At 69.0% G+C, this 57,008-nt stretch carries 51 protein-coding genes, 1 pseudogene and 2 riboswitches (1 of these 54 running past the window's edge); of the genes and pseudogenes, 26 read left to right on the top strand and 26 right to left on the bottom strand.

What is annotated here, in order from left to right:
- The 5 genes from V6V89_RS20930 to V6V89_RS20910 form a co-directional block, all read right to left on the bottom strand.
- Positions 1 to 1,530, bottom strand: the 5' portion of a protein-coding gene (locus V6V89_RS20930) for a glycoside hydrolase family 13 protein (protein ID WP_334620870.1). The gene continues 129 nt to the left of window position 1, outside the view; 1,530 of the gene's 1,659 nt are visible here — the first part of the coding sequence; its start codon is at positions 1,528 to 1,530; the stop codon falls past the left edge of the window.
- A 5-nt stretch (positions 1,531 to 1,535) separates the two neighbouring features.
- A complete protein-coding gene (locus tag V6V89_RS20925; RefSeq protein ID WP_334620869.1) occupies positions 1,536 to 2,555 on the bottom strand; it encodes a LacI family DNA-binding transcriptional regulator in 1,020 nt (339 codons plus the stop codon).
- An 18-nt stretch (positions 2,556 to 2,573) separates the two neighbouring features.
- Entirely contained in the window at positions 2,574 to 3,536 is a 963-nt protein-coding gene (locus tag V6V89_RS20920; protein WP_334620868.1) for a carbohydrate ABC transporter permease, read from the bottom strand.
- 1 nt (position 3,537) lies between these two features.
- Complete coding sequence (locus V6V89_RS20915) at positions 3,538 to 4,587, bottom strand: carbohydrate ABC transporter permease (RefSeq protein ID WP_334620867.1); 1,050 nt, start codon at positions 4,585 to 4,587, stop codon at positions 3,538 to 3,540.
- Positions 4,588 to 4,784: 197 nt separating this feature from the next.
- Entirely contained in the window at positions 4,785 to 6,125 is a 1,341-nt protein-coding gene (locus V6V89_RS20910; protein WP_334620866.1) for an ABC transporter substrate-binding protein, read from the bottom strand.
- 239 nt (positions 6,126 to 6,364) lie between these two features.
- Here V6V89_RS20910 and V6V89_RS20905 point away from each other — a divergent pair, with 239 nt between their 5' ends.
- Entirely contained in the window at positions 6,365 to 7,144 is a 780-nt protein-coding gene (locus tag V6V89_RS20905; protein ID WP_334620865.1) for a peptidoglycan DD-metalloendopeptidase family protein, read from the top strand.
- A gap of 227 nt (positions 7,145 to 7,371) precedes the next feature.
- Here V6V89_RS20905 and V6V89_RS20900 read toward each other — a convergent pair whose 3' ends face one another.
- The 6 genes and pseudogenes from V6V89_RS20900 to V6V89_RS20875 all read right to left on the bottom strand — a co-directional run bounded on the left by V6V89_RS20900 (position 7,372) and on the right by V6V89_RS20875 (position 11,009).
- Positions 7,372 to 8,244, bottom strand: a complete 873-nt coding sequence (locus V6V89_RS20900; protein WP_334620864.1) for an MHYT domain-containing protein — start codon at positions 8,242 to 8,244, stop codon at positions 7,372 to 7,374.
- 170 nt (positions 8,245 to 8,414) lie between these two features.
- Positions 8,415 to 8,558, bottom strand: coding sequence for a GPGG-motif small membrane protein (locus V6V89_RS20895; RefSeq protein ID WP_334620863.1), 144 nt, complete (start codon positions 8,556 to 8,558; stop codon positions 8,415 to 8,417).
- Positions 8,528 to 9,311: pseudogene (locus V6V89_RS20890) on the bottom strand (metallophosphoesterase family protein). Before V6V89_RS20890 ends, V6V89_RS20895 begins: the two are co-directional and overlap by 31 nt.
- Complete coding sequence (locus tag V6V89_RS20885; RefSeq protein WP_334620861.1) at positions 9,308 to 9,553, bottom strand: hypothetical protein; 246 nt, start codon at positions 9,551 to 9,553, stop codon at positions 9,308 to 9,310. Before V6V89_RS20885 ends, V6V89_RS20890 begins: the two are co-directional and overlap by 4 nt.
- Positions 9,550 to 10,125, bottom strand: a complete 576-nt coding sequence (locus V6V89_RS20880; protein WP_334620860.1) for a nucleotidyltransferase family protein — start codon at positions 10,123 to 10,125, stop codon at positions 9,550 to 9,552. The genes V6V89_RS20885 and V6V89_RS20880 overlap by 4 nt, the downstream gene beginning before the upstream one ends.
- Before the next feature lie 47 nt (positions 10,126 to 10,172).
- Positions 10,173 to 11,009, bottom strand: a complete 837-nt coding sequence (locus V6V89_RS20875) for an RNA polymerase sigma factor SigF (protein ID WP_442935188.1) — start codon at positions 11,007 to 11,009, stop codon at positions 10,173 to 10,175.
- A 148-nt stretch (positions 11,010 to 11,157) separates the two neighbouring features.
- Between V6V89_RS20875 and V6V89_RS20870 the strand changes: the two genes are divergently transcribed.
- Entirely contained in the window at positions 11,158 to 11,814 is a 657-nt protein-coding gene (locus V6V89_RS20870; RefSeq protein ID WP_442935187.1) for a dTMP kinase, read from the top strand.
- Here V6V89_RS20870 and V6V89_RS20865 read toward each other — a convergent pair.
- Positions 11,799 to 12,479 (bottom strand): SDR family NAD(P)-dependent oxidoreductase, encoded by a 681-nt coding sequence (locus V6V89_RS20865; protein WP_334620859.1) that lies wholly within the window; start codon positions 12,477 to 12,479, stop codon positions 11,799 to 11,801. The two genes, V6V89_RS20870 and V6V89_RS20865, sit on opposite strands and share 16 nt — an antisense overlap.
- A 160-nt stretch (positions 12,480 to 12,639) precedes the next feature.
- Between V6V89_RS20865 and V6V89_RS20860 the strand changes: the two genes are divergently transcribed.
- The 3 genes from V6V89_RS20860 (at position 12,640) to V6V89_RS20850 (ending at position 15,827) form a co-directional block, all read left to right on the top strand.
- A complete protein-coding gene (locus V6V89_RS20860; protein ID WP_334620858.1) occupies positions 12,640 to 13,554 on the top strand; it encodes a MurR/RpiR family transcriptional regulator in 915 nt (304 codons plus the stop codon).
- Positions 13,551 to 14,474 (top strand): N-acetylmuramic acid 6-phosphate etherase, encoded by a 924-nt coding sequence (murQ, locus tag V6V89_RS20855; RefSeq protein ID WP_334620857.1) that lies wholly within the window; start codon positions 13,551 to 13,553, stop codon positions 14,472 to 14,474. Before V6V89_RS20860 ends, murQ begins: the two co-directional genes overlap by 4 nt.
- A 351-nt stretch (positions 14,475 to 14,825) precedes the next feature.
- The gene (locus tag V6V89_RS20850) at positions 14,826 to 15,827 is read left to right on the top strand and encodes a sigma-70 family RNA polymerase sigma factor (protein ID WP_334620856.1); all 1,002 of its coding nucleotides are present in this window, start codon (positions 14,826 to 14,828) and stop codon (positions 15,825 to 15,827) included.
- A gap of 231 nt (positions 15,828 to 16,058) precedes the next feature.
- Here V6V89_RS20850 and V6V89_RS20845 read toward each other — a convergent pair whose 3' ends face one another.
- Complete coding sequence (locus tag V6V89_RS20845; protein WP_334620855.1) at positions 16,059 to 17,018, bottom strand: C40 family peptidase; 960 nt, start codon at positions 17,016 to 17,018, stop codon at positions 16,059 to 16,061.
- Between the two features lie 7 nt (positions 17,019 to 17,025).
- A riboswitch (cyclic di-AMP (ydaO/yuaA leader) is annotated at positions 17,026 to 17,178 on the bottom strand.
- A gap of 214 nt (positions 17,179 to 17,392) precedes the next feature.
- Between V6V89_RS20845 and V6V89_RS20840 the strand changes: the two genes are divergently transcribed.
- From V6V89_RS20840 to V6V89_RS20810, 7 genes are all read left to right on the top strand, one after another.
- On the top strand, positions 17,393 to 18,166 hold the full coding sequence (locus V6V89_RS20840) for an ABC transporter ATP-binding protein (protein WP_334620854.1): 774 nt from the start codon (positions 17,393 to 17,395) through the stop codon (positions 18,164 to 18,166).
- Positions 18,163 to 18,933 carry an ABC transporter ATP-binding protein gene (locus V6V89_RS20835; RefSeq protein ID WP_334620853.1) on the top strand — a complete coding sequence of 257 codons (771 nt, stop codon included), beginning with the start codon at positions 18,163 to 18,165 and terminating at the stop codon, positions 18,931 to 18,933. Before V6V89_RS20840 ends, V6V89_RS20835 begins: the two co-directional genes overlap by 4 nt.
- A complete protein-coding gene (locus V6V89_RS20830; protein ID WP_334620852.1) occupies positions 18,930 to 20,792 on the top strand; it encodes an AMP-dependent synthetase/ligase in 1,863 nt (620 codons plus the stop codon). The genes V6V89_RS20835 and V6V89_RS20830 overlap by 4 nt, the downstream gene beginning before the upstream one ends.
- Entirely contained in the window at positions 20,785 to 21,669 is an 885-nt protein-coding gene (locus tag V6V89_RS20825) for a branched-chain amino acid ABC transporter permease (protein ID WP_334620851.1), read from the top strand. The genes V6V89_RS20830 and V6V89_RS20825 overlap by 8 nt, the downstream gene beginning before the upstream one ends.
- A complete protein-coding gene (locus V6V89_RS20820; RefSeq protein ID WP_334620850.1) occupies positions 21,666 to 22,766 on the top strand; it encodes a branched-chain amino acid ABC transporter permease in 1,101 nt (366 codons plus the stop codon). Before V6V89_RS20825 ends, V6V89_RS20820 begins: the two co-directional genes overlap by 4 nt.
- 28 nt (positions 22,767 to 22,794) lie before the next feature.
- On the top strand, positions 22,795 to 24,078 hold the full coding sequence (locus V6V89_RS20815) for an ABC transporter substrate-binding protein (RefSeq protein WP_334620849.1): 1,284 nt from the start codon (positions 22,795 to 22,797) through the stop codon (positions 24,076 to 24,078).
- Between the two features lie 430 nt (positions 24,079 to 24,508).
- The gene (locus tag V6V89_RS20810; RefSeq protein ID WP_334620848.1) at positions 24,509 to 24,946 is read left to right on the top strand and encodes a DUF6232 family protein; all 438 of its coding nucleotides are present in this window, start codon (positions 24,509 to 24,511) and stop codon (positions 24,944 to 24,946) included.
- Positions 24,947 to 24,991: 45 nt separating this feature from the next.
- On the opposite strand, the gene V6V89_RS20805 is transcribed toward V6V89_RS20810, so the two are convergent.
- From V6V89_RS20805 to V6V89_RS20795, 3 genes are all read right to left on the bottom strand, one after another.
- Positions 24,992 to 25,843 carry a helix-turn-helix domain-containing protein gene (locus V6V89_RS20805; RefSeq protein ID WP_334620847.1) on the bottom strand — a complete coding sequence of 284 codons (852 nt, stop codon included), beginning with the start codon at positions 25,841 to 25,843 and terminating at the stop codon, positions 24,992 to 24,994.
- A 29-nt stretch (positions 25,844 to 25,872) separates the two neighbouring features.
- Positions 25,873 to 26,739 (bottom strand): helix-turn-helix domain-containing protein, encoded by an 867-nt coding sequence (locus V6V89_RS20800; protein WP_334620846.1) that lies wholly within the window; start codon positions 26,737 to 26,739, stop codon positions 25,873 to 25,875.
- A gap of 222 nt (positions 26,740 to 26,961) precedes the next feature.
- Positions 26,962 to 27,156, bottom strand: a complete 195-nt coding sequence (locus V6V89_RS20795; protein WP_334620845.1) for a DUF397 domain-containing protein — start codon at positions 27,154 to 27,156, stop codon at positions 26,962 to 26,964.
- 216 nt (positions 27,157 to 27,372) lie between these two features.
- On the opposite strand from V6V89_RS20795, the gene V6V89_RS20790 reads away from it, so the two are divergent.
- From V6V89_RS20790 to V6V89_RS20770, 5 genes are all read left to right on the top strand, one after another.
- Positions 27,373 to 27,774 carry a hypothetical protein gene (locus V6V89_RS20790; RefSeq protein WP_334620844.1) on the top strand — a complete coding sequence of 134 codons (402 nt, stop codon included), beginning with the start codon at positions 27,373 to 27,375 and terminating at the stop codon, positions 27,772 to 27,774.
- Positions 27,775 to 27,803: 29 nt separating this feature from the next.
- Positions 27,804 to 28,115, top strand: coding sequence for a DUF3817 domain-containing protein (locus V6V89_RS20785; protein ID WP_334620843.1), 312 nt, complete (start codon positions 27,804 to 27,806; stop codon positions 28,113 to 28,115).
- 211 nt (positions 28,116 to 28,326) lie between these two features.
- A complete protein-coding gene (locus tag V6V89_RS20780; protein WP_334620842.1) occupies positions 28,327 to 28,527 on the top strand; it encodes a DUF397 domain-containing protein in 201 nt (66 codons plus the stop codon).
- 120 nt (positions 28,528 to 28,647) lie between these two features.
- Positions 28,648 to 28,899 carry a DUF6158 family protein gene (locus V6V89_RS20775; RefSeq protein WP_334620841.1) on the top strand — a complete coding sequence of 84 codons (252 nt, stop codon included), beginning with the start codon at positions 28,648 to 28,650 and terminating at the stop codon, positions 28,897 to 28,899.
- Between the two features lie 25 nt (positions 28,900 to 28,924).
- The gene (locus V6V89_RS20770; RefSeq protein ID WP_334620891.1) at positions 28,925 to 29,194 is read left to right on the top strand and encodes a hypothetical protein; all 270 of its coding nucleotides are present in this window, start codon (positions 28,925 to 28,927) and stop codon (positions 29,192 to 29,194) included.
- On the opposite strand, the gene V6V89_RS20765 is transcribed toward V6V89_RS20770, so the two are convergent.
- The 3 genes from V6V89_RS20765 to V6V89_RS20755 all read right to left on the bottom strand — a co-directional run bounded on the left by V6V89_RS20765 (position 29,195) and on the right by V6V89_RS20755 (position 32,225).
- Positions 29,195 to 29,368: a hypothetical protein gene (locus V6V89_RS20765; RefSeq protein WP_334620840.1), complete on the bottom strand. Its 174-nt coding sequence runs from the start codon at positions 29,366 to 29,368 to the stop codon at positions 29,195 to 29,197.
- A complete protein-coding gene (locus tag V6V89_RS20760; RefSeq protein WP_334620839.1) occupies positions 29,365 to 29,559 on the bottom strand; it encodes a hypothetical protein in 195 nt (64 codons plus the stop codon). The genes V6V89_RS20765 and V6V89_RS20760 overlap by 4 nt, the downstream gene beginning before the upstream one ends.
- A gap of 248 nt (positions 29,560 to 29,807) precedes the next feature.
- Complete coding sequence (locus tag V6V89_RS20755; RefSeq protein WP_334620838.1) at positions 29,808 to 32,225, bottom strand: penicillin-binding protein; 2,418 nt, start codon at positions 32,223 to 32,225, stop codon at positions 29,808 to 29,810.
- Positions 32,226 to 32,346: 121 nt separating this feature from the next.
- On the opposite strand from V6V89_RS20755, the gene V6V89_RS20750 reads away from it, so the two are divergent.
- A complete protein-coding gene (locus tag V6V89_RS20750; protein WP_334620837.1) occupies positions 32,347 to 32,625 on the top strand; it encodes a GlsB/YeaQ/YmgE family stress response membrane protein in 279 nt (92 codons plus the stop codon).
- Positions 32,626 to 32,678: 53 nt separating this feature from the next.
- Here V6V89_RS20750 and V6V89_RS20745 read toward each other — a convergent pair whose 3' ends face one another.
- The gene (locus V6V89_RS20745) at positions 32,679 to 33,749 is read right to left on the bottom strand and encodes a 3-deoxy-7-phosphoheptulonate synthase (protein ID WP_334620836.1); all 1,071 of its coding nucleotides are present in this window, start codon (positions 33,747 to 33,749) and stop codon (positions 32,679 to 32,681) included.
- 226 nt (positions 33,750 to 33,975) lie between these two features.
- A complete protein-coding gene (locus V6V89_RS20740; protein ID WP_334620835.1) occupies positions 33,976 to 36,891 on the bottom strand; it encodes a glycoside hydrolase family 3 protein in 2,916 nt (971 codons plus the stop codon).
- 208 nt (positions 36,892 to 37,099) lie between these two features.
- Here V6V89_RS20740 and V6V89_RS20735 point away from each other — a divergent pair, with 208 nt between their 5' ends.
- From V6V89_RS20735 to yicI, 4 genes are all read left to right on the top strand, one after another.
- Positions 37,100 to 38,404: an ABC transporter substrate-binding protein gene (locus V6V89_RS20735; RefSeq protein ID WP_334620834.1), complete on the top strand. Its 1,305-nt coding sequence runs from the start codon at positions 37,100 to 37,102 to the stop codon at positions 38,402 to 38,404.
- Positions 38,405 to 39,364 (top strand): carbohydrate ABC transporter permease, encoded by a 960-nt coding sequence (locus V6V89_RS20730; protein WP_334620833.1) that lies wholly within the window; start codon positions 38,405 to 38,407, stop codon positions 39,362 to 39,364.
- A complete protein-coding gene (locus V6V89_RS20725; RefSeq protein WP_334620832.1) occupies positions 39,361 to 40,185 on the top strand; it encodes a carbohydrate ABC transporter permease in 825 nt (274 codons plus the stop codon). The genes V6V89_RS20730 and V6V89_RS20725 overlap by 4 nt, the downstream gene beginning before the upstream one ends.
- Positions 40,186 to 40,511: 326 nt before the next feature.
- A complete protein-coding gene (gene yicI, locus V6V89_RS20720) occupies positions 40,512 to 42,764 on the top strand; it encodes an alpha-xylosidase (protein WP_334620831.1) in 2,253 nt (750 codons plus the stop codon).
- Here yicI and V6V89_RS20715 read toward each other — a convergent pair.
- On the bottom strand, positions 42,751 to 44,301 hold the full coding sequence (locus V6V89_RS20715) for a metallophosphoesterase family protein (RefSeq protein WP_334620830.1): 1,551 nt from the start codon (positions 44,299 to 44,301) through the stop codon (positions 42,751 to 42,753). The genes yicI and V6V89_RS20715 overlap by 14 nt on opposite strands.
- 13 nt (positions 44,302 to 44,314) lie before the next feature.
- Positions 44,315 to 45,418, bottom strand: coding sequence for a PQQ-dependent sugar dehydrogenase (locus V6V89_RS20710; protein ID WP_334620890.1), 1,104 nt, complete (start codon positions 45,416 to 45,418; stop codon positions 44,315 to 44,317).
- Positions 45,419 to 45,592: 174 nt separating this feature from the next.
- On the opposite strand from V6V89_RS20710, the gene V6V89_RS20705 reads away from it, so the two are divergent.
- Positions 45,593 to 46,519, top strand: coding sequence for a 2-hydroxyacid dehydrogenase (locus tag V6V89_RS20705; protein ID WP_334620829.1), 927 nt, complete (start codon positions 45,593 to 45,595; stop codon positions 46,517 to 46,519).
- On the opposite strand, the gene V6V89_RS20700 is transcribed toward V6V89_RS20705, so the two are convergent.
- Positions 46,513 to 46,875: a PH domain-containing protein gene (locus tag V6V89_RS20700; RefSeq protein ID WP_334620828.1), complete on the bottom strand. Its 363-nt coding sequence runs from the start codon at positions 46,873 to 46,875 to the stop codon at positions 46,513 to 46,515. The two genes, V6V89_RS20705 and V6V89_RS20700, sit on opposite strands and share 7 nt — an antisense overlap.
- A 192-nt stretch (positions 46,876 to 47,067) precedes the next feature.
- Between V6V89_RS20700 and V6V89_RS20695 the strand changes: the two genes are divergently transcribed.
- Entirely contained in the window at positions 47,068 to 49,698 is a 2,631-nt protein-coding gene (locus tag V6V89_RS20695) for a putative bifunctional diguanylate cyclase/phosphodiesterase (protein WP_334620827.1), read from the top strand.
- Positions 49,699 to 49,708: 10 nt separating this feature from the next.
- Here the strand turns inward: V6V89_RS20695 and glyA are convergent, their stop codons facing one another.
- Complete coding sequence (glyA, locus tag V6V89_RS20690) at positions 49,709 to 50,977, bottom strand: serine hydroxymethyltransferase (protein WP_334620826.1); 1,269 nt, start codon at positions 50,975 to 50,977, stop codon at positions 49,709 to 49,711.
- Between the two features lie 26 nt (positions 50,978 to 51,003).
- A riboswitch (ZMP/ZTP riboswitch) is annotated at positions 51,004 to 51,092 on the bottom strand.
- Between the two features lie 14 nt (positions 51,093 to 51,106).
- Positions 51,107 to 52,117, bottom strand: a complete 1,011-nt coding sequence (locus V6V89_RS20685) for a LacI family DNA-binding transcriptional regulator (RefSeq protein ID WP_334620825.1) — start codon at positions 52,115 to 52,117, stop codon at positions 51,107 to 51,109.
- A gap of 198 nt (positions 52,118 to 52,315) precedes the next feature.
- Between V6V89_RS20685 and V6V89_RS20680 the strand changes: the two genes are divergently transcribed.
- Entirely contained in the window at positions 52,316 to 54,772 is a 2,457-nt protein-coding gene (locus V6V89_RS20680) for a glycoside hydrolase family 2 protein (protein ID WP_334620824.1), read from the top strand.
- Complete coding sequence (locus V6V89_RS20675; RefSeq protein WP_334620823.1) at positions 54,772 to 56,739, top strand: cellulase family glycosylhydrolase; 1,968 nt, start codon at positions 54,772 to 54,774, stop codon at positions 56,737 to 56,739. The genes V6V89_RS20680 and V6V89_RS20675 overlap by 1 nt, the downstream gene beginning before the upstream one ends.
- Positions 56,740 to 57,008 lie beyond the last annotated feature (269 nt).

The following is a 57,008-nucleotide window of genomic DNA, read 5'->3' as shown; positions in this document are numbered from 1 at the left end:
GTCGCTGTTGCGGAAGGCCAGCAGGTCTTCGCTGGTGGTCTCCCAGGACAGCGAGCCGGTGCCGAGCGTGTGCTGGGCGCGCAGCCGCAACGCCGCCCGGTACAGCTCGTACGTCGAGCCGGGGACGCCGCGCTGCCGGTCGACCGCGTACTCCGCCCAGCTCGGCGGCTGCGGCAGCCAGCTCGCGTCGGTGGGGCCGAAGCCGTACGACGGCGCGTCCGCTTCCCACGGGATCGGCACGCGGCAGCCGTCGCGCCCCTTCGCCTTTCCGCCGGTGCGGCGGAACATCGGGTCCTGCCGCGCCTCGTCGGGCACCGCGAGATGCTCGGGCAGGCCCAGCTCCTCGCCCTGGTACAGGTAGGCCGAGCCGGGCAGGCCCAGCATCAGCAGGGTGGCCGCCCGCGCGCGGCGCAGGCCGAGCACGGGGTCTGGCTGCGGGTCGTCGGGGCCTATGCCGGACGGGCGGGGCGTGCCGACGGGCAGGCCGAGGCGCGACGCGTGCCGCACCACGTCGTGGTTCGACAGCACCCATGTCGTTGGCGCGTCGACCGCCGCGCTCGCCGCCAGCGACCTGGTGATCACCGCGTACTGCGCGTCGGCGCTCCAGGACGCCTCCAGGTACTCGAAGTTGAACGCCTGGTGCATCTCGTCGGGCCGCACGTAGGCCGCCAGCCGCTCTGCGGGCTGCACCCACGCCTCGGCGACGAGGACGCGTTCGCCCTGGTACTCGTCGATCAACCGTCGCCAGTCGCGGTAGATCTCGTGTACGGCATCCTGGTCCCACATGGGCGGCCGCGGGCGCTCGGCTTCGGTGCCGGTCAGCAGCTCGGCGGGGTAGTGCCAGTCGGCGAGGTCGGCCTGCTTGACCAGGCCGTGCGCGACGTCGACGCGGAACCCGTCGACGCCCCGGTCGAGCCAGAAACGCAGGATATCGAGGAACTCGGCGCGCACCTCGGGGTGGTCCCAGTTCAGGTCGGGCTGTGCGGCGTCGAACAGGTGCAGGTACCACTCACCGTCCGGCACCTGCGTCCACGCCGGCCCGCCGAACGTGCTCTCCCAGTTGTTGGGCTTTTCGGGGCGGAAGATGTAGCGCGCGCGCTCCGGGCTGCCCGGGCCGGCGGCGAGCGCCGCGCGGAACCAGGGGTGCTCGCTCGACGTGTGGTTGGGCACCAGGTCGACGATCACCCGCAGTCCGCGTTCGCGGGCGGCGGCGAGGAGCTTGTCGGCGTCTTCGAGGCGGCCGAAGACCGGATCGACGTCGCGGTAGTCGGACACGTCGTAGCCGGCGTCGGCCTGCGGGGACGGGTAGAACGGCGAGAGCCACAGCGCGTCGACGCCCAGCTCGACGAGGTGGTCGAGGCGGGCCGTGATGCCGGGCAGGTCGCCGACGCCGTCACCGTCGGAGTCGGCCCAGGATCGCGGGTACACCTGGTAGATAACCGCGTGGCGCCACCAGGGCGCGCTGCGGGCTTCCCGCGGAGACGAGGAGCGCAGCGGAGCGTCTTCGTGGGGTGCCTTCTGCTCTGGCATGGGATCTAGTGTGCCCGAGGCGGTGCGGTGGATTCACGCACGATGAGACGTGTTGGCAGGATCACGGTCTCGTCGACCGGGCCGTCGGCCTGCGTGAGAGGGCGCAGCAGCGTCGCGGCCGCAAGCCGACCCTGCTCGACGGCCGGCTGAGCAACGGTGGTGAGCCCCACCACGCCCGCGAGGTCGTGGTCGTCGATGCCGATCACGCTGACGTCGGCGGGTACCCGCAGACCGGCCTGGCGCAGCGCGGCCATCGCGCCCATGGCGATCTCGTCGCAGGCCGCGAAGATCGCGGTCGGTGGCGCGCCGCGCCGCAACAGCTCGGCCACCGAGCGCCCGCCGCCGGCGACGGTGAACTCCGCCTCGACGTCGAGCTGCGGGTCGGGCTCGACGCCCGCCGCCAGGAGCGCTTGGCACCAGCCCCGGCGCCGGTCAATGTGTGTGGTGAAGGCCAGCTCGTCGGAGGGGTCGCCGGAGATGTGCGCGATCCGCCGGTGTCCGAGCCCGATGAGATGTTCGGTCGCGGTACGCGCCGCCGCGACGTCGTCGATCCGGATACTGGGCCAGCCGGGCACCCGGGTGCCGGAGCTGACCGTGACCCCGGGCAGCCTGAGCCCGGTGACGGAGGTGAGGTCGTCGGTGAGCAGCGGGGTGGCCACGAGCATCACCGCGTCGACACGCTTGTACAGGGCGGAGGTGTGCAACAGTCGCTGGCGTTCGTGCTCGCTGCCGCCGAGGTTGTAGAGGAGCAGGTCGTAGCCGGCCTGGTGGAAGGCGTCCTCCGCGGCCTCCACCACGGTGGCGAAGAACCACCGGGTGATCCTCGGCACGACGACCGCCACCGACCGGGTCTTGCCACCGGCCAGCCGGGACGCGCTGGGCGAGGCGATGTACCCGAGCTGCGCGGCCGCCTCCAGTACCCGGGACCGGGTGGCCTCGGACACTGTTGGCAGGCCGCGCAACGCTCGGGAAACGGTGGCCGTCGACACTCCGGCCAGCCTCGCGACGTCATCGATCCGAGGCACGCCGCACCCTTTCGGTAGCTAGCCCTTGACGCTGCCGGTGAGCAGGCCGCGGACGAAGTACCGCTGGAGGGACAGGAACACGATCAGCGGGATGACGATTGCCACGAAGGCGCCGGAGGTCAGCCGTTGCCATTCGTTGCCTCGGGTGCCGGCCAGCTCCGCCAGCCGTACCGTCAGCGGTGCGGTTTCGTCGCTGCCGCCGGCGAAGATCAGCGCGACCAGCAGGTCATTCCACACCCAGAGGAACTGGAAGATCGTCAGCGACGCGAGCGCCGGCGTGATCAGCGGGAGGACGATGGTCCGGAAGATCTTCGCGTGGCTGGCGCCGTCGACCCTGGCCGCCTCCATAAGCTCACCGGGGAGCTGGGAAACGAAGTTGTGCAGCAGGAAGACGGCGAACGGCAGCGCGAAGCAGGTGTGCGCGAACCACACCTGGACGAACTTCTGCTCGTCGTCGAGTTGCCATGCGGGCATCAGCGTGATGCCGGCGAGGGTGACCCCGCGGGAGAAGAAGCTCAGCAGCGGCACCAGCGCCATCTGGAGCGGTACGATCTGCAGCGCGAAGATCCCCACGTAGATCCAGTCGCGGCCGCGGAACCTGATCCAGGACAGCGCGTACGCCGCCATCGCCGCGAACGCGATCGGGAAGAGCACCGAGGGGATCGTGATGACTACCGAGTTGACGAAGTAGTTGGCCAACCGCCCGGACGAGGCGGACTGGCCGAAGAGCACCTCGTTGTAGTTCTCCAGCGTGAAAGCGGGGTTGCTGAAGAACGTCCACCACCCGGTGGTCTTGATGTCTTGCTCCGGTCGCAGCGACGAGACGAACAGCCCGAACGTCGGGATCGTCCAGAGCAGCGCGATGATGATCGAGACGATCGTGGCCGTCCGGGTGTTCAGCCGCTTGCGGACCCGGCCGGCGGCCGTCCGCGGCTGCTCCTGCGCGGTCGTGCCCGGCAGTACCGGTGTCGTGGTTGCCATGTCAGATCTCCCGCTGCTTCCGGAGGTTGCGGATCTGGAAGATCACGATGGGGATGACCAGCAGGAACAGGAAGACCGCGAGGGCCGAGCCCTGCCCGGTCTCCTGGTACCGGAAAGACTGGTTGTACATCTCGAGCGCGATCACGTTGGTGTCGTAGTTGCCGTTCGTCATGGTGCGCACGATGTCGAAGATCTTCATCGTGGCGACCGTGATGGCGACGACAACGACGATCAATGCCGGCCGGATGCTCGGCATCGTCACCCGCCAGAACATCTGCCACGCGGTGACCCCGTCGAGGCGGGCGGCCTCGACGATGTCGGCCGGGATCGCTTTGATCGCGGCGGAGAGGATGACCATGGCGAAACCCGCCTGGATCCACACCATGACCACGATCAGCAGCAGCGTGTTGAGCGGCGAGTCGAGCAGCCACTGCTTCGGCGTGCCGCCGAACCAGACCACGATCTGGTTGAGCAGGCCGATCTGGTTCTGCTCCTCCGACCGGAACGCGTACACGAACTTCCAGATGATGCTGGCGCCGACGAACGAGATCGCCATTGGCAGGAAGATCAGCGATTTGGCGACCGCCTCCAGGCGTGCCTTGTCGACCAGTACCGCGTATAGCAGCCCGACCGACGTGGCCACCGTGGGCACCAGCACCACCCACAGGAGGCTGTTGAGCAGCACCTTGACCGCGTCGTTGTTGGTGAACATCCAGCTGTAGTTGGCGAACCCGACCCACTCCGAGCTGTCGCCGTTCATGAATGACAGCACGGTCGTACGGACCGCTGGCACGACTAGCCCGATGGCGAGCAGCACCAGCACCGGGAACAGGAAGAACAGCGCGTGCCCGTACTCGCGCGGCTTGCGCGGCCTGACAGCCGACGCCGGTAGGTCACCGGCCGCTACGGCCACGAGCCGGCGCTCCCGCCGGCGACCGAAGAACGCGGGCACGGTGTCCAGCAGCAGCAGGAGCCCCCCGACCACCACGACGAACGCGATGAGCCCGTACAGCAGCATGGTCAGTTTTGGAGAAATGTCCTCGAATTCCATCCACCCTCCCGAGGGGATCGGCCGGCCCGGACCTCAAGGAGGTCCGGGCCGGCCATCGCGGCGTCACCTTCGGATCCCGGTGGGAGCCGTTGTGACCAACGGCGGCGATTGACCCGAATGCCGGGGGCGGTCACCTTCGGATCCCGGTGGGAGCCGTTGCGACCAACGGCGGCGATTGACCCGAATGCCGGTTTGGTTTACTTCCAGGAACTCTCGACGGTCGAGAGAGTGGTGGCGGTGTCCCTGCCGTTGATCCAGTCGACCATGCCGCGCCACAGCGTGCCGGCGCCGACGGCCGACGGCATCAGGTCGGACCCGTCGAACCGGAGCACCTTGCTCTGGTCCTGCAGGATCTGGACTGACAGCTTGTCGATCGGGTTGGCGAAGTTGTTGATGTCCGCGCCCCGGCTGCCGGAGACCCAGTTGCCGAGCTTCGCGCGGCTGTTGGCGTAGTCCGGGGTAGCCAGGTAGTTCTGAACCGCCTGGACCTCGGGACGGTCGGCGAAGGCGACGGTGAACTCACCAGCGGCCAGCACCGGCTCGCCCTTGCTCGGGTCGACGGCGGGGAAGTAGAACGCGAACACGTCGCCGTCCTCCGCCACCTTGGTGCCCTCGGGCCACTGGTTGGCGTAGAACGACGCCTGCCGGTGCAGGGAGCACTTGCCTTCCAGGATCGGCAGACCAGCCTCCTGGAACGAGGTCGTCGAGATGCTCTTGACCTCGCCGAAGCCGCCGTTGACGTACTTCGGGTTCTTGAGGATCTCACCGGCCTGGTTCATCGCCGTTGCGACCTGGGGAGCATTGAACGGGATCGCGTGGGTCACCCACTGGTCGTAGACCTCGGGGCCTGCGGTGCGCAGCATGAGGTCTTCGAGCCAGTCGGTCGCCGGCCAGCCGGTGGCGTCACCGGACTCGATACCGGCACACCACGGCTTTTGATCGGTACTCGCGATCTTGTCACTCAGCGAGATGAGCTCGGCCCAGGTCTTCGGGACCGCGTACCCCTTCTCCTGGAACTGCTTCGGCGAGTACCAGACGAAGGACTTGACGTTGGAGCCGAGCGGCGCGCCGTAGAACGTGCCGTCGACGGTGCTGTACTTCAGCCAGTCGGCCGGGTAGTTGGCCTCGGCCGCCGACTTGGTGTCGGCGGGGGCCGCCTTGAGCTTGCCGGCCTTGGCGAACGTGGCCAGCAGACCCGGCTGCGGGATGAACGCGATGTCGGGGGCGTTGCCGCCGTCGACACGCACCTGGAGTTGGGCCTCGAACTCGCCGCTGCCCTCGTAGTCGATATCGATCCCGGTGCACTCGGTGAACTGCTCCCAGGACTGCTCGAGCAGGTCGGCCTCGGTGTCACGGATGGACGCGTAGATCGAGACCTTCTTGCCGTCGTTGCCGTCGTACTTGTCAAAAGCGGCGCAGTCCGCCGAGTCTCCGTTGCCACTTCCGCTGTCGTCACCGCCGCATGCGGCGGCGCTGATCGCCAGTCCTACCACGCTGGCGATCACGAGGGCTTGGCGTGGTCTGGGAAAGACCGCCATGCCGTCCTCCTTCCTTGCCGGTGCGCCGGCCCGCGCACCGGTCCCGACTGAGTGGGGCGTCGTCCTCACATGTAAGCGCTTGCACGATCTTTCGTCCAGGCTTTCGGGGGACACGCGCCGTAACGATTCGGAAACTTTGGGAGCGCTTCCAGTGGCTCGTGGATCGGGTCTTCACAGATCTGAAGGTTTCTGCCAAGCTACTCATCTATATGGAAGGTTTTCACCATAGGAGGTCTTGGATGTACAGACGTACGCTCGCGATCCTCGCCGCGCTGGTCGCCGTAGCGGCCGCGGTCGTGGTGAACCCCGGCACGGCGCAGGCCGCACCGGCGTTCAAGGTGCCATTCCCCTGTGGACAGTCGTGGTCCGGGCAGACGCGCAGCAACCACAGCCCCGCGAACGCCCTCGACTTCAACCGCGCCGACGACCTCGGCGACCCAGTCGTCGCGAGCGCACCCGGCACCGTCGACCGGGTCACCGACCTGGGCAGCACGAGCTACGGCAAGTACGTGCGCATCAACCACGGGAGCGGGTACACGACGTACTACGCGCACCTCAACGGGTTCAACGTCTCCGTCGGGCAGACCGTCGGATACGGCTCCGTGCTCGGCTGGGTTGGTAACACCGGCGGCTCCAGCGGCCCGCACCTGCACTACGAGCAGCGGCAGGGCGGCAGCGACATCCAGATCCGCTTCAACGGCGCCCTCGCGCTGTACTGGGGCACCAAGACGTACACCAGTGACAACGCCTGCTCCGGCGGCAACACCGGCGCGGGCACGGTCAACACGGCCGGCGCGGCTCTGACGGTCCGTTCCGGGCCGGGCACCGGGTACAGCGCGGTCGGCAGCGTCGCCGACGGCGCCAGCGTCACCATCTACTGCCAGACCACCGGCACCACGGTCACCGGCACGTACGGCACGAGCAACATCTGGGACCGCATCGGCAGCGGCCGGTTCGTGTCGGACACGTACGTGTACACCGGTTACGACGGCTTCATACCCAGCGTCCCCCGCTGCTGAGCTCGTCGCTACGCTCCTCAGTCCAGACGCTGCCGCGCCAGCTCACTCGCCGACCTGGGTTCTTAGGGTCGGCTCGCTCGCGCGGCGCTGAAAGGCAACGTCTTCCCTCGTCGCTACGCTCCTCAGTCCAGACGCTGCCGCGCCAGCTCACTCGCCGACCTGGGTTCTTAGGGTCGGCTCGCTCGCGCGGCGCTGAAAGGCAACGTCTTCCCTCGTCGCTACGCTCCTCAGTCCAGACGCTGCCGCGCCAGCTCACTCGCCGACCTGGGCCGGATCGGGGCGAGCCGGTCGCGGTGCGCCCGGATCCGGCCCAGGTCGAGGGCGACCGTGGCATGCCGCCCCATCCGGGGTGTCACCGGGTCGGTGAACTCCTCCTCGGTCATGGCCTGAAGCGCGCTCAGCGCGGCGGCGACCAGCGCGGTCGAGGTGAGCAGGGTGATGGGCACGACCAGTAGCGACGGGTTGATGCCCTCCACCCGGCCCTCGCCCATCGGCCACAGCCGCACCCGCATCGCTGCCATCCCGGTGTAGTGCATGCCGCAGACGGCGACGCCCATGATGCCCGAGGCGATGACGATCGCCCGCCAGCCGCGGATGGTGACCGTGAACCAGAGCGCCACCGTCGACGCGACGACGGCGATGATCCCGGAGGCGGCGACCATCCCGAGGTCGTACTCGATCCGCCCGGCCACCCGCACGGCCGCCATCCCGGTGTAGTGCATGGCCAGCACGCCGCAGCCGGTCAGCAGCCCACCGCCCGCGACGCGGCCGGCGGAGCGGCGGCCGTGCCCCGCGATGAAGAGCCCGGCACCCACGGTGGCGATCGCGATCACCAGGCTCGCAGCGGTCAGGAACGGGTCGTACCGGACAGGGCTCACCGGCACGTCGAAGCCGAGCATCGCGGTGAAGTGCATCAGCCAGATCGCGGCCCCTCCGATGGAGACCGCGGCGAGGACCAGCCAGCGGGCGCGACGGCGGCGGGTGCGGGCCTCCCGGGCGCGCGTGGTGCAGACGAGACCCAGGAACGAGCCCAGAAAACTTATGAGGTACGCGACGACGGGACTGACCACGCCGTGCGTGAGGTGATGGATTTCGGCCACGGTGGCGATTCAGTCATGCCACAAGGCGGGCTAGCCGGACATTCTGTGCGCCTGCCAGCAGAATGCGGCGCTGAGGTCGCCGCACCGGGCCCCACCGTCGGGGAGGACGTAGCTGCCCGGATACGGCGACCTCAGCGGGTCAGTCGGCACGGATTAGGGATATTGGCGGGTTACGTGAAGAGGCTGACCCCGCCGGGGCCCACGAGCAACCCCACGATGATGAGGACGACGCCCCACAGGATCTGCCGGCGGAACAGCGCGAGTACGCCGGCGACCACGAGAATCACTGCGAGAATCCACAGAAGTAAGTCCATGCCGGAGAAGTACCCGAGGGTCGCGGCCCGGAAACCTGGTGATCAGCCCAGGTGAAACACGCTGTACGCCTGCTTGATGACCGGGTGGGCGACGTTGCGCACCCGCACCCCGCCCGGCGTCGTGCCGCGCTCGGTGCCGGCGTGCGCGTGGCCGTGTACCGCCAGCGCGGTGGGCGCCGAATCGATGGCCTGGCCCAGCAGGTACGAGCCGAGGAACGGGTAGATCTCCGGCGGCTCGCCGGCGAGCGTGTCCGGCACCGGGGCGTAGTGGGTCAGCGCCACCCGCACGTCGCAGTCGAGGTCGCGCAGCGCGGCACCGAGTTGCTCGGCCGTGACGCTGGTGGTGCGCACGAACGCCTTCATCTCCGGCTCGCCGAACTCGCTGGCGCACTTGCCGGCGAACCCGCCACCGAAGCCCTTGGCGCCGGCGATACCGAGCACCCCGCCGGGGGTGTCGACCCGCGTGCTGTCGCCCTCCAGTACCGCGATCCCGGCGTCGGTGAGCACCTTGACCACCTGCGGCACCTGGTCGCAGTGGTGGTCGTGGTTTCCTAGGACGGCCACCACGGGCACGCCCAGCCCGCCGAACTCGGCGGCGACGCAGCGCGCCTCGGACTCGGTGCCGTGTCGGGTGAGATCGCCGGCGAGCAGCAGCACGTCGGCCTGCTCGGGCAGGTGCTCAAGGGCAGGTCGGAACCGGCCGACGACGTCCTGGTCCATGTGCACGTCGCCGACCGCGGCTACGCGGATCATGGAAGCTCCTCCGCCTCGGTCGGGGCATTCGCCCGGGTCACCCCGATGTCGATCGACAGCGGGACGTCCGGGAAGCTCTCGTGTACCAGGCGCAGGATCTCGTCTCGGCGCTGGCGGCTCTCCACCTCGCCGCACAGCGCGAGTACCCGCTCCCGGCGTACTACTTTGATGCCCTGCTCGGCGAGACCACCATGCTCGGTGAGCAAGCGCTGCACGGCGGCCTCGGTGTATTCGTCGATCATCGCGACAGCTCCGTCTTCTGGGGCACCACCTCAAGCCGGTCGAGCAGCACCAGGAACGCCTCCGCATACGGCGACGCGGCGGTCTCCTTGCGGACCTGGTCCCAGTCGATCTGCTCGCGCAACGACCGGGCGAGCGGCAGCCCGCGCGCGAAGTCGCAGTAGTGCTGCGAGTAGCTGAGCAACTTGTGCACCATCAGCTGGGTCGCCGACAGGCAGGGCATCTGGATGGCGTCCACCGGGCGGATCACCCCGCCCGACAGCGTCTCGTCGGTCACCGGCGTCTCGATGGGGCGGTGGATCAGATCCACCATGTGACCGTGCTCGTCGTATACCTTGACCAGCCAGTCCTCCGGTGGCCGCTCGGCTGTGAAGCCGGCGGCCACCAGCGCCTCCAGCGCCGGGTCGACGTCGCGCTCCCGGATGAGAAAGTCGACGTCGTGGTCGCCGGAGTGCCCGCCGTGGGCGTAGACGGCGAAGCTCCCGCCGAGAACGAACGGCACATCCGCCTGTTTCAGCGTGGCGGCAACGCGCTTCAGGGTCTTTAGCAGGCCTACGTCAACGCCATTGGTCATCAGCTACGAGTACCCGTGGCCGCTCGACTTCACACCTTGGGCCAGCGCTACGCCGCGTCCTCGCCGAGCTGGCCGCGGAGCTTGACGAGCGCCCGGGCGAGCAGCCGCGAGACGTGCATCTGCGATACGCCGATCTGCTCCGCGATCTGCGACTGGGTCATGTTGCCGTAGAACCGCAGTGTCAGGATCCGTTGCTCGCGCTTGTCGAGCGTGGCGAGTGCCGGGCCGAGCGCGACCCGCAGCTCGGCGAGCTCGAACTCGGCGTCCTCGCTGCCCAGCAGGTCGCCCAGCTCGGTGGCGCGGTCGCCGTCGCTGGTCGGCGTCGACAGCGACACCGCGTTGTACGCACGGGCACCCTCCAGCCCTTCCAGTACCGCTTCCTCGCTGATCCCGAGGTGTCCCGCGAGGTCGGCGACGGTAGGCGAGCGGCCGAGCGACTGGAGCAGTGTGCTGGTCGCCTCTGAGATGGACAGGCGCAGTTCCTGGAGCCGGCGCGGCACCCGGATGTCCCAGGTGCGGTCGCGGAAGTGACGCTTGATCTCGCCGATGATGGTGGGTATCGCGTACGCGGCGAACTCGACGCCGCGCTCGGAGTCGAACTTGTCGATGGCCTTGATGAGCCCGACGGTGGCGGTCTGCGCCAGGTCGTCGATCGGCTCGCCGCGACCGGCGAAGCGGTTCGCCAGGTGATTGGCCAGCGGCAGCCAGGCCTCGATCACCTGATCGCGGACCCGGGCACGGGACGGGTGGCCCGCGGGCAGTGACGTCATCACGGCCAGCAGTTGGCTGGCGATATCGGTGTGGTGCCGCTGGTTGAGCGGAGTGGTCGGCACGGCGGTGGTCGGCACGGCGGTCCCCCTGTTGTCAGTTGTGGACACGGCCATAAAACGTGCTTGATTGACTGATCAGATACCGACCATAAACCAGATGGGCACGAGAAATCTAGCCGAAAGGACGATGTATAAAGGGTTCTAAAGGGCTAAAAGGGACTTTTTAACAATAGGTGGCGACACCTCAGTACCGTTGGTTGACATGGTTCCCACCGTCCATCCGCCTCGCCGGCCGCGCATCATCGCACTCGTCGGCGTCGACGGCTCGGGCAAGACCACCCAGGCCCATCGGCTCGCCACCGCGCTGACCGATTACGGCATCCCCGCTAGGTACTGGCAGAACGCCGGCGGTCGCCGCTGGCTCGGGCGGCTGGCCCGCCACCTCGGCAGGCGCGACGCCCAAGACCTGCTCGGCCGCACCGGCCTACTCTGGTTCGAGTCGTGGCTGCGCTGGCTGGCGATCGCGCGGGCACTACTGCGTTCGACCCTCACCGGGCAGGTGGCGGTGATGGACCGGTACGCGGTGTGCCAGTACGCGAGCATCCGCACCCAGGTCGGCGGCGGCCGGGGCGAGTGGCTGGCCCGCCTGGCGTATGCGGTGTTTCCGCGGCCGGACGTGACGTTCTTCCTCGACGTGCGCCCCGGTGAGGCGTACCAGCGCATCGAGCTGCGCGGCACCGACCACGAGACCGTCGACTACCTCGCGGCGGCCGGCGCGGCGTACCGGTCGCTGCCGGAGCATCCGACGTTTCGGGTGATCGACGCCAACGGCACCCCGAACGAGGTGACCCGCCAGATCCACGAGCAGCTGGGCGTGCTGGGCGGCCCGGCCGGCCGGGAGCTTCAGGCCCTGCCGTAGACCGGGATCGCCGCACCGCTGGTCGGCGCCGACTCGTCGCTCGCAAGGTGGAGGATGACCGGGGCGATCGCCTCTGGCTGTACCCAGCGGGAGTGGTCGGCGTCTGGCTGTGCGGCCCGGTTGGCTGGAGTGTCGATCACGCTCGGCACCAGGGTGTTGCACCGCACACCCTTCTGCCGGTACTCGGCGGCGACCGCGTTCGAGAACGCGAGCACCGCCGCCTTCGCGGTGATGTAACCGGCGGCGCCCGCGAATGGCGTCAGCGCCGCCCGCGACGACACGCACACCACCGCGCCGCCGCCAGCCGCGAGCAGGTGCGGCAGCGCGGCGTGCGTCACGAGGTAGGTGGAGCGCAGGTTGAGCGTGAGCATCGCCTCGAAATCCTCGAACGGGGTCTCGTGCACCAGCCCGCTCGACGCGTACCCGCCGACGAGGTTGACGACCGCCCGCAGCGGCGCGGCGGCCTCGCCCGCCGCGGTGGCCACCGCCGTATCGACGGACGCGGCGTCGTTCAGGTCCGCGGTCACGTACGTCGCGTCGCCGCCTTTCCCGGGCGCCGACCGCACGGGTGCGACCACACGCCAGCCCGCCGCCGCGAAGGCGGCCGTGACCGCGCCGCCGAGCCCGCCAGTACCGCCGGTGACTAGCACCGTCCTGTCCGCCATGCGTCACACCGTATCGCCGGGCCGGATGAGCCGAACGTGGTAGGCGAATGGCACGGTTGGATCGCTATTCTGGCGCCCACGCACGCCCAGTTGGGCGTACCTTCTCAGTACTTGACGGTCACGGTTGACGGTCCGGGTAATCTGAAAGTAAGTTTCATCCGTGGCGAAGACGACGAAGGTTTCTGCGACGCATGAGTCGAGCGGGCTGATCGTTCACATCAGCGGCCTGCTGCCGTCGCTGTCGCCGGCCGAGCAGCGCGTCGCCCGCCTCGTCGTGGCCGATCCCGCCGACGCCGCCCGCCGCACGATCACCGACCTCGCCACCGCAGCCGAGACCTCCGAGGCCACCGTCATCCGGTTCTGCCGGTCGGTCGGCATGGAGGGGTACCCGCAGCTGCGCATCCGCCTCGCGGCCGAGGCCGCCCGCCGCGTCGAGCCGCCTGACGCCCGGGTCGTCGGTGGCGACATCCCGCCCGGCGCCGACCTGGCCCAGATCATCGCCACGATCGCGTTCAACGACGCGCGCGCCGTCGAAGAGACCGCCGAGCAACTCGACCCCGCCGTGTGCGAGCAGGTGGTCGACGCCATCACCGTCGCCGGCCGGATCGACGTGTACGGCGCCGGCGCCAGCGGCTTCGTCGCGTCCGACTTCCAGCAGAAGCTGCACCGCATCGGGCGCACCGCGTTCTACTGGCCCGACATACACACGGCGCTCACCTCGGCCGCGCTGCTCGGCAAGGGTGACATCGCGATCGGCATCTCGCACACCGGCACCACCTCCGACGTGATCGAGGTGCTCCAGCAGGCGCGGGCGCACGGTGCCACCACCGTGGCGCTGACCAACTTCCCCCGCTCGCCGATAACCGAGGTGGCCGACTTCGTGCTCACCACGGCGGCCCGCGAGACCACCTACCGCTCCGGCGCGATGGCCAGCCGGCTGGCCCAGCTCACCGTCGTCGACTGCCTCTTCGTCGGGGTCGCCGCCCGCAACCGGACCAAGGCCCGCCGGGCACTGGAGGTCACCGCCGAGGCGGTGCAGTCGCACCGGGTGACCTCCGTCCGGCGGTCGCGTTGACGGCCGATACGGACGGCCGAGCCGTCGTCCGTATCGGCTCGCCCACCGAGCGGCAGAACCCGCGCAGCGAAGACCTCGACCTGATGTCGACCCGCGACGTGCTCACGGTCATCAACGAGGCCGACCAAGCGGTGGCGCCGGCGGTCGCGGCGGTACTGGACGAGATCGCCGCCGCGGTCGACCTCGCCGTCGCCGCGATACAGGACGGGCACCGAGTGCACTACTTCGGCGCCGGCACGTCCGGGCGGCTGGGCGTGATCGACGTGGCGGAGCTGGCGCCCACCTTCAACACCCCGGCCGACTGGTTTCGCGCCCACCTCGCCGGCGGGCCCGAGGCGATGCACCACGCCGTCGAGAACGCCGAGGACGATGAGGCGGCCGGGGCCGATGAGGCGGCCGCCTCGGTGCGCGCCGGCGACCTCGTCGTGGGCCTGGCGGCCAGCGGCCGCACCCCGTACGTGCTGGGTGCCCTGCGCGCCGCGCGGGTGAACGGCGCCTCCTGCGCGCTCGTGGCCGCCGACCCGGCCGCCGCGGCCGCCGCGGAGGTGGACGTCTTCATCGGCGTCGACACCGGCCCGGAGGTCATCACCGGCTCGACCCGGATGAAGGCGGCCACCGCACAGAAGCTGGTGCTGAACGCGTTCTCCACCGCGGTCATGGTCCGGCTCGGCCGGGTGTACTCGAACCTGATGATCGACTTAGTCGCCACCAACGCGAAGCTGCGCGGCCGGATGATCTCGATCCTCATGGCCGCGACCGACCGGGGCGAAGAGGACTGCCAGCGGGCGCTCGCCGAGGCCGGCGGCGACCTCAAGATCGCGCTCGTGACGCTGATGTCCGGCGCCGACGTCGACGGTGCCAAGGCGGCGCTGGGACGCTCGGCGGGCCACGTTCGCAGGGCCCTGGCTCACCTCGCATAGTGTGCCGCGCCACGGGTATGCCCTGAACAAGCGCTGAACCGTCGACGGCGTACGTGCGTACTGTGAAGTGACGAGGATCGCAGACAGGTAGTGAGCCGGATCGCTGTGCGGGCCAACACCAGGTGATGTCATTGACTGGGCGAAACGTGCACAGTGGCCGTCCAATCCGCCCCCAGGTTGTAGCCGAATCCCTTGATAGAGCGCAGTGCACAGCAAGTACGCACCGGGCTCTCAGCTATTACTCAGGCATTCGTGACACTTTCGACTCACGAGACGGAATCCCAAGCGCGTCTCAACTGTTGTGTAGGTGTCAGCACCGCGGGGGATACCGGAGGTTACGGGGGAGGGCTGATGAACGTCGGGACAGCAGGTAACAAGGCAAGTGGGGCGAGCGAGGGGATCGTGAGCGACGTGGAAAGCAATGTGGTGATGCGCACGGACGAGGTCGCCGAGGAACGCGACCTGGTCGGCGTCTATCTGCACGAGATCTCACGCACGCCGCTGCTCGACGCCGCCACAGAGGTCGACCTCTCCAAGGCGATCGAGGCCGGGCTGTACGCGGAGCACCTCCTCGACGAGGGGAAGGTGCCGCAGGGCGTGGGCGCGGAAGAGCTGGAGCGCCTCGTCATCGAGGGCGAGCGGGCCAAGGATCTGTTCATCAGGGCAAACCTACGGCTGGTCGTGTCGATCGCGCGGCGATACGTGCGGTCTGGCATGCCGATGCTCGACCTGATCCAGGAGGGCAACACCGGCCTGGTGCGCGCGGTCGAGAAGTTCGACTACGAGCGCGGGTTCAAGTTCTCGACGTATGCCACCTGGTGGATCCGCCAGGCGATCAGCCGGGCGATCGCACAGCAGGAGCGCACCGTGCGGCTGCCGGTGCACCTGGTCGAAGACGTCAACCGGATGCGCAACGTCGCCCGCCAGCTCACCCGTGAGCTCGGCAGCGACCCCGAGCCGGAGCAGATCGCGGTCGCGCTGGGCGTGCCCGTCGAGCGGGTGCACGAGCTGGTGCGCTGGTCGCAGGACACCGTGTCGCTCGACACACCGGTCGGCGACGACGGCGACACCAACCTCGGCGACCTGGTGGCCGACAGCGACGCTCCGTCGCCGGAAGAGATCGTGCTCACCGGCCTGGAGCGGCAGCGCATCGAGGGTCTGCTCAACCACCTCGACGACCGGTCGGCCGGCATCATGCGCGCCCGGTACGGGCTCGAAGACGGCCGGGAGCACTCGCTCACCGAGGTGGCGTCGCGGTTCTCGCTGTCGCGGGAGCGCATCCGCCAGCTTGAGATCCAGGCGCTCGGCCGGCTCCGCGAGCTGGCCCGGGCCGAGGGTCTCCAGGCGGCATAACAGCATCGACAAATAGCGAGCGGCCGGCGTCTAGTGTGGGACGCCGGCCGCTCGCCTGTCTATTCAGGGGCTGGTTCAAGCACCCAGCTCCGCGCGGTGCCCGCGGTTCGGGCGGTGCGGCGGCGAACCACTGGGTGCTCCGTTGCGTCAGCGCGAAGTACACGGCCCCACGACACGCCGACACCAACGGGCCGCGGCAGCCGATGCCGCGGCCCGTATGGAACCGAACAGCTAGCGGACGCGGCCGTAGCCGTATGGGGTCATCATGTCGACGCTGGAGAGCTTCACCGATTCGCCGGCCTGCGGGGCATGGATCACCTTGCCACTGCCCACGTAGATGCCCACGTGTCCGAGACCGCTGTAGAACACCAGGTCTCCCGGTTGCAGCGAACCTCGGCCGATGTGTGCCACCTTGTCCCACTGCATCGCGGCGTTGTGCGGCAGTGTCTTGCCTGCGGCCCGCCACGCGGCGAGCGTCAGGCCCGAGCAGTCGTAGCCGTTCGGCCCCTCGGCCGCCCACACGTACGGGGTGCCGATCGCGTTGTATGCGAACCGCACCGCGACGCCCGCCTGGCCAGAGACCGACGGGATCGTGCCGGTGTACGAGCCGCTCGACGTGGTCGCCGAGCCGTACGCCTTCTCTCGCATCTCGTACAGCTTGGCGAGATCCGACTCGATCTTCTTCTTGCCCGTCGCGAGCTCATTCACCTGCGCGGTCTGCTTGGCCTGCGCGATGTCGAGCTTCGACTTCTCGTCGAGATACCGCTGCTGCGTCGCCGTGAAGCCGGCAACCTGGGCCTGGCGGTCGCGGGCCAGCTTGTCGAGTACGCCCAGGCGGTCGACGACGCTGCCGGTGCCGCCTTCAAGCAGTGCGTTGGCGTTGGCCAGCCGGCCAGACCGGTACGCGACGGCGGCCATCCGACCGACCTCCGCGTCGGCGACGGCGAGTTCCTGTTCCAGCGGGCCGAGCTTGGTGGCGACCGCCTGCGCGGCGGCCTTGGTGGTCTTGAGGTCCTCTCCGGCCTTGTTGTACGCCTCGACGATCTTTTCCAGCTCCGTCGACGCCTTGTTGATCTGCTGCGTCAGCTCGCTCGCGGACGGCTCCGCCTGTGCGGCAACCGCCGGCACTGTCAGCCCGATGCCCACACCGAGCAGTACGAGGGCGCGCAGCAGCGTACGCGCGGGTGACAAACGTGACCCCTCTTCCGCAGGCCGCCTACCGGGTTAGCTGACGGATTCGGGCGGGAAGGACGCCCTACCGCACGAGTGCGGATTCACCCCATTGCACAAGGTGGGTCCCCGGTTCGCTCACTGACCGTAGTCGTGATTTGCGATTCGGCAGCACCGGGCCGGCGCCACCCGGGGGAGTGACTGACGACCGGACCAGCCGCTCCAACCTAACGTGATCATCGCTGAGACGAAAGTGGCAGGAGGGTGATTAGTCCATCAAGGTAGGTGTCGTTACCGAGCGTGTTGGATCGAGACCAAACCGTCGCTTGACGACCTTGTTAGTTCTAGTTAAATGACCGGTAACTTGTGATGTAGAACACAAGGAGCGTCGGGCGATGTTGCAGGTGCGGAACCTCGAGGTCGTCTACGACGACGTGATGCTGGTGCTGCGAGGCGTCAGCGTCACAGTCCCGCCTGGCGGGGTCGTCGCGCTGCTTGGCGCGAACGGTGCCGGCAAGACCACCCTCCTGCGCGCGATCACGGGCCTGCTCGACGTGCACGACGGCGAGGTGACGAAGGGCGCGGTGACGCTCGACGGCGTACCCGTGCACCACCTGCGGCCGGCGGCGCTGGTGCGCCGGGGAATCTGCCAGGTGATGGAGGCCAGGCGGATCTTCGCGGAGCTGACCGTCGAGGAGAACCTCCGGATCGGCGGCCACACCAGCCCAGAGCGGATCAAGGCGCGCCTCGACGACGTGTTCGACCTGTTTGCGGTACTCGCCGAGCGGCGCCGCCGGACCGCCGGGTACCTGTCCGGTGGCGAGCAGCAGATGCTGGCGATCGGTCGGGCGCTCATGGCCGACCCGCGCTACCTACTGCTCGACGAGCCGAGCCTGGGGCTGGCGCCGCGGCTGGTGGAGCAGGTGCGCGAGATCATCATGGCGATCAACAAGCGCGGCACCGGCATCCTGCTCGTCGAGCAGAACGCCACGATGGCGCTGTCGATCGCGAGTCACGGGTACGTGCTGGAGACCGGCCGGGTGGTGCTCGACAAGCCGGCCGCGCAGCTGCTCGCCGACGACGACATCCGCGAGTTCTACCTGGGGCTGGGGCGCAAGAGCTTCCGCGACGTGAAGCACTACCGGCGGCGTAAGCGGTGGTTGTCATGACGATCCTCGAGTTCACGGACGTCCACCTCAGCTTCGCCGGCGTGAAGGCGATCGACGGGGTGAGCTTCACGGTGGGGCGGCAGGAGCTCTTCGCGGTCATCGGCCCGAACGGCGCCGGCAAGACGTCCATCTTCAACGTGCTGTCCGGCGTCTACCGGCCCCGGTCCGGCCGGGTGGTCTTCGACGGCACCGACCTGGTCGGCAGGCGGCCGCACCAGATCGCCGCGCTCGGCATGGCGCGCACGTTCCAGAACGTCGAGCTGTTCGCGAACCTCACCGTGCTCGACAACCTGATGCTCGGGCGGCACAACCACATCCATTACGGGCCGCTGTCCGCGATCGCGTGGCTCGGCCGGGCGCGGCGCGCGGAACTCGCCGCCCGCGCCGCCGTCGAGCAGATCGTCGACTTCCTGGAACTGGAGCAGTGGCGCCGCCTGCCGGTCGGGCTGCTGCCGTACGGCGTACAGAAGCGGGTCGAGTTGGGACGGGCGCTCGCCATGGAGCCGAAGCTGCTCCTGCTCGACGAACCGGTCGGCGGGATGAACGTCGAGGAGACCGAAGACATGGCCCGCTTCATCCTCGACATCCGTGACGAGCTCGACATCCCGATCGTGCTGGTCGAGCACGACATGGGCCTGGTGATGGACCTGGCCGACCGGGTCCTGGTGGTCGACTTCGGCAGGGCGGTGGCCACGGGGCCGCCCGCCGACATCCAGCACCACCCGGACGTCATCCGCGCCTATCTGGGCGAGGTGCAACCCACATGACTGAGTCAGCTGGCATGACCTCGACCCAGGTTAAGGCCGCGACGACGATCGCATCTCGGGTACGCGAGCACGCGCGCGCGACACCGGACGCGATCGCCATGCGGGAGAAGGACTTCGGCATCTGGCAGGAGGTCACCTGGGCGGAGTACTGGGACACCGCGCAGACCGTCGCGCACGCGCTGCTGGCACTGGGAATCGAGCCGGGCGACCGGGTGGCCATCCACGCCGAGAACCGCAAGGAGTGGCTCGTCACCGACGTCGCCACCGTCGCGGTACGCGCCGCCACGGTCGGCCTGTATCCGACGAACCCGGCAAGCGAGGTCGGGTACCTGCTGCACCACTCGGGCGCCCGGGTGCTCGTCGCCGAAGACCAGGAGCAGGTCGACAAGGCGCTGGCGGTGCTCGACGACTGCCCCGACCTCGAACGCATCGTCTACCTGGAGCCACGCGGCATCCGGCACCGGTACCGCCACCCGAAGTTGATGTGCTGGGAAGACCTGGTGCTGATGGGCGTGGCGCACCGGGACGCCCATCCGGACGCGCTCGAGGAGCGGATGGCGGCCGCGCGTCCCGACGACATCGCTACCGTCATCTACACCTCGGGCACCACGGGACCGCCGAAGGGCGCGATGCTGTCGGTGTCCAACGTGGACTTCGCGATCCGGTCGCTGGTCGACGGCGGCGGGTTCACGTCGCCACCACCGGGCCCGAGCGACCTGGTGCTGTCGTACCTGCCGCTGTGCCATGTCGCCGAACGCATCTTCACGACGTGGTTCAACGCCGGCGCCGGCACCCAGGTGAACTTCGCAGAGTCGATCGCGACCGTGCAGGCCAACCTGCGCGAGGTACAGCCCACCGTCCTGTTCGGAGTACCCCGGATCTGGGAGAAGATCCTTGCCGGTGTGAGCATCAGGCTCGCCAGCGCTTCACCCCTCAAGCGGCTCAACGCACGGCTCTGGCTCGCGGTGGCCCGGCGGATCGGCGACACGCTGGTGCGCACCGGCGGCACGCACACGCTCGTGACCCGCCTGATGTACGCCGCCGGCTGGCTGTTCTTCTACCGGGCCCTGCGCGAGCGGATCGGGGTCGGGCGGGTGCGGTACGCGGCGTCGGGCGCCGCCCCGATCGCGCCGGACGTGCTGCGGTTCTTCATGGGCATCGGGGTGCCCATGCACGAGGTGTACGGCATGACGGAGAACACCGCCGTGGCGACCGGCAACCAGCCGGGCCGCATCAAGCTCGGCACCGTGGGAGAGCCACACGAGGGTGTGGAGCTGCGGATCGACGAGCGGACCGGCGAGATCCTCACCCGGCACCCGGGCACGTTCGTCGGCTACTTCCGCGACCCCGCCGCCACCGCTGCGGCGCTCACCGAAGACGGCTGGCTGCACACCGGCGACATCGGGGAGTGGGTCGACGGCACGCACGTCCGCATCACCGACCGCGCCAAGGACATCATGATCACCGCGGGTGGCAAGAACATCGCCCCCTCCCAGATCGAAAACGAGCTCAAGGCGTCGCCGTACATCAAGGAGGCGATCCTGGTGGGCGACCGCCGGGCGTACCTCGGCGCGCTCATCGGCATCGAGCCCGACACCGTCGGGGAGTGGGCGCAGCGCCGCGGGCTGGCCTACACCACATACCGCGATCTGTCCGCCAAGCCAGAGGTGCGCGCGCTCGTCCAGTCCATCGTGGACGGCGTGAACGAGCGGCGGGCACCGGTCGAGCATGTGCGGCGGTTCCGGATGCTGCCGAAGGAGCTCGACCACGAGGATGGCGAACTGACCGCCACGCAGAAGGTCAAGCGCGCCGCGATCGCCGGCCTCTTCGCCGACCTGGTAGAGGAGATGTATGGCTGAGCTGGTCGAGGCGGTGCTGCGCGGGCTCGGCACCGGCAGCGTCTATGCCCTGCTCGCGCTCGGCTTCGTCATCATCTACAAGGCCACCCGAGTGATCAGCTTCGCGCAGCCGGCGTTCATGCTCGCGGGCGTCACGATGGTGACGTACCTCGTGCTGGAGGTCAGCTTCTGGGTGGCGGTGCCGGTGGCCGCGGTCCTCACCGGGCTGCTCGCCCTCGGCGTGGAGCGCCTGGCGGTGCGGCCGATGATCGGCCGGCCGGCGTTCGTCGTCGCCATCATCACGCTGGGCGTCGACGTCGCCGTGCGGGTGGTCGTAAACGCCTTCATCGGCTTGGACGTCCGCAACGTGCTGGACCCGTGGGGGCTGCGCACGGTCGGCGTGGGCGGCATCGACATGCAGCAGCGTCACCTCGCCGCGTTCCTCACCACCGCAGCGCTCGTGGCGGCGCTGTTCGCTTTCTTCCGCTTCACCCGGATGGGCCTCGCGATGCGCGCCGCCGCGTACGACCAGGAGGCCGCGCTCGCGCAGGGGGTCTCGGTGGGCACCGTCTTCGCGCTCTCCTGGGGGCTGGCCGGTGTGCTCGCGGCAGTGGCGGGCACCTTCGCCGCCGCCGGGTCCAGTGTGGACGCCGCTCTGTGGCTCATCGCGCTGACCGCCCTGCCCGTCATCATCCTCGGCGGGCTCGACTCGCTGCCCGGCGCGGTGGTCGGTGGGCTCGCGATCGGTGTGCTCCAGGAACTGACCGCCACCTACCAGAACCACGCGCCGTGGCTGGGTGGCAACGTCTCCGTCATCACCCCGTATGTGGTGATGCTCCTCGTGCTGCTGGTGCGGCCCTACGGCCTGTTCGGCACCCGGGAGGTCGAGCGGGTATGAGGGGGAGGCCGCTGCTGCACACCTCGTACGCCAGCGACATGGCGTTGTTCAACACGCCCGCCAAGCGGGTGTGGTTCGGCGTGCTGCTGGCGGTCGCCGCAGCCCTGCCCTTCCTGCTCACCGACGACATCCTGCAACTGCTCGCGCTGTGCTGCGTGGCGGCGATCGGTGCGATCGGGTTGGGCCTCGTCACCGGATACGCCGGTCAGGTGTCCCTGGGCCACGCGTTCTTCCTCGCCATCGGCGCGTACACCGCCGCCGCTGTCAGCGGCGACCCGGATGGCCGCGTCGTCGGGTTCGGGATGCCCAACATGTTGGTGTGGCTGCCCGTCGCCGGCCTGGTCGCGGCGGCCGCCGGCGTGCTCGTGGCGCCGCTCGCCACCCGCCTGCGCGGCCTGTATCTCGCCATAGTCACGCTCGGCCTGGTCTTCATCGGGCAGCACATCGCGAGCGAGTGGTCGTCGCTGACCGGTGGGGTCGGCGTGGGGCGGCCCGCCGCGTCGCTGGAGGTCTTCGGGTACCAACTGGCCGGCACCGACGCGTACGGCACCCGGGACCAGAAGCTCTTCTGGCTGATGCTGGCCCTACTGGTGGTATTCGCCCTCGCGGCACGCAACCTGGCCCGGTCCAAGGTGGGGCGGGCGTTCACGGCGATCCGTGACCGTGACATCGCGGCCGGCGTCATCGGCGTCAACCTGGCGCGGTACAAGACGATCGCGTTCGCCGTGTCCTCTTTCTACGCCGGGTGCGCCGGTGCCCTGCTCTACACGGTGAGCGGGTACTTCGACCCGAGCTCGTTCAGCCTGCTGCTGTCCGTCCAGTACATCGCGATGGTGCTGATCGGCGGCGCGGGTACGGTCTCCGGTGCGATCGCCGGGGCGTTCTTCATCACCCTGCTGCCCCGGCTCACCCGGGAACTGCAGGCGTGGGTGCCGTTCATCAGCACCCAGCCGAACGAGGTGCCCAACGTCTTCCAGGTGGAGACGATCCTCTACGGCGTACTCATCATCGTCTTCCTCATCTTCGAACCACGCGGGCTGTTCGGCCTCTGGGTGCGGGCCCGCAACTACTGGAAGGCGTGGCCGTTCTCCTACTGACGTGTGTGAGGGCTCTCCAATGAACAGAATGGGATCGCTGGGCGCCGCGGCACTCCTGCTCGTATCGGGCGCGCTCGCCGCGTGCCGGGGCGGCGAGAGTGAGACGGGCGAGGGCGAGGTCAAGACCGATGTCGGGGTGACCGCGGAGCCCTGCCCGGGCGCCACCGACTCCAGCAAAGGCTGCATATACCTCGGCATCATCTCCGACCTGACCGAGGGCCCGTTCCGGGCCTTGGCCGTGCCGATCACGGACGCACAGAAGGCGTTCTGGAAGCGGGTCAACACCGATGGCGGCATCGGCGGGTACGAGGTCGACGTGACCAAGTACGTGCGGGACAACAAGTACAACCCGCAGACGCACAACCAGGTGTACCAGGAGATCAAGCCGAGCGTGCTGGGGCTGGCGCAGACACTTGGCTCACCGACCACCGCCGCGATCATCAGCGACCTCAAGGCGAGCAGCGTGGTCGCGGCGCCCGCCTCGTGGACGTCCGCCTGGGCGTTCGAAGACGTGATCATCGAGTCGGGCGCCAACTACTGCATCGAGTCGATGAACGCGCTCGACTACGCCAAGGAGGTGTACAACCCGAAGAGCGTGATGGCGGTGCACCTGGCCGGTGACTACGGCGAAGACGCGGCCGCCGGCGCCAAGCTCGCCGCCCAGGCGCTGGGCATGACGTTCGCGGCCGTGAAGACCGACTCCGGCGCCGACAAGCAGGCCGGCGCGATCCAGGCGATCCTGACGGCCAAGCCGGACGTGGTGATCGTGACGACCGGTCCAGCGGACGCGGCGGCGATCATCGGACAGACGGTGGCGCGCGGCTTCGGTGGGCGCTTCATCGGCACCAGCCCGACGTGGAACCCGGCGCTGTTGCAGAGCGCGTCGGCGCCCGCCCTGCTGTCCCGGTACGAGCAGACGGCGCCGTGGAACGCTTGGGGAACGGACAGCCCCGGGCACAAGGCGATGCGCGAGGCGCTCGGTTCGGCGACGCCGAACGACGGCTACACCTCCGGCTGGGTGTGGTCGTACCCGATGAAGGCGGCCCTTTCGAAGGCGGTCGAGGACGGCGACCTGACCCGAGCGGGCCTACTGGCGGCGGCGAAGTCATTGACGTCGGTGGACTACGAGGGCATGTTGCCATCGGGCGCCGGCAACTACGCGGCCGGCCCGAACGAGGGTGCGGTGCGGGTGACCGCCATCTACAAAGCAGACCGTGCGGCGCCCACCGGCGTCGGCCAGGTGCGCGATCTCTTCACCGGTCCGACGGCGAAGGCGTACACACTGGACGGCCCGTGCTACGAGAAGCTGTAGGCGGAATGTCCGTTATCGCGCCTCGTGGCGGTACCTGGGTGAACAAATGGGACAGCCGGTGCGTAAGCGCGTACACGAAGCTACCCGCGCGGTGCCAATCTGACAGGTGGCTGATTGCATGCCTTCCCCTGGCTAGCGGTCATATAGCACAATGGCTGTAGAGCCTCAAGGGTTGCCTCCGGAGGGGTTCCGCACACGGCAGGAAGACGATCGGCACCTGGCTGCCACCAGGTGCCGATCCTAAAACCACCACACCAAGCTCGTCTTACGAGAAGCCAACCCGCCTCACGAGCCGTTGGAGGCACAAGTGCAGACTACCCAACACGCAATGAGCCCACCAGCGGCACGGCCCGTAACGTCCGCCCCCGTAACAAGCGCGACATCTACGGCAGCCGATGGGCGCCCGTTCTATAGCCAGCCCGGCATTCTCGTGACGCAGGACTGGTTCATTGTGGCGGGCCGCCGGTTTCCGGTGTGCGAGCTGCACAACCTTCGCACCGCGCGCGGTCCGGCCGACCAGCTCACGATTCGATCCGTGACGGTCACCGCGATCATGCTGGCGGGCGTCGGCATCGCGCTCGGCATGACGACCGAGCTCAACCACCTCAGCGCGCAGACCTACCTCGCGCTCACCGCCGTGGCGTTCGTCCCCTTCCTGGTGGCGACGATCGGCCACCGGTTGCGGCCGCGGGCCTACGAGTTGTGGGGCGAGCTCCACGGGCTGACGATGCTGCTGTTCACCAGCGACCAGCAGCGGCAGTACGGCCAGGTGACGCGGGCGCTGCTCCGGGCAAAGGAGGCGACCAGGCTGGGTGCGGTGACCGAGCCGGTGGCCTCGATGAACATGTGGCGTTCCAGTCGCCGCTAGACCAGTTCCAAGGTGGGCCGGGGGGCACACCGATCGTGGGCGAACTCAGCCGAGTTCGCCCACGATCTTTTTGATCAGGTTGCGGCTCTCGTCTGGGCTGAGTGCCAGCTGGCACAGCCGCTGGAACCTCTCGTGGTACGGCTCGACCACCTCGGGACGGTCGACCACGTCGTCGGCAACCGCGCTCTCCACGAACATGACGTCGTGGTCGGCCGGGTCGGGGAACTGGAGGATCGCGAACGGGCTGGGGTAGTCGTCGACGCCCGACGTGAAGGGCAGCACCTGAAGCGTGATGTTGGGCTGGATGCTCAGCGTCATCAGCTTTTCGAGCTGCTCCCTCTGGGGCTGCGCGTCGTTGGCGATCCGCCGGACCACCGACTCGTCGATGACCGCGGTGATGTGCGGCGGGTTGGGTTTGTCGAGCACCTCGCGCTGGCGGGTGAGGCGCACCTCGACCTGGCTCTGCTCGTCGGCCGCGGTGCCTTCGCGGCGGACCGCCTTGGCCGCGTACGCCTCGGTCTGGAAAAGCCCGGGCAGCTTCGTCGGCGTGTAACACAGCACCGACGACGTCTCCGCCTCCAGCCCGATGTACGCCATGTAGGACGGCGCCAGCGTGCCGGCGAAGGACGACCACCACCGGCGCGCGCGCGACGAACGTGCCAGCGACACCAACTCGTCGACGCGGCGCTGCTCCACCACGCCGTACAGCCGGAGCAGAGCGCGGACGTCGATCGGCGACACGCTCACCGCCCCCGCCTCGATCCGGATGATCTTTGAGGCGGACCAGTCCATCTCAGCCGCGACCTGCTCTTGCGTCAGGCCGATCGCCTCGCGGGCGGTGCGCAGCGCGTGCCGCAGCCGGCGCCGTCCAATGGTCGCCCCCTGAGCGGGGCTCACCGCCGGGCCGCCGCCATTTCCCCGCCGGCTCACCGGAACCGGCCCGCCATCTTGGAGAGCATTGCCCGCGAGCGATCCGGGTCGAGCGAGTGCTCCCGCAGCATCGCGTACATCTCCTGATAGCGCTTGACCTGGTCGAGCTGGTCGATGACCTCGGTCACCGACCCAGCGCCCTCCATGTAGATAACATCGGAGTCGTCCTCGTCGGCGAACTCCAGGACGACGAACTGCCCCTGCGCGGTGTACATGCCGGAGCTGAATGGGAGCACGCGGATCGTGATGTGTGGCGCCTCGCCCAGGCGCAGCAGGTGCTCGAGCTGGCCACGCATGACGTCGGCGTTGCCGACCTGCCGGTGGAGAATCGACTCGTCGAGCACCAGCTCGACCTCGGGCGGGTTTGCGCGGCCGAGCACCTCGGCCTGGCGCCGGCGGCGCAGCGAGACGATCTCCTTGGTGCGCGCCGGGTCGACCTGCGCGGGCACCACGAACGCGGTGATCGAGTTGGCGTACGCCTCGGTTTGCATGAGACCGGGCACGCCGACGGACTGGAAGAAGGACAACTTCGACGCCTCGGCCTCCAGGCCGATGAAGGCCACGAACGGCGCGGGGAAGGTCTCGCGGTACTGCGACCACCAGGTGCGCTGCCGGGCCACCTTGGCCAGGTCGACCAGCTCGGCCACCTGCTGCGGATCGTTTACGCGGTAGTGGCTGAGCAACGCCTTGACGTCGTTGGTGGACACCGAAACGCTGCCGGCCTCGATGCGGATCAGCTTGGAGAGCGACCAGTCCATCGCCTCGGCCACCTGCTCCTGGGTCAGGCCGGTGGCTTCTCGGGCACGCCGCAGCGCCGAGCGCAGTCGGCGCCGCCCGACCGTCGGACCCTGCGCCGTCATCATCAAACCCTCCTAGCCAACGCCGGCCCCGCCGGCCGTGTCGTGAGGGAGGTTACTAGGCAAGCTGCCACCTGGCGGGGCGCAACCTGCCTGTTAGCCAGGATTCTTGCAGGCTACACCCGGCCATCGCGTTTTCCAATGTCGTTGCGGAAGGCGCGAATGGCCACATATGAAGCGCCGGCTCCTGGCTGATGCCAGAGCCGGCACATTCCGTATATGTCTTTCTCAGTCGGCGAGGGTGCGGAAGTCACCGGCCTTGATGCCGGCGCAGAATGCTCGCCACACTGGGCGTGGTACCTCGATTGCCTGCCCGGACGCCGAATCCCGGACGCCAACCCGGTCGTTCCCGAGCTTGACCTCCACGCACTCGATGGCCTCGCAGCGGCTACTTCGTCGCCATGCCCCAGGTCGATGCGCCATACAACTGCCCTCCGCTAAGCCCGGCGGGCGGCCAGCCGCCACACGGGTTGCTTACCGACTGTTATCAATGTCGCACGGCGTGGCAATAGCCGAGAAGGGCTGGTGCGTGAATGAATGGCGGCGACATTGGCACACAAAGTAGAGCCCGGCATTAGCGCCGCTTTAGCGCGCCACCTCTACGACGGCGCGTCGGAGAGAGTCGGTAGGCTCGGAGCCATGAGGCGGCTGTTGACACCGGCGTGGCTCGCGCGCCACGTGCTCGCGGTCGCGCTCGTGTGCGGTTTTCTCGCCCTGGGGTGGTGGCAGATAGGTCGCGCAGCCGGCGGCAACATGCTCAGTTGGGCGTACGCCTTCGAATGGCCGGTGTTCGCGGGATTCGTGGTCTTCATGTGGGTGCGTGAGGTGCGCCACACACTGCGGGCCGCCGCCCCTGAGGAGTCCGCCGAAACCGCGCCGCCCGCGACGGCACAGGCGTCCGCGGCGCGGCGCCCGGTCCGCACCACGCCCCAGCGGATCGAGTACGACGACAGCGGCGATCCAGAGCTGGCGGAGTACAACCGGTACCTGGCCTGGCTCAATGCCAACCCGGGCGCCAAACCTGCCGATTTCCCCGGCTGACCCGTGGCTGACTTGGAAGGACCCTGACCGTGAGCGGAGCCCTGATGCGGTATCGCGCCATCGCCTACGTGGTGGGTGTGGTGCTGATCCTGCTGGTCGTGATCGGCATGCCGCTGAAGTACATCTGGGACGAGCCGGGTGTCGTGGAGACGGTCGGTCCGGCCCACGGCTTCCTATACATGGCGTATCTGTTGGCCGCCTTCGACGTGGCGCGCCGGGCTCGCTGGCCGCTCAGCCGTATGGCGCTCGTGATGCTCGCCGGCACTGTGCCGTTCGTCTCCTTCTACGCCGAAAGGGTGGTCACTCGCTGGGTACGGCAGCCCGAACCGGTGACCGGCTGATTCAACTTTTGGGATCGATCGTTGGGACGATTGTGTGCCGGTCACGGTGCGTTGTAGCTTTCCTCGGTCTGTTGCACACCTCGCGCCATCGCACAAAAACCTTCACCTAACTGTTATCGGAAGTTATTCGCACATACCGATAAAGCGGGCAAATGGTGATAAGGTGAGCCGTCACGGCACCGGGCCGAGGCAATCAGATCGAGGAGAGTAGATGGCCCACTCGGGTGCCGTCAGCGCAACATGGCGGAAGAGCACACGTTGCGAGTCCCACGCGTGCGTCGAAGTAGCACGCGCGCCGGAGGTCGTAGCCATCCGCAACTCGACGCTGCCGCAGGAGCACCTCTCGTTCGCCGTACCCGTCTGGCGGGCCTTTGTCGCCGGTGTTCGCGCCGGCGAGTTCGATCTTCGCTGAACCGCATCGCTCAGCATCACTGAATCGCACCGCTCACCGCGTGCAAGGGCGCTGTCGCTCTCCCGATGCGCCCTTGACCGTCCCGTTTCAAATCGCGCCGTCCGGGCAAAGGCTGAAGTCATGACTGGACCAGTAGCGCATGGTCAGCTCCCGCCGATCGACGACGCGGGCATCGACCCCACAGAGCTGACCGACGAGGATCTCATCCGCGAGATGGCCAGCCTGCACCGCACCCGGCTCGACACGCTGCGGCACGGCCCCGACGCCGCTCTCGCGAACCACCTGCGGCGCACCGCCGAGCTGGAGACGGAGTACCTGACCCGGCATCCTGGACGCGAAGTGGATCCGAGCCGGCTGCGCGAAGGATTCTGAGGTGGCGTACCAGGCCGAGCGGGGCATGTCGGCGCCGCCCGAGGTGGTCTTCAACACCGCGACCGACCCCGCCCGCTCCGGGTGGCTGCCCAATGAGCTGCGCACCGCTCGGCCCGAACTCGACCTCGAACGCCTCCGCGCGCGATGGCAGGACCGGGCACAGCTCACGGTTAGCCCGAACCCCGCCGGCGGTGCGCGGGTCGAGCTCCAAGTCGCCGAAGAGGGGCGGGAGGACGCCGATCGTGCGCTCGACGAACTCGCGCGCACGGTCGACGACAACCTGAGCGCGGGCTGATCACTCGGGTTCCAGGCCCGCCCAGCCGCGCGGTGACTCGGGCTCGCGGTCGCCGTCACGTCCGCCCGTGATGTCCTCGTCGACGGCCGTGTCGTCGTGTTCGGCCGCGAAGTCTTCGGTGTCCGGTTCGGGCTCGGCGTCTTCCGGCTGGCCCAGCGGGGGCAGATCGTTCACAGCGTTCCTCCCGACGTCTCGTTGAGCGCGTCCAAGGCCTCGTCCTGGCTGTACTCACCCTCGGGCAGGGCGTCGATCCGGGTGAGCTCGGCCGCGGGCAGATCGGCCGCGATCGCGGCGCGCCGGATGTCCCCGGCGCTCACCCGCTCCTGCCACACGTACAGGTCGTCGAGCAGCTCTTCGAGCGTCACGAAGACGCGCTACCCGGCGGCGAGGACGATCAAACTCCGGACGTGACCTGGAATACACCCGGTGCCGGAACACAGGCCACCCCTGCACCGTTGGGATGACTGTCGGTGTGTCCTGTGTCCCCGGGCCTCACCTAAATGCCTTCGCGGAATACCGTCCGGCTGGAGCCGCGTTGCGCCACTCGCCGAGAGGCGACCTGCACACCGACGCCTGAGAGGCACCGCCCGTACGGGCGGTGCCTCCTGTGTTTCTACCGCGGGGGTGGACCGCTGGGGGTGCTCCCTACGCCGGTGCTCAGCTTGAGGACCACCAGGCCGTCCTCGATCGTCCTACCGTTCGGCTCGGTGTCGGCCACCGTGCCCTGAGGGCAGGTGGAGGGGATCGGCGTGTTGTCGACCTCGACCCGGAAGCCGGCGTTCTCCAGGGTGGAGCGCGCCTCGCTGACCGAGTCGCACTGGACGTTCGGGATCGACCGCTGCTCGCCGTACGCCATCTTCTGGCTCGGCGGCGTGAAGTTCTTGGCCTGCTTGCCCTTCGACGCGTCGGCGAGCGTCTCGTACACCGCCGGGTTGACGATGTCGTGGCTCATGTTGACGGTCGTCTCCGGCCAGTCCGGGTCGGCGAGGACGCCCGCGACCGAGAGCGTCTTCGTCGTGATGACCAGCGACGCGGTGCGGTGGCTGTCGGTGGTACCCGACTTGCCGGCGATCGGCTGGCCAACCGCGCTGCGTGCGCCTCCCTCGGTGGCACCCTTGCACTCGCCGAAGGCCGACTGGTCGCCGACCGGGCAGCGTGCCGCGTCGATCGCGGCCCGCGCCACCTGGACATCGAGCGCCTGGTTGCAGCGCGGGTTCGCCACGTCGAGCTTCTTGCCGCTCATCTCCTGAATCTCCTGCACCGGGATCGGCTCGCAGTGCTTGCCGTCCGCGGCGAGCGTGGCGTACGCGTTGGCCACGTCAAGCGGGGTGGTGCCGGAGACGCCGAGCGTGAACGCTCCCCAGTCGTCCGCCGCCTCCTTGTTGGCCGCGCGCTCGGCGTCCTCGTCGTTCAGGAACCTGATGCCCATCTTCTGTGCGGCGGCGACCACGTTCGCGGCGCCGGCCCGCTCCTCCAGGGGCACGAAGTAGGTATTCACGGAGCGGCCGAACGCGGTCCAGGCGTTGTGGATGCCAGCCTGGGTGGGGTTGTCGTTGCCCGGGCACCAGCGGTTGGTGCCGCCGCAGGAGGACGTCGGGGCGCCGCCGCTGTACTTGGACGGGTACCGCTGCGGCGCGTTGATCGTGTAGTCCAGCGGGTACCCCTTCTCCAAGGCCGCGACGATGGTGAAGATCTTGAACGTCGAGCCGAACTGGTACCCGGTGACGCCACCGCCGCCGGTGATCAGAGGATTGGTGGTGTTCGGGTACGTGCCGCGCTGGCCGCTGCTCCTCGGGTTGGTGCTCGGCTTGTTCTGCGGGTTGTTGGCATCGTCCACCTTGAAGTTCCGGTTGGTGGCCAGCGCGCGCACCTTTCCGGTGCCCGGCTCGATCGCCGCTACCATGAGGGCGTTCCTGCTGCCGGTCTTCAGACGCTGCTCGACGTTGTCCTTGGCCGCCTTCTGCGTCTTGGGGTCCAATGTGGCCACCACCCGGTAGCCGCCGCCGTTGAGCCGCCGCTCGCGGTCGTACTCGCTGCCACCGAACGCCTCCTGCGATGTCCACCACCGGCGGAAGTAGTCGCAGAAGAAGCCCCAGTCGTTGGGCCTGGTGACGAGGCAGCCGCTCGGCGACCGCTTGGCCTTGACGGTCAGCGGCGTCGCCTTCGCGGCCGCGGCCTCTTCGGCGGTGATGGACTTTGTCTCCACCATCTGGCCCAGTACCCAGTTGCGCCGTTCGAGCGTGCGCTGGTGCCCCTCCGGGGTGGTGGGGTCGTACTCCGTCGGAGATTTCACGACGCCGGCCAGCATTGCGGCCTCGGCGAGCGTCAGGTCTTTGGGGTGCTTGCCGAAGTAGAACTGGCTCGCCGCGAACACGCCGTACGTGTTGCTGCCGAACGGAGCGAGGTTCAGGTACCGCTCCATGATCTCGTTTTTGTTGTACTTCTTCTCCGCCTGGAGCGCGAGTTTCACCTCGCGCATCTTGCGCGCGGTGGTGTCCTCGCCGGCCGCGACGACCGCCTTGTTGTCCGTCGCCGTGTACGTGATGGACATGCGGACCAGCTGCATGGTCAGCGTGGAGGCGCCCTGCTGCGACTGGCCCGAGCTGTTTGCCACGAACGCACGCACGATGCCCTTGGCGTCTACGCCCTTGTGCGTGTAAAAGCTGTGGTCCTCGGCCGAGAACATCGCCTTGGGCATGAACGCGGAGACGGTGTCGAGCTCGACGTTCCGGCGGTTCTCGTCGAAGAAGCGGGCGATCAGCGTCTTGTTGTCGGACGCGTAGACCTCGCTGGCCTGTGGTGCCTGCGCGTTGGTCAGCTCGCCCGGCAGCGACTCGAACGAGTCGGCGCCCGCCTTGGCGGCCAGCCCGGACATCGCGAGGGCGGGGAAGGCCGCCGCCGCGACAGCCAACCCGGCGAGCACGCCGCACAGCAGCAGCGCAGCAGTGTTGATCACCAGCTTGCGATTACGAGTCACCTCTGCAAGACGCAGATGGGCACGGTCGCGGTTGCGCAGCCGGTCAATCTTCATTGCTCTTTCATACGTGGGCGATTTTCGGGCGGGCTGTGCCCCGGCAGCGGATGTGTCCGGTATCGCAGTTTCGATGACGAAGGACCTGTTGCGGGCCTAGCCTCTGGTTGAGGAGGTCACCATGATTGGGACGATTCTCTGGGCGATCATCGCGGGTGCGATCGTTGGCACGCTGGGCAGGCTGCTGCTGCCCGGCCGCCAGAACATCTCGGTGTGGGTCACGATCGGCGTCGGTATCGCGGCCGCCCTGCTCGGCGGCGTGCTCGCCGACTGGCTGGGCGTCGGGGAGACCAGGGGCATCGACTGGATCCGGCACGCGATCCAGGTCGCCCTGGCGGTGCTCTTCGTGTGGATCGCCGCCAAGGTGATGGGCGGCTCGCAGACCCGCAAGACAGCCTGACAGATACTCCGCGCCCCGAGAATGGGGCGCGGAGCGCGAGACTGGGGCTAGCGTCAGCTGGCTCGCCGGGCGACCACGGCTTGAGCCAGGGCCTCCAGGACGTGGACCGTGGTATCCCAGCCGATGCAGGCGTCGGTGATCGACTGGCCGTAGGTCAGGGGAGCGGTCGGGTCCAGATCCTGGCGGCCTTCCTCGATGAAGGACTCCAGCATCACGCCGACGATGCCGCGCTGTCCGGCCGCCATCTGCTCGGCGATGTCGGTCACCACGACCGGCTGGCGGGTGTAGTCCTTGCCGCTGTTGCCGTGACTCGCGTCGATGACCACCCGCTCGGGCAGCCCGGCCGCGCGGAGCTGGGCGAGCGCGCCGGCCACGTCGTCGGCGCTGTAGTTGGGCTTGCCGCTGCCGCCACGCAGCACGAGGTGGCAGTCGGAGTTGCCGCGGGTGTGCAGGATCGCTGGGGTGCCGGACACGTCGACGCCGGTGAAGACGTGCGGCACACCAGCGGCCCGGATGGCGTCGACGGCCGTGGAGATCGCCCCGTCCGGGCGGTTCTTCATGCCGATCGGCATCGACAGGCCGGAGGAGAGCTGGCGGTGCACCTGGCTCTCGACGGTGCGCGCGCCGATCGCGCCCCACGCCACGGTATCCGCGATGTACTGCGGAATGATCGGGTCGAGGAACTCACAGCCCACCGGCAGGCCCTTGCGCGACACCTGGAGCAGCAGCGACCGCGCGGTGCGCAGGCCGGTGTTGACGTCGCCGGAGCCGTCCAGGCGCGGGTCGTTGATCAGGCCCTTCCAGCCGACCGTGGAGCGCGGCTTCTCGAAGTACACCCGCATCACGATCAGCAGGTCGTCGGCCAGGCGCGCGGCGGTGTCGGCGAGCCGGTCGGCGTATTCGAGGGCGGCGGCCGGGTCGTGTACCGAGCAGGGGCCGACGACCACCATCAGCCGGTCGTCTTCCCGGTCGAGCACGCGGGCGACCGCGCGCCGCCCCTCGAGCACGGCCGCCGAGAGATCCTCGTCGAGCGGGTGCTCGTGGTGGAGCAGCGCGGGGGTCATCAAGGGGACGACCTTGTCGATGCGTTGGTCGCTGACCCGTTGAACGCTTGGGAGTGTCACTGGAAATCCTTCCGCCAGCTTCCCGGGGCCGGCATCCCCAGGTTGTAGCCGGCTGCGTTTCGCATGCAGAAGGGCAGGAGCTTCTCGCTCCTGCCCAGCCGGCCTCTGGCGGTGTCTGGTGACGTCAGGTCATGGCTTCATGGCCGAGTCACCGGCACAGGGGCCGGCCTCGTAAACCACAGATACCATCGCGTCACGCCGGCCAGCATACCCTGGCCGGCCATGATCACCAGATCCGGAAGCTGTCCACCTGCGCCGCACCCGTGAAGACGAGGTACACGTCGTGCCGCCCCGCCGCGCGCCGGAGGTTGCCAGTGGCGGCGGTCCAGGCGTACCGGTCGCCCGTCGCGGGCACGGCGAGCGTGCCGAGCAGCCGTCCGCTCGGGCTGCCGAGCCGCACCTGGATGCCGGCGGGGGCGGTGCCCGGCGTGGAGACCCGTGCCGTGATCTTCGTGACACCCCTGCCGAGGTTCGCGTCCGCGAACTTGATCCACTGACCGGAGGCGGTCGCGGCCACGGCCGTACCCGCGCTCTTGGTGGTGTCCACGAGCGTGGTGCCCGCGTAGTCGTCGAACGTCCACGCGGACGTGGCGGTGCGCAGGTCGCGTGGCGGGATGGTCTCGCCGTTCACGCGGAGCGTCGTGGTGCGCCGGATGTCAGTGGCCGAGGCGCCGACCAGGATGTCGTAGGTGCCGCTCTCGACCACGGGCCGGCTTCGGGTGACGTCCCAGAACGCGAGGTCCGACCGCTTGAGCGGGATGCGCACGGTCTTCTTCTGGCCCGGTGCCAGGCTCACCTTGGCGAACCCGCGCAGCTGCTTGACCGGCTGCGTCGTGCGGGACTTGCGCTGGTGGGTGTAGAGCTGAACGGTCTCGTTGCCGGCGCGGGTGCCGGTGTTGGTCACGTCGACCGAGACCGACGAGGCGTCGACCCGCAGCGCCGAGTACCCGAACGTCGTGTAGCTGAGCCCGTGCCCGAAGGGGTAGAGCGGCGTGCCGCGGTGATAGAGGTACGTCATGCCGGTCTTGGCGATGTCGTAGTCGAGGATGCTGGGCAGTTCGGCGTCCGACCGGTACCAGGTCTGGGTGAGCCGGCCGCTCGGGTTGTGGTCGCCGAAGAGCACGTCGGCGATCGCGTGCCCGGTCTCCTGCCCGGCGTGGCTGGTCCACAGGATGGCCGGCACGTTGGCCTGCTCCCAGTTGATCGTGGTGGGGTAGCTGTTCTCCAGCACCATGACGGTGTTCGGGTTGGCCTGCCGGACCGCCTTGACCAGCGCGGCTTGGCCCTCAGCGAGCGCCGTTGAGACGCGGTCGTTGGTCTCGCGACCGTTGATCGCCGGCATGCTGCCAACCACGACGACCGCTACGTCGGCGCCCTTGGCCGCGGCGACCGCCTCCTGCACACCGCTGCGCACGGTCTCCTTCGCGAAGCGGGCGGCGGTGGCGGCGGTCTCCGCCCCCAGAGCCAGCTTCCCGGCCGCGTCCACGGTCAGGTACCGCACCGGTGGGAACCATGGCTCGCGCGTCTCGTAGCCGGCGTACCGGATGACGAACGTGCCGTCGCTCTGCTCCTCCAGCTTGAACTGCTGCTGGACGTACCAGCTGTTTGGCTGCGCGTCGCGGGTGACGAACGGTCCCCAGTTGTACCCGAGCACCTTGTTGGTGGCCACGTTACGCAGGCTCAGCAGGCTCTGGCCCCAGTCGAAGACGTCGAACTGCGCGGCGTCACCCGCGGTGGTGGAGCCGAGCCCCACGTGGTCCGCGTCGGTGGTGCCGGTCGCGGTGACGTACCGGCCGGTAGCCACGTCGCGCAGCGCGATCCGGTCGACGCCCTCGCTGCCGACCACGGTGGCGCCGGCGCCCAGCCGCTCCTGGATGCCCTGGCGGGGCGTGACCGCATACGGCAACGAGCCGCTGTACCAGTCGGTGTAGAGGGTGTTCTCCAGCGGGCCGACGACGGCGACCTTGCGGGTCTTGGACGGTGACAGCGGCAGCGTGTTGCCGGCGTTCTTCAGCAGCACGACCTGCTCGTCGGCGGCCTGCCGCGCGAGCCGCTGGTGCGCGGGCGAGTTGATGACATCGGGCGTGATGGCCGCGTACGGGTTGCTGCCCGGCGGGTCGAACTCGCCGAGCCGGAACCGGATGGAGAAGATGTGCCGCAGCGCCTCGTCGATGTCGGCCTCAGTGAGCAGTCCCTTGTCGACGGCGGTGCGGATGGCGGTGATGGTCGAGTTTGGATCGCTGCCGTCCTGCGTGAAGCTGTCGATGCCGGCCTTCATCGCGGCGGCGTTCGCCTCCGCCTGCGTGGCGTAGTACCGCTGCGAACCGACCAGGTTGCCGGGGGCGTAGGCGTCGCTGACGACCATGAGGTCCTTGTCGGTCCAGGTGCGCACCTCGGCGTCGAGTGACGGCTCCACTGTGGCCGGTCGGCCGTTGATGAGGTTGTACGAGGTCATCACACCGGTCGCGGCGTCCGCCTCGATCGCGGTCCGGTACGCGGGCAGCTCGTAGTCGTGCAGCAGCCGGGGCGGCAGCATCGAAGAGGCCGTGTCACGCATGATCTCGTTGTTGTTGGCCAGGTAGTGCTTCAGGGTCGGCGCCGACTGGAGGTACACGGGGTGGTCACCCTGCAGGCCCTTGCCGTACGCCGTGGACAGCGCCCCGGTCAGGTACGGGTCCTCGGAGTACCCCTCCTCGTTGCGGCCCCAGCGCGGGTCGCGGAGCAGGTTGACGACGGGTGCCCAGAGGTTGAGCCCGTTGTTCGCCGGGTCCTTGGCGTGGAAGCCGCGCGCCTCCCGCCCGACGGCGGTGCCGACCTGCTTCATGAGGTCGGGGTTCCACGTCGTGGCGAGGCCGATGGCCTGCGGGAAGACGGTGGCCTCGCCGAGCCAGGCGACGCCGTGCAGCGCCTCGGTGCCGGTGCGGAACGGACCGACGCCGAGCCGCGGGATCGCCGGCTGGTACTGGTGCAGCAGCGAGATCTTCTCGTCCAGCGTGAGGCGGCCGACGAGGTCGTCGATCCGCGCGTCCAGCGGCAGGGCCGGGTCGCGGAAGGGGTACGTGTCGTCGGCGCGCGCCACGGCGGCGGGCGCGAGCACGGTCATCGTCACGGTGATCGCCAGGCAGACCTTCAGAAAGCGCACCTTGGTGAGGCTTGTGCATGGCCTAGCTGCCTGTCAATAGTTTGGACGCCATACGAAAGCCCGGCCAACCGGGCTGAACGGGTGACTACGCGAAACCGTTACGAAATCATCGACGCCCTCCGTTGACATGGTGTGGCCGGTCCGTTTAGCTGGGCGGGAATGTGTGTCGAAGCGCTTCGACTCGCATTTCGACGATTAGGAGGTGGCAGTGTTCACCACTCGTACCCGTGCTGCGGCCACCGCGCTGCTCGCTGCCGCGTCGCTGGTCCTCGCCGCCTGTGGCGCGGACGCTGACGATGAGGGTGGCGGCGACGGCAAGGTGTTGAAACTGTGGCACTACGAAGGTGCTACGAGCGCTATGGGTGTCGCCTGGACGGAGGCGATCAAGCAGTTCGAGGCGTCGCACCCGGGCGTCAAGGTGCAGTTCGAGGAGAAGGGCTTCGAGCAGATCCGGCAGAACGCCGGGATGATCCTTAACTCGGACGAAGCGCCGGACATTCTGGAGTACAACAAGGGCAACGCGTCAGCTGGCCTGCTGTCGAAGCAGGGGCTGTTGACCGACCTGACGTCCGAGGCCGGAAAACGCGGCTGGGACAAGATTTCGTCAAGCATCCAGACCACCTGCAAGTATGACGAGCAGGGCATCATGGGTGGCGACAAATGGTACGGCGTGCCGAACTACGCCGAGTACGTGATGGTCTACTACAACAAGGACCTCTTCGCGAAGCACAACGTGCAGGTGCCCACCACGCTGGCCGAATTCGAGGCGGCGATGGACACGTTCGTCAAGGCCGGCGTCACCCCGCTGTCGGTGGGCGGCGCGGAGTACCCGGCGCAGCAGATCCTGTACGAGTTGGCCCTGTCGAAGGCGAACCGTTCGTGGGTCGACTCGTTCCAGCTCTACAAGGGCAAGGTCGACTTCAAGGGGCCGGAGTTCACGTACGCGGCCACCACGTTCGCCGACTGGGTCAAGAAGGGCTACATCGCCAAGAACTCGGCCGGCATCAAGGCGGAGGACATGGGCGTGGCGTGGACGCAGGGCAAGTTCCCCATCGTGATCTCCGGTAGCTGGTGGTACGGCCGGTTCGTGGCCGAGGCCAAGGGCTTCCAGTGGGGCACGTTCCTATTCCCCGGCAACAACCTGCACCCAGGCTCCGGCGGCAACATCTGGGTGGTGCCGAACAAGGCCAAGAACAAGGACCTGGCGTACGACTTCATCGACATCACGATGAAGCCGGAGATCCAGGCGCTGCTCGGCAACTCGGGCGGCGTGCCGGTCCTCGGCGACCTCAGCAAGATCACTGACCCGAAGAGCAAGGAGCTGATCGAGAACTTCGAGAAGCTCAACTCCTCGGACGGCCTGGCCTTCTATCCTGACTGGCCGGCGCCCGGCTACTACGACGTGCTCGTGGCCGGCGCGCAGCACCTGATCAACGGCACCAAGGCGCCAGCCCAGGTGCTCGACGAGATCGCCAAGCCGTACAACGACAACCTGACCAGCCTGGGTAAGTAAGTGGCCACATCGACGCAGGTGGAGCGGCGCCCGATCGCGGGCGCCGCTCCCGCTCGCCGGCGCCGCCGACGGAGCGCCGGTGGCTACGCGATATTTCTCATCCCCGGCGTGCTGCTGTCGCTCGTCGTCATCGTCGTGCCGCTGTTGATGAACGTCGGCATCAGCTTCACCCGCTGGCAGGGCGTGGGCACGCCGGAATGGATCGGGCTCGACAACTACACCCGGCTGCTCGACGACGAGAACTTCTGGGCCTCGTTCCGCAATATCATCTTTTTGATCGTCGCGATGGCGGTCGTGCCGACGCTGCTCGGACTGGTGCTCGCCGCCGTGCTCTTCGACTACGTGGGCAAGCAGATCGGGCCGCGCACGGCCAGCGCGTTCCGCTCCGGCTTCTACCTGCCGCAGGTGCTGCCGGTGGCGGTCACCGGCATCGTGTGGGGCTGGATCCTCAACCCGAGCTTCGGCGCGCTCAACGCGATCCTCACCAACGCCGGTCTCGACGCGCTCGCGAAGAACTGGCTCGGCGACCCCGCGTACGCGCTCTACAGCATCATGGTGATCATGATCTGGTTCCAGCTCGGATACCCGGTCGTGATGTTCATGTCCGGGCTCCAGCGGGTGGACCCGGAGCTCTACGAAGCGGCGGCGATCGACGGCGCAGGCTGGTGGCAACGGTTCCGGCGGATCGCGATACACCTCATCAAGCCTGAGATCTACGTGGTGCTGGTGACCACGACGATCGCGGCACTCAAAATCTTCGGGCAGATCTTCGTGCTCACCCGGGGCGGACCGGGAAACGCCACGCTCGTGCCGTCGTACTTCGCGTACCAGAACTTCTTCGAGAAGGCCCAGGTCGGGTACGGGTCGGCGATCGCCACCGTGCTGACCGTCATCATCGTCGTGCTGGCCGTGGTGTTCCTGCAGATCCAGGCGCGTAGCGAAAGGCGGGATCTCCTATGACCACGCGCCTGTCGCGGCCCGCGGTACTGGCGGTCCTCACGCTGCTGGTCATCGTCGTCCTGTCGCCGTTCGGGCTGGTCGCGCTCAACGCGGTGAAAAGCCCGGCCGATTACGCGTCGGACGGTCCGCTCTCGTTGCCGGACAGCCTGTACCTCAAGGGAATCACGGACTTCTGGATCCGCGTCGACTTCGGCGAGAAGCTCTTCAACAGCTTCCTCATCAGCGCCAGCGTGGCCGTGCTCGCGGTCATCGTGTCGATCCTCAACGCGTACGCCCTCGGCATCGGCCGGGTACGCGGGCGCGGCGCGTTTCTGGTCTTCTTCCTGCTCGCCAACCTGCTGCCGCAGGAGGCGCTGGCATATCCGCTCTACTACCTGTCCAAAGAGGTCGGTCTCTACAACACCCAACTCGTCGTCATCATCATCTTCACCGCGATCCAGAGCGCCTTCGGCACCTACCTGCTCTCGTCGGTGTACGCGGCATTTCCGCGCGAGATGCTGGAGGCGGCCGCGATGGACGGCGCCGGCAAGTGGCGCACGCTGTGGCGGGTCGTGGTGCCGATCAGCTGGTCGAGCCTGTCCGTGCTCTTCACGTTCTTCTTCATCTGGACGTGGAACGAGTTCTTCCTGCCGCTCATCTTCCTCATCTCGAACGACAAGCAGACAGTGCCGGTGGCGCTCGGCGTGCTCCAGGGCGACCGGCTCATGGACGCCACGACAACCAGTGCGTCGGCCTTGCTCGGCATCCTGCCAGCCATCCTCTTCTTCCTCATCTTCCAGCGAACCCTGACCCGCGGCGTCATGGCCGGCGCGGTGAAGTAGTGCGGAATCGGAATCCTGGTCGTTCACCGTCGTGGTCAGCCACGGCCGCTACCGGGATCCACAGTCCACGGAAACAGTGCGGAATCGGAATCCTGGTCGTTCACCGTCGTGGTCAGCCACGGCCGCTACCGGGATCCACAGTCCACGGAAACAGTGCGGAATCGGAATCCTGGTCGTTCACCGTCGTGGTCAGCCACGGCCGCTACCGGGATCCACAGTCCACGGAAACAGTGCGGAATCGGAATCCTGGTCGTTCACCGTCGTGGTCAGCCACGGCCGCTACCGGGATCCACAGTCCACGGAAATAGCAACTCCTAGGAGCACCGTTGAAGTTCACCGACGGCTACTGGCACGTACGTGACGGCGTGCACCCGCTCTACCCGGCGGAGGTTCATGACGTCACCGCCGACGGCGACAGCTTGACCGTATACGCGCCGACCGCCCACATCGGACATCGCGGCGACACCCTCAACCGGCCGATGCTCACCGTGCGCGCCGAGTCGCCGATGCCCGACGTCATCGGGATCACCGTCTCCCACTTCGCCGGGCTCACCCCGCGCGGTCCGCGCTTCGACATCGCGACCGTCGACGCACCGGTCACCGTGTCAGCCGAGGACGCCACGCTGACGTCTGGCCGCCTGTCGGTGCGTTTCCGGGAGCGTTGGCGGATGGAGTTTCTCGCTGACGGCGAGGTGCTGACCGCCAGCGAGCGCAAGGCGATGGCCGCCATCGGCACCGACGACGGCGCGCATTACATCCGCGAGCAGCTCCGCCTCGGCGTCGGCACCACCGTCTACGGGCTGGGTGAGCGCTTCGGTGCGCTGGTCAAGAACGGCCAGTCGGTCGACATCTGGAACGCCGACGGAGGCACGAGCAGCGAGCAGGCGTACAAGAACGTGCCGTTCTACCTGACCAACAGCGGGTACGGCGTCTTCGTCGACCATCCCGGGCTGGTGTCGTTCGAGGTGGGCTCGGAAGCGGTGTCCCGGGTGCAGTTCAGCGCGCAGGGCCACGAACTGCGGTACTTCGTCATCTACGGGCCCACGCCGAAGGAAATCCTGCGCAAGTACACGGCGCTGACGGGGCGCCCGGCGTTGCCGCCGGCGTGGTCGTTCGGCCTGTGGCTGACCACGTCGTTCACCACGTCGTACGACGAGGACACGGTGATGAGCTTCGTCGACGGCATGGCCGAGCGCGAACTGCCGCTGTCGGTGTTTCACTTCGACACGTTCTGGATGCGTGAGTTCCACTGGTGCGACTTCGAATGGGACCCGCGCACCTTCCCCGACCCGCACGGGATGCTCAAGCGCCTCAAGGAACGCGGCCTGCGGGTCAGCCTGTGGATCAACCCGTACATCGCGCAGCGGTCCGCACTGTTCGCCGAGGGCGCCGCGGCCGGATACCTGGTGCGCACCGTCAGCGGTGATGTGTGGCAGACCGACCGCTGGCAGGCCGGGATGGGGCTGGTCGACTTCACGAACCCGGACGCGTGCGCCTGGTACGCGGGCAAGCTGCGGGTGCTGCTGGAGATGGGCGTGGACTGCTTCAAGTCCGACTTCGGCGAGCGCATCCCGACCGAGGTGGTGTGGCACGACGGCTCGGACCCGGAGCGGATGCACAACTACTACACGCACCTGTACAACCGCACCGTTTTCGAGTTGCTGCGCGAGTACCGGGGCGACGGTGAGGCGGTGCTGTTCGCCCGCTCAGCCACGGCCGGTGGTCAGCAGTATCCGGTGCACTGGGGTGGTGACTGTGAGTCCACGTTCGAGTCGATGGCCGAGAGCCTGCGCGGAGGGCTGTCGCTGGCGATGTCGGGCTTCGGGTACTGGAGCCACGACATCGGCGGCTTCGAAGGCAGGCCCGACCCGGCCGTCTTCAAGCGCTGGATCCCCTTTGGACTGCTCTCCTCGCACAGCCGGCTGCACGGCAACCACACCTATCGGGTGCCGTGGGAGTTCGACCAGGAGGCGGTCGACGTGCTGCGGGCCTTCACGAGGCTGAAGGCGCGGCTGATGCCGTACCTGTTCGGCGCGGCGGTGACCGCCCACCGCGAGGGCGTGCCGGTGATGCGGCCGATGGTGGCGGAGTTCCCGGAGGACCCGGCCTGCGCCTACCTCGACCGGCAGTACATGCTGGGCGACCGCCTGCTCGTCGCGCCGGTGATGTCGGCGTCCGGCCGCGTCTCGTACTACGTGCCCGCCGGCCGCTGGACCCACCTGCTCACCGGCGACGTGGTCGAAGGGCCGCGCTGGGTCACGCAGACGTGCGGCTTCGACACCGTGCCCGTGCTCGTGCGGCCGGGCACCGCGCTGCCGCTGGGCGCCCGCGACGACCGCCCCGACTACGCGTACCACGACGGTGTCACGCTCCAGCTCTACGAGCCGATCGAGGGCGAGGTACGGGTCGACGTTCCGTCGCTCGACGGCGCGGTCGCGGCCAGCTTCGTCGTGGTCCGTGAGGGCGACGCGATTCGGGTACGCCGTACCGGCGCCGCCGCCCCGTGGCGCGTCGAGGTGGCCGGTCGGGCTGTCGGTGTACCCGATGATGTCGACGAGGCCGAGCTCAGCGTGGCGTAGGCGGCGCGTGCTGGCCCTCGGACGGCGTGGGCTGCTCGTCTTTGATCACCTTGCGCTCCAGGGTGACCTGAGCCTGGCCGGGCCCACCCACCTGGATGTCGTCGTACGCCTGGAGCACCTTGTTTTCGTCGAAGTAGAGCACGGACATCGCCAGCGGCAGTGGCTTCTCGTCTTTCAGGCCGCGTAGCCCGGCGCCGCCGGTGGAACCCTCCACCATCATCCGGGTCGGCATCCCGCCCGGCACCGGCGCGAGCATCGACACCTCGCGCTTGTGCGTGTGCCCGGCCAGGACGAGCGGGCACGTGCCGGTCAGCGCCACCGCGGAGGCCGGGTCGTGCACGAGCGCGATATCGACCGGCCGGTCGGCGGCCTTGATCGTGGTGGCCAGCTGCTGACCGGTGCCGATCACCCGCTCGGCGGTCTGCTTCGAGTTGCCCGAGCCGGCAGGCGAGGTCTCCTTGTCGGGCGTGAAGCGCGGGTCGCCGATGCCGGCGAACGTCAGCCCGGCCACCGTGGCCACCCCGTTGTCCAGCACCACCGCATTGCTCTGCCGGGCCACCGCCGCTGAGGTGGCCACCGAGTCGTGGTTGCCGCGGATGTACACGTACGGCACCTTGAGCAGGCTGATCGAGGCGACGTAGGACGCCTCGGGCTCGCTGCCCCAGTCGGTGACGTCGCCGGTGTCGACCACGACGTCGATGCCGAACTGCTCCACCACCGTGCGGATCATCGACCAGGCGGTCGGGCTGAGGTGCAGGTCTGAGACGTGCAGGACGCTCGTCGTGCCCGGCGCAGGCTGGTACACCGGCAGCGTGGAGACCGTCGTGTAGATCCGGCTCACGTTCGAGACGATGTGCTGCAACTGCTCCGCGTACCTGCCGTAGTTGTCCGCGATCGCCCGCGCGTCACCGACCACGGCCGGCGCGTTGACCAGCAGCCCCTCGTAGCGCGGCTCCTCGATCGAGTTGGGGCGCAGCGTGGCGGCGGCGGTGCCCAGGCTGCTCGCCACGATGGCCAGCGCGATGAAGCCCGACCAGGCCACCCGCCGCACGTTGCGGAAGATGAGCGCGGCCAGCACCATCGCGCACAGCACCGAGACCGCGACTGTGCGCATGACGAGGCGGATCAGTCCCTCTTTGACGTCGTCGAGGGCGGTCTGGCTGGCCCGGGTGATGCCCGCCGGATCGTCCAGCAGGGCCTCGGTGCGCCCCTGGTCGAGCGCGCCCAGGTTGACCGACAGGTGCGTGGGGCCGTCATGGCTGTTGAGGTGCAGCGAGCCGAGCGGCGGGATCGCGACCTCGGAGTCGCCGACGACCGACGGCGTGATCGACATCTCGGCGCGGAACGGGCCCACGTCGGCGTCGGTGTGCGCGCCCAGCAGTACGCCGATGATCACGCCGACCGCCGCGACCCCGAACATCACCAGCGCGAACCCGGCCTTGCGGGATGGGGTCGACCGGACTGCCCTTGCCAAGCCTTGGCCGGTCGCCCGCACGAGGCGGCCGACGTGGCGCTGCTTCTGATCTGTTTCGCTCATACCCTGCTTTAAGTTAGCTCTTTCCGGCCCCGCCGCCAGAGAAGACGAGCCGCAGGATGCGATCGTCGGTCGGATCAGGGTCTCCCCGGCCGTCATGATTCGACGTGGTCAGCCACAGTGAACCATCCGGAGCCGCGATCGCGGTGCGAAGCCGGCCGTACTGCTGGACCAGCATCGGGCGTGGCTGCCCGAAGACGGAGCCGGCGGCGGTGAGCTCGACCAGCCACAGCCGCTCGCCGCGCAGGCAGGCGGCGACCACGACCCGCTCCACGATCGCCATGCCGGAGCAGGAGGAGTCCTTCGGCGACCACACGACCAGCGGGTTCACGAACCGAGGATCGTTCGCCTTTCCCTCGACCGTCGGCCAGCCGTAGTTCTTGCCCGGCTCGATCAGGTTGATCTCGTCCCAGTTGCTCTGCCCGAACTCGGTCGCGTACAGCCGCTTGCTGGCGTCCCACGCGATGCCCTGGACGTTGCGGTGGCCCAGCGACCACATCAGCGAGTCCTTGATCGGGTTGCCGGGCGCCGGCTTACCGTCCGGCGTCATCCGGAGGATCTTGCCGCCGAGGCTTTTCGGATCTTGCGCGAGCCCTCGCTGTGACGCGTCGCCCGTCGTGGCGTACAGGAAGCCGTCCGGCCCAAATGCGAGCCGCCCGCCATTGTGGATGCCCGACAGCGGGATGCCGGTGACGATCGGTGTGGGCTCGCCGCCCAGCACCAGCTTGGCGACCCGGTTGTCCTGGGCGGTGGAGTAGTACACGAAGACGGTCTTGTCGGCGTCGTATTTCGGCGACACCGCGATGCCCATCAGGCCGCCCTCACCCCCCGCGTCCACCTCGTCGAGCGTCTGAACGGGGGTCACCTTGAGGCCGTCCGTCGTGGACTCCGGCCCGATCTTCAGAATCTTGCCAGTGTCGCGCTCGGTGACCAGTGCGCCACGGTCCGGCAGGAACGACACGCCCCACGGCACGCGCAGACCCTTGGCGAGCACCGTCGCCGCGATCTGCTGGTTGACACCATCCTGCGGCGTGGCGGTCACCGTCGGGGTGGGGAACGTCGGGGGCTCGCCGGCCTCGTCGGGCGCGGGCTCGCCGAAGCTACAGCCGCCCGCTGCCATGGTCAGGACCACAGCGGCGGCGGCGGCGCGGGCGCGGGCAGTCACCCGGCCAGGGTAGCCGGGTCACCTTGAGAGCCATCGCGCCGCGTGAACACCCACGCCCTCATGAGGAGGAACGGAGCACGGTCGCGGCGAGGATCCGCGGCGGCGCCCCACCCCAGCTAGGGTCGAGCCGTGAAGGTGTGGATACCGCACGAGCAGGGCCTCGATCTGATCGGTGACGTGCCCGAGGGTGTCACCGTCGAGGTTGCCCCGCAACCCGACGTGCTGCCCTCAGACCCTGGTGACGTGCGGTTCTGGGTGCCGCCGTTCCTGGCGCTCGCCGATTCGGTGCCGCTGGCGGCGAAGATGCCCGAGCTGCAGGTCGTGCAACTGCTGTCGGCCGGTGCCGACACGTGGGTCGGCCGGTTGCGGGAGCGCGTGACGCTGTGCGACGCGCGCGGGGTACACGACTCCGGCACCGCCGAGTGGGTGGTGGCGGCGATCCTGTCGTTCCTGCGGGAGTTCCCGGGCTTCGCGCGGGCCCAGGCGGCGAGCGACTGGGCGTACAAGAGATATGCCCCCACCGACGAGCTGGCTGGCAAGCGGGTGCTGATCGTCGGCGCGGGGTCGATCGGAGAGGCTCTGGCGGCGCGCCTGGCGCCGTTCGAGGTGAGCCTGACCCGGGTGGCGCGCACCGCGCGCCCTGCTGAGGGCGTCCACGGCGTCGACGAGCTGCCCGCGCTGCTGCCCGAGGCCGACATCGTGGTCGTGATCGTGCCGCTCACCGCACAGACCCGCGGCATGATCGACGCCGCGTTCCTGGCCGCGATGCCCGACGGGGCGCTGCTGGTCAACGCGGCCCGCGGCCCGGTCGCCGACACGGCCGCGCTGCTGGCCGAGGTGTCCACGGGGCGGATCGGCGCGGCGGTCGACGTGACTGATCCGGAGCCGTTGCCCGCCGATCATCCGCTGTGGACGCTGCCGAACGTGCTGATCACGCCGCACGTCGCGGGCTCGGTGCGCGGGCTGCTGCCGCGCGCATACGGCCTGGTGGGTGCGCAGTTGCGCCGCTTCGTCGCCGGCGAGCCCTTGGAAAACCAGGTGGTCGGGGGCTACTGAGCCGGCTTGCTGGCCTCGGTGAGCCGCGGCAGATCACCGACGCGTACGGCGGTGAGCGGCACCACCTGCCCATTGGTGAGCCGGGCGAGCGCGCGCCCGCGTGAGTCGCCGCCCAGCTCCCTGATGTCGGACCAGGGGATCTGGCGGTCGCCGAGCAGGGCGCGCACGCGAATCCCGGCTGGGGTCGCGTCGGTGCCGGCCCGCCATGCCCAGACCACCACCGCGATGGGGATGAGCAGCACCGGCGCGAGATACCACGACACGCTCGCCACCGGCACCGCGCCGATCAGCGCGACGAGCGCGGCGACCGCGATCGCCCCGTGGGGCCGGAACCGGACGATGGTCGGACTGCTCACGTTCCGATCCTCGCACGAGCCCGCGCCGCCCCGATCGCGGGCCGCTCCGACCCGACCGGCAAGCGGGATGACGGGTGATCCCAGATACTGGGGCGTAACCCGCCGCCTCGGCGGTCGTTTACGGTCATAGGTGCGGTGTCGTCACGAGCGTGCCGCGCCACCCCTCCGCCCTCTTCCGCAGAGGACCTGGCAGTGTCCCTCACACGCGCCCGGATCAGCGCCGCCCCGCTAGTCGACGGGGTGGTTGCCATGGTGGCGGCTGCCCTCCTGGCGGCTGCCTACGCGGGCGCGGTGCGCCCGGTCCTCGCGATCGCCTTCGCGTCCGGCGTTGTCGGCGCCGTGACAGGCTTCCAGCTCATCCGGTTGGCGTTGCAGATCCACGCCGCCCAGCACTCGTTCGGGCCGTGCCGCGGCGCCGGCTTCCTTGGGGTCGGAGTCCTTGCCGGCGGCGGCTCGGTGGCGGCTCTGGCCTGGACGGCCCAGTCGGTGATCACGGCAATCGGGCTGGGTGTGACGGTGGTGGCGTTCGTGCTGGGCGTGCTGCTGCTGCCCGGCGCGGCCACGACCACGGGTTTGCGGCTGCGGCGCGCGTGTGACGGCTTGAGCATCGGCGTCAGCCTGGCCTTCGCCGGGTGGCTGATGCCGCCGCCCGGTGGCATGCCGCCCGCCGCGCTCGCCGGGTTCCTCTTCGCGGTCGGCGGGTTGTCGATCGTCACCGTGACCGCGCTGCGCGCCGCGCACTACCGGCGCGCCGCCCTGCTCTGCGGGGGCGGCGCGGGCGTTTCGGTGCTCGGGCTTGCGCTGCTGACGATGCTGCTCGCGTATGGAGCGCCCGACCACACGCTGCTGGCCGCCTCGGCGGGCCTGGTCGTAGGACCGCTACTGATCATGGCAGGCGCGCGCCGCGCCGACGTGGTCGACGAGCCCGACCCGGTCGACGAGCCGCAGACCCGGCTCTCCAGCTATCCGCTGCTCACCGTGCCGGCGCTGCTCGCGATGCTGGCCGCGCTCTACCACCTGATCACCGTGGGCAGCTTCGACCACACCTCGATCCTCTTGGGACTGGCGGTCATACCGACCGTCGTGATCCGCGAGGTGATGTCGGCGGCGGACGTCCGGCGGTACGCGCGGCGCCTCGCCGAACAGGGCGCGCACTTCCGCTCGCTGGTCTCCGGTGCCAACGACCTCACGATGGTGGTCGACGACGACCTGGTGGTGCGCTGGCAGTCGCCGGCGGCTGCCCGGCTCTTCGGGCTCTCCGACGCCGATGTGGTGGGCCGGCCGTTCCCAGCGCTGATGCACCCCGACGACGCCGCCGAGGTGACCGCGCTGCTGACGGCGGTGCTCGCCGAGCGCGAGACGCCGGGGCGGCCGCCACTGGTCAACGCGCGGCTCCGCGACGGGTACGGCGTGTGGCGTGACACCGAGTCGACCGTTGGAGACCAGCGGGCCATTCCCGAGGTCGGCGCGCTCGTGGTGCACGTGCGCGACGTGGGCGAGCGCCGGCACCTGGAGCGCACGCTGCACCAGCTCGCGTTCACCGACCAGCTCACCGGCCTGCCCAACAGGCGCGAGCTGATGCGCACGATCGTCAGCCAGCGCGAGCTGAGCGGCCACATGGGCGCGCTGCTGGTCATCGACCTGCACGGCATGACCGAGGTCAACGAGGTGCGCGGGCGGGAGATCGGCGACGCCGTGCTCATCGAGGTGGGCCGGCGGCTGCGCATCACCGTCGGGCGCGATGACCTGCCGGCACGCCTGTCCGGCGACGAGTTCGCGGTGGTCACCGTCGAGGGACCGATGCTCGCGTACGCCCTGGGCACGCGCCTGCTCACCGCGCTGACCGAGCCATACCACCTCCCCGGCATGATCGTGCACCTCAATGTGAGCATCGGCTTGGCCGAGCTGACCACCGGCGACACGGTCGACGATGTGCTGCGCCGCGCCGATCTGGCCCGGCGGCGCGCCCGGCAGCTCGGGCGCGACCGGATCGAGTGGTACGACAGCTATCTCGAAGAGCAGCTCCTGCACCGGATGGATCTCGAACGTGAGCTGCCCGGCGCCCTCGACCGGGGCGAGTTCGACGTGGTGTACCAGCCTGTGCTGGCGCTGCCGGAGCGGCAGCCGGTGGGCGTGGAGGCGCTGCTGCGCTGGCGCAACCCGACGCTGGGCACCGTGTTGCCGGCCGAGGTGATGCCGGTCGCCGAAGACCTGGGGATCGCTGGTGAGATCGACCAGTGGGTGCTGGCCACCGCCTGCCGGCAGCTCATCTCGTGGTCGGCAGCCGGCCGCGACCTGTGGCTGGCCGTCAACGTCTCGCCGCGCGAGCTGGTGAGCAGCGACTTCGTCACCCGCGTCAAGGCGGTGCTGGCCGAGCACGAACTCCCGCTGGAACGGCTGGTCGTCGAGGTGGCCGAGGCGCAGGTGGCGTTCGACGTGCCGGCGGTGGTCGCGCAGCTCGGCGCGTTGCGGGCGATCGGGGTACGCACGGCGCTGGACGACTTCGGGGCCGGGCAAGCGTCGTTGGCGCAGCTGCGGCGGCTTCCGGTCGACCTGTTGAAGATCGACGGCGCGGTGGTGGCCGCGTCGGCGAACTGGCAGCCGGGTGATCCGCCGGGGCACAGCCGGCCGCTCATCGACGTGGTTGTCAACCTGGGCAAGCGCCTAGGGCTGGAGATCATCGCCGAAGGGCTGGAGTCGAACGCGCAGGTCAGCCAGGCCGAGGCGGCGGGCTGCCACCTCGGCCAGGGCTTCGCGTTGGCGCACCCGGCCCCGGCTGAGCGCGTGGAGGCCTTCCTCGAAGACCACCGCGCGCCCAGCTAAGGGGAGCCGGTCAGGCGGCCGTGTAGCCCGGCACCGGGAACGCGGAGACCAGGTCGCGGACCTCGCCCGCGATCCGCGCCAGCGCCGCCTCGTCGTCCTTGATCGCGGCGGTCACCGCGTCGTCCATCCACGCCGCCACCTGCGGCATGTGCTCCTCGGTGAGGCCGCGTGTGGCGAGCGCCGCGGTGCCGAGCCGGATGCCGGACGGGTCGAACGGCTTGCGGGTGTCGTACGGAACGGTGTTGTAGTTGAGCTCGATGCCCGCCCGGTCGAGCGCCTGCGCCGCCGGCTTGCCCCCGATGCCTTTGCTCGTGAGGTCGGCGAGGATCAGGTGGTTGTCGGTGCCGCCCGAGATGAGGTCGAAGCCCCGCTCGGTGAGCGCGGTGGCGAGCGCCTTCGCGTTGGCGACCACCTGTGCGGCGTACACGCGGAATGCCGGCTGGGAGGCCTCGCGCAACGCGACCGCGATGGCCGCGGTGGTGTGGTTGTGCGGGCCGCCCTGCAGGCCGGGGAAGACGGCCTTGTCGACGGCGGTGGCGTGCTCGGCGGTCGACAGGATCATCGCGCCGCGCGGGCCGCGCAGGGTCTTGTGCGTTGTGGTGGTGATGACCTCGGCGTAGCCGACGGGCGACGGGTGCGCGCCACCGGCGATCAGGCCGGCGATGTGCGCGATGTCGGCTGCCAGCACGGCGCCGACCTCGCGGGCGATCTCGGCGAACCTTGGGAAGTCGATGGTGCGCGGGATCGCGGTGCCGCCCGCGAAGATGACCTTCGGCCGCTCCTTGAGGGCCAGGTCGCGCACCTCGTCGAAGTCGACGAGGCCGGTCTCGCGGGACACCCCGTATCGCACGGAGTTGAACCACTTGCCGGTGGCCGACACCGACCAGCCGTGCGTGAGGTGGCCACCCATCGGCAGCGCCATGCCCATGACGGTGTCGCCGGGTGACAGGAACGCCAGGTAGACGGCGAGGTTGGCGGGTGAGCCGGAGTATGGCTGGACGTTGGCGTGGTCGACGCCGAAGACCGCCTTGGCCCGCTCGATCGCGAGGGTCTCGATGGGGTCGATGAGCTGCTGGCCCTCGTAGTACCGCTTGCCGGCGTAGCCCTCGGAGTACTTGTTGGTGAGCACGGTGCCGCTGGCTTCGAGCACGGCGGTGGAGACGTAGTTCTCGGAGGCGATCATCCGCAGCTTGTCGTGCTGCCGCTGCGCCTCCTGCTCGACCAGCCCGGCCAGTTCAGGGTCGGTCGCGGTCAGCGTGGGGATCGGTGGTACGTGCACGTGCGTCCTCCTGGCATGTCGACGCTGACCGGCACCCAGGCGCGCGGTGCTTCGGTCGTTGGTCGCTCCCCGGTGGTCCTTTCCACCTTGATCTGCGCCAGTCGCGAGTACGAGGCCAATCCTAGTCGGTCAGCGTGGCGGTGCTGTGCTCCCACGGGGGGTGAGGTGGGCGGTCTCGTGCTGGTACGCCCCGATCTTCTTGCCCTCGATGGCGGCCAGCAGTTGCCGGGCGGCGTGTCCCCCGTACGCGGGGATGTCGCGGCCGAGCGCGGTGAGCGGCGGGTGGGTGAGCTGGCACAGCGCCGAGTCGTCCCACGCCACGATCGAAAGGTCGCCGGGCACGGCGAGCCCCATCTCCTGCGCCACGGCGAGGCCGGCGATCGCCATGACGTCGTTGTCGTACAGGACCGCGGTGGGCCGCTGCGCGGAGCTGAGCAGTCGCCGCGTGGCCCGCGCGCCCTCCTCGCCGGTGTAGTCCGACGGCACGGTGATGGCCTCGACGCCCAGTCGCTGGCACACATCGGCGAACGCCCTGCTTCGGATCTCGGTGTGCAGGAGCTCGGGTAGGCCCCCGACCCGGGCGATCCGCCGGTGGCCGAGCGCCACCAGATATTCCAAGGTCTCGCCGAGCGCGGCCGCGTCGTCGGCCCACACGCAGGCCAGCTCGCCGGTGTGCCCAGGGCCGCCGATCACCACCGCGGGGAGCTGCAACTCTTCCAGTACCGGGACCCGGCTGTCGTCGATCCGCAGGTCGCAGACGAAGACCCCGTCGACGCGCCGCTCGCCCCACCACCGCTTGTACACGGCGATCTCGGCCTCGGGGTCGGCGACGACCTGGAGGGTGAGCGCGTACGACCGGGCGGACAGCTCGGCCTCGACGCCGCTGATCAGCTCCATGAAGAAGGGCTCGATGCCGAGGATGCGCGCGGGCCGGCAGAGCGCGAGCCCGACGGCGTTGGCGGTGGAGCCGGACAGGGCGCGGGCGGCGCTGTTGGGGTTGAAGCCGATCTCCTGCGCGATCGCGAGGATGCGCTGGCGGGTCGCCTCGGAGACGCCCGGTTGGCCGTTCAACGCGTACGAGACGGCGCCCTTCGACACGCCGGCTCGGCGCGCGATGTCGGCGATGGTCGGCCGCTTCACGTGCGCTCCTTCTCAGGCAAAGGATCCTTACCGTACCGCCGGACACCCTGGTCGTGTGGAGGCGGCAAAACACTTGCTCGGTTAAGCATGCACCATTGACACTCGTATCGACCGGTCATACCGTGTGCGTACTCAACCGGTTCAGTCAACATCTTTCGATGAGGCGGCAAGTGACTTCCGGGATTAAGGGGTAACCGTATGGGCTCGTACCGACCGCTGCACGACGGTTGGACGGTAGCGCTGGCCGCCGCGTCGCCGCTTCCGGCTGACTTTCCGGTCAGTCCGGTGCCGGCAGAGGTGCCTGGTTGCGTGCATACCGACCTGCTGGCCGCGGGCCGCATTCCCGATCCGTATCTCGACGAGAACGAAAACGCGCTGCGCTGGATCGGCCACAGCGACTGGGTGTACGAGACCACGTTCGCGTGGGACGGCACGAGCGAGCCGCGCGTCGACCTGGTCTGCGCCGGGCTCGACACGGTCGCGACCGTCACGCTCAACGACGTTGAGCTCGGTACAACGGCCAACATGCACCGCGCCTACCGGTTCGACGCCAGGCCACACCTGCGCACCGGCGACAACACGCTGCGCGTGCGATTCGACTCCGCGTACCGGTACGCCGAGGCGGTCCGCTCCCAGGTCGGCCCGCTGCCCAGCGCGTACACGGACCCGTACAACTTCATCCGCAAGATGGCGTGCAACTTCGGCTGGGACTGGGGCCCCAACGTGGTCACCGCCGGCATCTGGCAGCCGATCGGCCTGCACGCCTGGCGCAGCGCGCGCCTTGCCACCGTCCGTCCACTGGTGACGGTCGAGGGCGGCGACGGACGCGTGTCGGTGCACGTCGAGGTCGAGCGAGAAGGCTCAGAGGCCCTGACGCTGAGCGCCGCCGTTGCGGGCGTCCGCGGCGAGGTCACCATCGCGCCAGGAGAGCGCACGGCCGTCATCGACCTCACCGTCCGCGACCCCGAGCTGTGGTGGCCGAGGGGGTACGGCGACCAGGCGCGCCACCTGCTAGACGTCACCCTGAGCGGTGCTGACGGCAGGGTACTGGACGTGTGGCAGCGGCGGATCGGGTTCCGGTCGTTGCGGCTCGACACGACACCCGACGCGGATGGCACGCCGTTCACCATCGTCGTCAACGACGTGCCGGTCTTCGTCCGCGGCGTCAACTGGATCCCCGACGACACCTTCGTGACCCGGGTGACCCGCGAGCGGTACGCCGAGCGGCTCACGCAGACGCGCGAGGCCAACGTCAACCTGCTGCGCATCTGGGGCGGCGGCCGGTACGAGTCGGACGACTTCTACGACCTGTGCGACGAGTACGGGCTGCTCGTCGCACAGGACTTCCTCTTCTCCTGCGCCGCCTACCCCGAGGAGGAGCCGATCGCCTCCGAGGTGGCGGCCGAGGCGCGCGAGCAGGTGGTGCGGCTCAGCAGCCACCCAAGCCTCGTGCTCTGGTTTGGTAACAACGAAAACATCTGGGGATGGCACGACTGGAACTGGCAGGCCACCCTCGAAGGCCGCACCTGGGGCGCCGGGTACTACCTGCGCCTGCTGCCCGCGATCGTCGACGAGCTCGACCCCACCCGCCCGTACTGGCCCGGCAGCCCGTACTCCGGACGCGAGGACCTGCACCCCAACGAGCCCGCGCACGGCAGCATGCACATCTGGGACGTGTGGAACGAGCGCGACTACGTGCACTACCGGGACTACCGGCCGCGGTTCGTCGCCGAGTTCGGCTATCAGGCGCCGCCGGTGTACGCGACGCTGCGGCGGAGCATCAGCGACGACCCGTTGACGCACGACTCACCCGGCATGCTGCACCACCAGAAGGCCATCGACGGCGACGCCAAGCTGCGCCGCGGGCTCGACGCGCACATGCCGGTGCCGCGCGACTTCGACGACTGGCACTACCTCACACAGGTCAACCAGGCACGGGCGGTCTCGCTCGGACTGGAGCACTTCCGGTCGCTCCGTCCACTGTGCATGGGCGCGGTGATGTGGCAGATCAACGACTGCTGGCCGGTCACCTCCTGGGCCGCCATCGACGGCTACGGGCGCCGCAAGCCGCTCTGGTACGCCATGCGCCGGGCGTACGCCGACCGCCTGCTCACCGTGCAACCCCGCGACGGCTCGCTCGCGCTGGTCGCCGTCAACGACACCGGCCAGCCGTGGACGGCGTCGGCGGCCGTGACCCGACTGGCGGTCACCGGCGAGCCCGGCGCGAAGACCGCTGTCGAGATCAGCGTGCCGGCGCACTCGGCGGTCACGGTGCCGCTGCCGTCCGACGTGTCCACAAGCGACGACCCTCGCCGCGAGCTGCTACTGGCAGAGGCGGACGGGCTGCGCGCGTGGTGGTTCTTCGCCGAGGACCGCGACATCGACTATCCGGCGCCGCGGTGGGAGGCCGCCGTCGACGAGGCGCCGGACGGTTACCGGGTGACCGTGCGAGCCGGCACGATCCTGCGCGACCTCACCCTGTATCCGGACCGCCTCGACCCAGACTCCTCGGTCGACGACGTACTGGTGACGCTGCTCCCCGGAGAGTCCGTGACATTCATGGTGCGCACGAGGCTCCCGCTCGACCCGGCCGCGCTGACAAGCAGGCCGGTGCTGCGCTGCGTAAACGATGTCTCCTCCCCTAGGAGATCTTAATGAAGAAGCGTGCTCTCCTCACCGTCCTCAGTGCATTCGCCGTTCTGGCGCCGGCCGCCCCCGCGGTCGCCGCCCCCGCACCCGCCGGCTTCGTCGTCCGCCACGGCGACGACCTCAAGCTCGACGGAAAGAAGTTCCGCTTCGGCGGCTCCAACAACTACTACCTGATGTACAAGTCCCGCCTGATGGTCGACGACGTCTTCGCCGACGCGAAGAACGCCGGCTTCACCGTGCTGCGCACGTGGGGCTTCCTCGACATCGGCAACCAGGACGGCTCCGGCTCCATCGCCGGCAAGGCCGACGGCGTCTACTTCCAGTACTGGGACGGCACCAAACCGGCGTACAACGACGGGGCCGACGGGCTGGAACGCCTCGACTACGTGCTCAAGGCGGCTGGTGACGCGGGCGTCAAGCTGGTCATCCCGCTCACCAACAACTGGCGCGACTTCGGCGGCATGGACCAGTACGTGAGCTGGCGGGGCGGGCAATACCACGACGAGTTCTACAGCGACCCGGTGATCCGCGGCTGGTACAAGGACTGGATCAGCCACGTCCTCAACCGCACCAACTCGCTGACCGGTGTGAAATACAAGGACGACCCCGCCGTCATGACCTGGGAGCTGGGCAACGAGCCGCGCTGCAAGGGCTCCGGCACATACCCCCAGTCGCCGAACTGCACCACACAGACCCTCATCGGCTGGGCCGACGAAATGACCCGGCACATCAAGTCGATCGACCGGCGGCACCTCGCGAGCGTCGGCGACGAGGGCTTCTTCTGCGACGACCCGGCCAGTTCCGACTGGACGGTCAACTGCGGCGAGGGTGTCGACACCGTCGCGTTCGCCAAGCTGCCAGCGGTCGACGTGATGTCGTACCACCTGTACCCCGACCACTGGGGCAAGGACGCCGCCTGGGGCACGCGGTGGATCAAGCGGCACTCGCGTGAAGCGGCGCGCGTCGGCAAACCGGTCATGCTCGGCGAGTTCGGCCTCCACGACAAGGCGATCCGCAACCCGGTCTTCCAGGACTGGACGGACGCCGTCATCTCGACCGGTGGCACCGGATTCCTGTACTGGATCCTCTCGGGGGTACAGGACGACGGCTCGCTCTACCCCGACTACGACGGCTTCACGGTGTACTGCCCGAGCCCGGTCTGCCTGACCCTCTCGAACGCGACCGACGAGATCCGGCGCGGGTACCGGTCCCGGCCTCCGGTGGCCGACCACGACGCTGCTGTGACCGAGCACGAGACGGCGGTCACGCTCGCGCCGGCGGACAACGACATCGGGTACCGCACCCGCGTCAAGCCGGGCACGATCGACCTGGACCCGGCGACGGCGGGGCAGCAGAGGAGCGTCAGCGTCCAGGGTGGACAGTTCGCCCTCGGCGCCGGCGGCGCCGTGACGTTCACGCCCACCCCCGGTTACTTCGGCAAGGCGACCGGGCACTACACGATCCGCGACCTCGCCGGCCGTAGGTCCAACGTGGCTGACCTCGTGGTGACCGTCCGGCCGCCGGCGTCCGCGCCGATCGTGATCTCGTCGTTCGAGTCCGGCACCGAGGGATGGGCGCCCGCCAACTGGCAGGCCAACGCGGGCACCGTCGAGCCGCAGACCGACTTCGCCACCCACGGGTCGGCGGGGCTGCGGGTCAACGGGGTCGAGGGCGGCTGGTTCGGCGTGGCGTTCGCGGAGCCGCTCGACCTGTCGACCAAGACGAAGATCATGTACGACCTCAAGGTGGGGCCGGTCGACGGTACGAACGCGGCCATCGCGGTTCGCAGCGGGCCGTCCTGGACCTGGTGCCAGTCGACGTTCGCCTGGGTCGTGCAGAACACCACGACCACGTTCACAGCCGACCTGCTGGGTGGCATGAGCTGCGACGTGGCCAGCCTCACCGAGGTACACGACATCTTCATCTACGTAAGCACCGGCACCTTCGACCTCGACTACGTCCGCACCGACTAACCACGCCTCGCGCTCCCGCGCCTCGCGCTCCCGCGCCTCGCGCTCCCGCGCCTCGCGCTCCCGCGCCTCGCGCTCCCGCGCCTCGCGCTCCCGCGCCTCGCGCTCCCGCGCCTCGCGCTCCCGCGCCTCGCGCGGCGCACGCCGCGCGGCGCGCCTGTCGATCAAGGGCGAACGCACGTGCTTTGATCTCCGATCCACGTGCGTTTGCCCTTGATCTGTGAAGGCTTGTGTCAAGTGGTGATGGCGTTGGTTTGGATGAAGCGGTAGAG

The organism is Micromonospora sp. CPCC 206061 (assembly GCF_036906915.1).
In the GTDB taxonomy this organism is placed as follows: domain Bacteria; phylum Actinomycetota; class Actinomycetes; order Mycobacteriales; family Micromonosporaceae; genus Phytohabitans.
The sequence above is the reverse complement of the archived record's forward strand: the minus strand, read 5'-3'. Positions and strand labels throughout refer to the sequence as shown.

Excerpts from the sequence above, each read along its gene's own strand:
- V6V89_RS20830 (WP_334620852.1), top strand. The coding sequence starts at position 18,930 with ATGACTGAGTCAGCTGGCATGACCTCGACCCAGGTTAAGGCCGCGACG.
- V6V89_RS20865 (WP_334620859.1), bottom strand. The coding sequence starts at position 12,479 with ATGGCGGACAGGACGGTGCTAGTCACCGGCGGTACTGGCGGGCTCGGC.
- V6V89_RS20675 (WP_334620823.1), top strand. The coding sequence starts at position 54,772 with ATGAAGAAGCGTGCTCTCCTCACCGTCCTCAGTGCATTCGCCGTTCTG.
- V6V89_RS20825 (WP_334620851.1), top strand. The coding sequence starts at position 20,785 with ATGGCTGAGCTGGTCGAGGCGGTGCTGCGCGGGCTCGGCACCGGCAGC.
- V6V89_RS20895 (WP_334620863.1), bottom strand. The coding sequence starts at position 8,558 with ATGGACTTACTTCTGTGGATTCTCGCAGTGATTCTCGTGGTCGCCGGC.
- V6V89_RS20920 (WP_334620868.1), bottom strand. The coding sequence starts at position 3,536 with ATGGCAACCACGACACCGGTACTGCCGGGCACGACCGCGCAGGAGCAG.
- V6V89_RS20790 (WP_334620844.1), top strand. The coding sequence starts at position 27,373 with ATGAGGCGGCTGTTGACACCGGCGTGGCTCGCGCGCCACGTGCTCGCG.
- V6V89_RS20795 (WP_334620845.1), bottom strand. The coding sequence starts at position 27,156 with ATGGCGCATCGACCTGGGGCATGGCGACGAAGTAGCCGCTGCGAGGCC.
- V6V89_RS20915 (WP_334620867.1), bottom strand. The coding sequence starts at position 4,587 with ATGGAATTCGAGGACATTTCTCCAAAACTGACCATGCTGCTGTACGGG.
- V6V89_RS20780 (WP_334620842.1), top strand. The coding sequence starts at position 28,327 with ATGGCCCACTCGGGTGCCGTCAGCGCAACATGGCGGAAGAGCACACGT.
- V6V89_RS20770 (WP_334620891.1), top strand. The coding sequence starts at position 28,925 with ATGTCGGCGCCGCCCGAGGTGGTCTTCAACACCGCGACCGACCCCGCC.
- V6V89_RS20850 (WP_334620856.1), top strand. The coding sequence starts at position 14,826 with ATGAACGTCGGGACAGCAGGTAACAAGGCAAGTGGGGCGAGCGAGGGG.
- V6V89_RS20815 (WP_334620849.1), top strand. The coding sequence starts at position 22,795 with ATGGGATCGCTGGGCGCCGCGGCACTCCTGCTCGTATCGGGCGCGCTC.
- V6V89_RS20710 (WP_334620890.1), bottom strand. The coding sequence starts at position 45,418 with ATGGCAGCGGGCGGCTGTAGCTTCGGCGAGCCCGCGCCCGACGAGGCC.
- V6V89_RS20905 (WP_334620865.1), top strand. The coding sequence starts at position 6,365 with ATGTACAGACGTACGCTCGCGATCCTCGCCGCGCTGGTCGCCGTAGCG.
- V6V89_RS20875 (WP_442935188.1), bottom strand. The coding sequence starts at position 11,009 with ATGGCCGTGTCCACAACTGACAACAGGGGGACCGCCGTGCCGACCACC.
- V6V89_RS20835 (WP_334620853.1), top strand. The coding sequence starts at position 18,163 with ATGACGATCCTCGAGTTCACGGACGTCCACCTCAGCTTCGCCGGCGTG.
- V6V89_RS20800 (WP_334620846.1), bottom strand. The coding sequence starts at position 26,739 with ATGATGACGGCGCAGGGTCCGACGGTCGGGCGGCGCCGACTGCGCTCG.
- V6V89_RS20755 (WP_334620838.1), bottom strand. The coding sequence starts at position 32,225 with ATGAAGATTGACCGGCTGCGCAACCGCGACCGTGCCCATCTGCGTCTT.
- V6V89_RS20715 (WP_334620830.1), bottom strand. The coding sequence starts at position 44,301 with ATGAGCGAAACAGATCAGAAGCAGCGCCACGTCGGCCGCCTCGTGCGG.
- V6V89_RS20840 (WP_334620854.1), top strand. The coding sequence starts at position 17,393 with ATGTTGCAGGTGCGGAACCTCGAGGTCGTCTACGACGACGTGATGCTG.
- V6V89_RS20680 (WP_334620824.1), top strand. The coding sequence starts at position 52,316 with ATGGGCTCGTACCGACCGCTGCACGACGGTTGGACGGTAGCGCTGGCC.
- V6V89_RS20820 (WP_334620850.1), top strand. The coding sequence starts at position 21,666 with ATGAGGGGGAGGCCGCTGCTGCACACCTCGTACGCCAGCGACATGGCG.
- V6V89_RS20725 (WP_334620832.1), top strand. The coding sequence starts at position 39,361 with ATGACCACGCGCCTGTCGCGGCCCGCGGTACTGGCGGTCCTCACGCTG.
- V6V89_RS20870 (WP_442935187.1), top strand. The coding sequence starts at position 11,158 with ATGGTTCCCACCGTCCATCCGCCTCGCCGGCCGCGCATCATCGCACTC.
- V6V89_RS20910 (WP_334620866.1), bottom strand. The coding sequence starts at position 6,125 with ATGGCGGTCTTTCCCAGACCACGCCAAGCCCTCGTGATCGCCAGCGTG.
- V6V89_RS20880 (WP_334620860.1), bottom strand. The coding sequence starts at position 10,125 with ATGACCAATGGCGTTGACGTAGGCCTGCTAAAGACCCTGAAGCGCGTT.
- V6V89_RS20775 (WP_334620841.1), top strand. The coding sequence starts at position 28,648 with ATGACTGGACCAGTAGCGCATGGTCAGCTCCCGCCGATCGACGACGCG.
- V6V89_RS20750 (WP_334620837.1), top strand. The coding sequence starts at position 32,347 with ATGATTGGGACGATTCTCTGGGCGATCATCGCGGGTGCGATCGTTGGC.
- V6V89_RS20885 (WP_334620861.1), bottom strand. The coding sequence starts at position 9,553 with ATGATCGACGAATACACCGAGGCCGCCGTGCAGCGCTTGCTCACCGAG.